The 57,671-nt window shown below is 70.3% G+C and carries 41 protein-coding genes and 3 pseudogenes (1 of these 44 cut by a window edge); 22 read left to right on the plus strand and 22 right to left on the minus strand.

The genetic code is table 11. The features are described 5' to 3' along the window. Positions 1 to 1,578, plus strand: a pseudogene (locus ACIQNG_RS02130) (DUF4132 domain-containing protein); its annotated part reaches 134 nt to the left of the window's first position; the annotation flags it as partial. A gap of 162 nt (positions 1,579 to 1,740) precedes the next feature. Here the strand turns inward: ACIQNG_RS02130 and ACIQNG_RS02135 are convergent. The 5 genes from ACIQNG_RS02135 to ACIQNG_RS02155 all read right to left on the minus strand — a co-directional run bounded on the left by ACIQNG_RS02135 (position 1,741) and on the right by ACIQNG_RS02155 (position 6,004). Further along, positions 1,741 to 2,502, minus strand: coding sequence for a succinate dehydrogenase iron-sulfur subunit (locus tag ACIQNG_RS02135; RefSeq protein WP_401437441.1), 762 nt, complete (start codon positions 2,500 to 2,502; stop codon positions 1,741 to 1,743). After that, the gene (gene sdhA / locus ACIQNG_RS02140) at positions 2,502 to 4,256 is read right to left on the minus strand and encodes a succinate dehydrogenase flavoprotein subunit (protein WP_401482268.1); all 1,755 of its coding nucleotides are present in this window, start codon (positions 4,254 to 4,256) and stop codon (positions 2,502 to 2,504) included. Before sdhA ends, ACIQNG_RS02135 begins: the two co-directional genes overlap by 1 nt. 22 nt (positions 4,257 to 4,278) lie before the next feature. Then, positions 4,279 to 4,761, minus strand: coding sequence for a succinate dehydrogenase hydrophobic membrane anchor subunit (locus tag ACIQNG_RS02145; RefSeq protein WP_401437437.1), 483 nt, complete (start codon positions 4,759 to 4,761; stop codon positions 4,279 to 4,281). A 5-nt stretch (positions 4,762 to 4,766) separates the two neighbouring features. Next, positions 4,767 to 5,147, minus strand: a complete 381-nt coding sequence (gene sdhC / locus ACIQNG_RS02150; protein WP_401437434.1) for a succinate dehydrogenase, cytochrome b556 subunit — start codon at positions 5,145 to 5,147, stop codon at positions 4,767 to 4,769. 167 nt (positions 5,148 to 5,314) lie between these two features. Further along, the gene (locus ACIQNG_RS02155) at positions 5,315 to 6,004 is read right to left on the minus strand and encodes a 2-oxo-4-hydroxy-4-carboxy-5-ureidoimidazoline decarboxylase (protein ID WP_401482269.1); all 690 of its coding nucleotides are present in this window, start codon (positions 6,002 to 6,004) and stop codon (positions 5,315 to 5,317) included. 252 nt (positions 6,005 to 6,256) lie between these two features. Here ACIQNG_RS02155 and ACIQNG_RS02160 point away from each other — a divergent pair, with 252 nt between their 5' ends. The 8 genes from ACIQNG_RS02160 (at position 6,257) to ACIQNG_RS02195 (ending at position 23,488) form a co-directional block, all read left to right on the plus strand. Continuing rightward, entirely contained in the window at positions 6,257 to 7,846 is a 1,590-nt protein-coding gene (locus tag ACIQNG_RS02160; RefSeq protein WP_401437598.1) for a glycoside hydrolase family 20 protein, read from the plus strand. Positions 7,847 to 8,232: 386 nt separating this feature from the next. Then, positions 8,233 to 8,574, plus strand: a complete 342-nt coding sequence (locus ACIQNG_RS02165) for a hypothetical protein (RefSeq protein ID WP_401482270.1) — start codon at positions 8,233 to 8,235, stop codon at positions 8,572 to 8,574. 299 nt (positions 8,575 to 8,873) lie between these two features. After that, the gene (locus tag ACIQNG_RS02170) at positions 8,874 to 9,344 is read left to right on the plus strand and encodes a hypothetical protein (protein ID WP_401482271.1); all 471 of its coding nucleotides are present in this window, start codon (positions 8,874 to 8,876) and stop codon (positions 9,342 to 9,344) included. Between the two features lie 69 nt (positions 9,345 to 9,413). Beyond that, positions 9,414 to 10,538, plus strand: coding sequence for a hypothetical protein (locus tag ACIQNG_RS02175; RefSeq protein WP_401482272.1), 1,125 nt, complete (start codon positions 9,414 to 9,416; stop codon positions 10,536 to 10,538). 437 nt (positions 10,539 to 10,975) lie between these two features. Next, complete coding sequence (locus ACIQNG_RS02180) at positions 10,976 to 12,499, plus strand: VCBS repeat-containing protein (RefSeq protein WP_401482273.1); 1,524 nt, start codon at positions 10,976 to 10,978, stop codon at positions 12,497 to 12,499. A gap of 127 nt (positions 12,500 to 12,626) precedes the next feature. Further along, a complete protein-coding gene (locus ACIQNG_RS02185; protein ID WP_401482274.1) occupies positions 12,627 to 16,202 on the plus strand; it encodes a LamG-like jellyroll fold domain-containing protein in 3,576 nt (1,191 codons plus the stop codon). Positions 16,203 to 16,362: 160 nt separating this feature from the next. Continuing rightward, positions 16,363 to 23,202: an HYD1 signature containing ADP-ribosyltransferase family protein gene (locus ACIQNG_RS02190; protein WP_401482275.1), complete on the plus strand. Its 6,840-nt coding sequence runs from the start codon at positions 16,363 to 16,365 to the stop codon at positions 23,200 to 23,202. A 1-nt stretch (position 23,203) separates the two neighbouring features. After that, positions 23,204 to 23,488, plus strand: coding sequence for a DUF6881 domain-containing protein (locus ACIQNG_RS02195; RefSeq protein WP_401482276.1), 285 nt, complete (start codon positions 23,204 to 23,206; stop codon positions 23,486 to 23,488). Between the two features lie 156 nt (positions 23,489 to 23,644). Here ACIQNG_RS02195 and ACIQNG_RS02200 read toward each other — a convergent pair. Continuing rightward, positions 23,645 to 24,467: pseudogene (locus tag ACIQNG_RS02200) on the minus strand (tyrosine-type recombinase/integrase); the annotation flags it as partial. Between the two features lie 114 nt (positions 24,468 to 24,581). Here ACIQNG_RS02200 and ACIQNG_RS02205 point away from each other — a divergent pair. Beyond that, positions 24,582 to 24,842, plus strand: coding sequence for a hypothetical protein (locus tag ACIQNG_RS02205; RefSeq protein ID WP_401482277.1), 261 nt, complete (start codon positions 24,582 to 24,584; stop codon positions 24,840 to 24,842). Between the two features lie 559 nt (positions 24,843 to 25,401). Here the strand turns inward: ACIQNG_RS02205 and ACIQNG_RS02210 are convergent. Further along, positions 25,402 to 25,647 (minus strand): hypothetical protein, encoded by a 246-nt coding sequence (locus tag ACIQNG_RS02210; protein WP_004000830.1) that lies wholly within the window; start codon positions 25,645 to 25,647, stop codon positions 25,402 to 25,404. Next, positions 25,635 to 25,877, minus strand: coding sequence for a hypothetical protein (locus ACIQNG_RS02215; protein WP_401482278.1), 243 nt, complete (start codon positions 25,875 to 25,877; stop codon positions 25,635 to 25,637). The genes ACIQNG_RS02210 and ACIQNG_RS02215 overlap by 13 nt, the downstream gene beginning before the upstream one ends. A 282-nt stretch (positions 25,878 to 26,159) precedes the next feature. On the opposite strand from ACIQNG_RS02215, the gene ACIQNG_RS02220 reads away from it, so the two are divergent. The 3 genes from ACIQNG_RS02220 (at position 26,160) to ACIQNG_RS02230 (ending at position 27,830) form a co-directional block, all read left to right on the plus strand. After that, positions 26,160 to 26,879 carry an XRE family transcriptional regulator gene (locus ACIQNG_RS02220; RefSeq protein ID WP_401482512.1) on the plus strand — a complete coding sequence of 240 codons (720 nt, stop codon included), beginning with the start codon at positions 26,160 to 26,162 and terminating at the stop codon, positions 26,877 to 26,879. A 2-nt stretch (positions 26,880 to 26,881) separates the two neighbouring features. Beyond that, the gene (locus ACIQNG_RS02225) at positions 26,882 to 27,352 is read left to right on the plus strand and encodes an NUDIX domain-containing protein (RefSeq protein WP_401482279.1); all 471 of its coding nucleotides are present in this window, start codon (positions 26,882 to 26,884) and stop codon (positions 27,350 to 27,352) included. Between the two features lie 175 nt (positions 27,353 to 27,527). Further along, positions 27,528 to 27,830, plus strand: a complete 303-nt coding sequence (locus ACIQNG_RS02230; RefSeq protein ID WP_401482280.1) for a colicin D domain-containing protein — start codon at positions 27,528 to 27,530, stop codon at positions 27,828 to 27,830. Between the two features lie 286 nt (positions 27,831 to 28,116). On the opposite strand, the pseudogene ACIQNG_RS02235 reads toward ACIQNG_RS02230, so the two are convergent. Then, positions 28,117 to 28,377 (minus strand): annotated as a pseudogene (locus tag ACIQNG_RS02235) (site-specific integrase); the annotation flags it as partial. A 521-nt stretch (positions 28,378 to 28,898) separates the two neighbouring features. On the opposite strand from ACIQNG_RS02235, the gene ACIQNG_RS02240 reads away from it, so the two are divergent. Continuing rightward, a complete protein-coding gene (locus ACIQNG_RS02240; RefSeq protein WP_401437409.1) occupies positions 28,899 to 29,561 on the plus strand; it encodes an RNA polymerase sigma factor in 663 nt (220 codons plus the stop codon). Beyond that, positions 29,561 to 30,835: a hypothetical protein gene (locus ACIQNG_RS02245; protein ID WP_401482281.1), complete on the plus strand. Its 1,275-nt coding sequence runs from the start codon at positions 29,561 to 29,563 to the stop codon at positions 30,833 to 30,835. Before ACIQNG_RS02240 ends, ACIQNG_RS02245 begins: the two co-directional genes overlap by 1 nt. A gap of 204 nt (positions 30,836 to 31,039) precedes the next feature. On the opposite strand, the gene ACIQNG_RS02250 is transcribed toward ACIQNG_RS02245, so the two are convergent. After that, positions 31,040 to 31,933, minus strand: a complete 894-nt coding sequence (locus ACIQNG_RS02250; RefSeq protein ID WP_401482282.1) for a L,D-transpeptidase family protein — start codon at positions 31,931 to 31,933, stop codon at positions 31,040 to 31,042. A 248-nt stretch (positions 31,934 to 32,181) separates the two neighbouring features. Between ACIQNG_RS02250 and ACIQNG_RS02255 the strand changes: the two genes are divergently transcribed. Next, positions 32,182 to 33,762 (plus strand): methylmalonyl-CoA mutase, encoded by a 1,581-nt coding sequence (locus ACIQNG_RS02255; protein ID WP_401482283.1) that lies wholly within the window; start codon positions 32,182 to 32,184, stop codon positions 33,760 to 33,762. 105 nt (positions 33,763 to 33,867) lie between these two features. Here ACIQNG_RS02255 and ACIQNG_RS02260 read toward each other — a convergent pair whose 3' ends face one another. From ACIQNG_RS02260 to ACIQNG_RS02305, 10 genes are all read right to left on the minus strand, one after another. Next, positions 33,868 to 35,031 (minus strand): acyltransferase family protein, encoded by a 1,164-nt coding sequence (locus tag ACIQNG_RS02260; protein WP_401482284.1) that lies wholly within the window; start codon positions 35,029 to 35,031, stop codon positions 33,868 to 33,870. A gap of 268 nt (positions 35,032 to 35,299) precedes the next feature. Beyond that, positions 35,300 to 36,358 (minus strand): MerR family transcriptional regulator, encoded by a 1,059-nt coding sequence (locus ACIQNG_RS02265; RefSeq protein ID WP_401482285.1) that lies wholly within the window; start codon positions 36,356 to 36,358, stop codon positions 35,300 to 35,302. Between the two features lie 108 nt (positions 36,359 to 36,466). Then, positions 36,467 to 37,393: a class I SAM-dependent methyltransferase gene (locus ACIQNG_RS02270; RefSeq protein WP_401482286.1), complete on the minus strand. Its 927-nt coding sequence runs from the start codon at positions 37,391 to 37,393 to the stop codon at positions 36,467 to 36,469. Positions 37,394 to 37,641: 248 nt separating this feature from the next. Next, complete coding sequence (locus ACIQNG_RS02275; protein ID WP_401482287.1) at positions 37,642 to 38,826, minus strand: acyltransferase; 1,185 nt, start codon at positions 38,824 to 38,826, stop codon at positions 37,642 to 37,644. Positions 38,827 to 38,927: 101 nt separating this feature from the next. Next, complete coding sequence (locus ACIQNG_RS02280; protein WP_401482288.1) at positions 38,928 to 40,280, minus strand: polysialyltransferase family glycosyltransferase; 1,353 nt, start codon at positions 40,278 to 40,280, stop codon at positions 38,928 to 38,930. Positions 40,281 to 40,283: 3 nt separating this feature from the next. Continuing rightward, entirely contained in the window at positions 40,284 to 41,249 is a 966-nt protein-coding gene (locus ACIQNG_RS02285; protein WP_401482513.1) for a glycosyltransferase family 2 protein, read from the minus strand. 189 nt (positions 41,250 to 41,438) lie between these two features. Beyond that, on the minus strand, positions 41,439 to 43,877 hold the full coding sequence (locus ACIQNG_RS02290) for a polysaccharide pyruvyl transferase family protein (RefSeq protein ID WP_401482289.1): 2,439 nt from the start codon (positions 43,875 to 43,877) through the stop codon (positions 41,439 to 41,441). Next, positions 43,874 to 45,157 (minus strand): hypothetical protein, encoded by a 1,284-nt coding sequence (locus tag ACIQNG_RS02295; protein ID WP_401482290.1) that lies wholly within the window; start codon positions 45,155 to 45,157, stop codon positions 43,874 to 43,876. The genes ACIQNG_RS02290 and ACIQNG_RS02295 overlap by 4 nt, the downstream gene beginning before the upstream one ends. Before the next feature lie 291 nt (positions 45,158 to 45,448). Continuing rightward, positions 45,449 to 46,948, minus strand: a complete 1,500-nt coding sequence (locus ACIQNG_RS02300; protein WP_401482291.1) for an alpha-2,8-polysialyltransferase family protein — start codon at positions 46,946 to 46,948, stop codon at positions 45,449 to 45,451. Beyond that, the gene (locus ACIQNG_RS02305; RefSeq protein WP_401482292.1) at positions 46,948 to 47,934 is read right to left on the minus strand and encodes a glycosyltransferase family 2 protein; all 987 of its coding nucleotides are present in this window, start codon (positions 47,932 to 47,934) and stop codon (positions 46,948 to 46,950) included. The genes ACIQNG_RS02300 and ACIQNG_RS02305 overlap by 1 nt, the downstream gene beginning before the upstream one ends. 198 nt (positions 47,935 to 48,132) lie before the next feature. Here ACIQNG_RS02305 and ACIQNG_RS02310 point away from each other — a divergent pair, with 198 nt between their 5' ends. From ACIQNG_RS02310 to ACIQNG_RS02325, 4 genes are all read left to right on the plus strand, one after another. Further along, complete coding sequence (locus ACIQNG_RS02310; protein WP_401482293.1) at positions 48,133 to 49,485, plus strand: DUF6716 putative glycosyltransferase; 1,353 nt, start codon at positions 48,133 to 48,135, stop codon at positions 49,483 to 49,485. 32 nt (positions 49,486 to 49,517) lie between these two features. Next, a complete protein-coding gene (locus ACIQNG_RS02315; RefSeq protein ID WP_401437372.1) occupies positions 49,518 to 50,795 on the plus strand; it encodes a cytidylyltransferase domain-containing protein in 1,278 nt (425 codons plus the stop codon). Positions 50,796 to 50,810: 15 nt separating this feature from the next. Then, positions 50,811 to 51,758 (plus strand): N-acetylneuraminate synthase family protein, encoded by a 948-nt coding sequence (locus tag ACIQNG_RS02320; RefSeq protein ID WP_401437370.1) that lies wholly within the window; start codon positions 50,811 to 50,813, stop codon positions 51,756 to 51,758. A 177-nt stretch (positions 51,759 to 51,935) separates the two neighbouring features. Further along, entirely contained in the window at positions 51,936 to 53,015 is a 1,080-nt protein-coding gene (locus ACIQNG_RS02325) for a hypothetical protein (protein WP_401482294.1), read from the plus strand. A gap of 112 nt (positions 53,016 to 53,127) precedes the next feature. Here ACIQNG_RS02325 and ACIQNG_RS02330 read toward each other — a convergent pair whose 3' ends face one another. After that, positions 53,128 to 53,898 carry an SDR family oxidoreductase gene (locus ACIQNG_RS02330; protein ID WP_401482295.1) on the minus strand — a complete coding sequence of 257 codons (771 nt, stop codon included), beginning with the start codon at positions 53,896 to 53,898 and terminating at the stop codon, positions 53,128 to 53,130. Positions 53,899 to 54,080: 182 nt separating this feature from the next. Beyond that, entirely contained in the window at positions 54,081 to 54,674 is a 594-nt protein-coding gene (locus ACIQNG_RS02335) for a hypothetical protein (RefSeq protein WP_401482296.1), read from the minus strand. Between the two features lie 396 nt (positions 54,675 to 55,070). Between ACIQNG_RS02335 and ACIQNG_RS02340 the strand changes: the two genes are divergently transcribed. Then, positions 55,071 to 56,300, plus strand: a complete 1,230-nt coding sequence (locus ACIQNG_RS02340; protein ID WP_401482297.1) for an amidohydrolase — start codon at positions 55,071 to 55,073, stop codon at positions 56,298 to 56,300. 233 nt (positions 56,301 to 56,533) lie between these two features. Then, the gene (locus tag ACIQNG_RS02345) at positions 56,534 to 57,589 is read left to right on the plus strand and encodes a BMP family protein (RefSeq protein ID WP_401482298.1); all 1,056 of its coding nucleotides are present in this window, start codon (positions 56,534 to 56,536) and stop codon (positions 57,587 to 57,589) included. The last annotated feature ends 82 nt before the right edge of the window (positions 57,590 to 57,671 follow it).

The raw sequence follows: 57,671 nt of genomic DNA on the forward strand, positions 1-57,671 counted from the left end.
ACTGGCCCGGCTCGCCACCCGCGTCACCTACAAGGGCACGCTCAAGCTGATCGACGCAGCCCTGGACGCCCGCGCCCGGGCGCTCGGCCTCAGCCGCGAGGAGATCGAGGAACTCGCCGTCCCGGCTTACGGGCTGACCGAGGTCGGCCGCGCCGAGCACCTCCTGGGAGACACCACCGCCCTGCTGGAGGTGCGGGGCGGCAAGGCCGTGCTGACCTGGCGCAACGCCTCCGGCAAGACCGTCAAGGGCATTCCGGCGGCGGTCAGGCGCGACCACCCCGACGAGCTGAAGGAACTGAAGGCGGCCGTCAAGGACATCGACAAGATGCTCTCGGCGCAGAGCGAGCGGCTCGACCGCCAGTTCCTCGCCCGCCGCACCTGGCCCTACGCCGTCTGGCGCGAGCGGTACCTCGACCACCCGCTGGTCGGCACCCTGGCCCGGCGCCTGCTCTGGACGGTCGACGGCACCGTCGTCGGCTACGCGGACGGCCACCTGCGCACCCTCACCGACACCCCGGTCACCGCCTCATCGGCCACCGAAGGCGCGGAGGGCGCGGAGGGCGCGGAGGGCGCCGAGGTGACGATCTGCACCCCGTCGGCCATGAGCCGGCCGAGATCGTCGCGTGGCGGGACTGGCTGGAGCGCCACGCCGTCACCCAGCCGTTCAAGCAGGCCCACCGGGAGGTCTATCTCCTCACCGACGCCGAGCGCGCCACCGGCACCTACTCCAACCGCTTCGCCGCGCACGTCCTGCGGCAGCACCAGTTCCACTCCCTCGCGGCGGTCCGCGGCTGGAACAACAGGCTGCGGCTCTGCGTGGACGACGAGGCCCCGCCCGCCACCCGCGACCTGCCCCAGTGGGGCCTGCGCGCCGAGTACTGGATCGCCGGCGACGGCACGGAGTACGGCGTCGACACCACCGACTCCGGCAGCTTCCTGCGGCTGCGCACCGACCAGGTCCGCTTCTACCCGATCGACGCCCCGGAGAACTGGGCGCACTGCTGCGGCGGCGAGTACCGCATGTGGCTGCGCGACGGCGCCGACCCCGTCGAGTCCCTCCCCCTCACGGAGGTCGACCCCCTGGTCCTGTCCGAAGTCCTGCGGGACGTCGACCTGTTCGTCGGCGTCGCCAGCGTCGGCAACGACCCGACCTGGCAGGACGGCGGACCCGAGGGCCGCTACCGCGACTACTGGACGTCGTACGGCTTCGGTGAGCTGAACCAGACCGCGCAGACCCGCCGCGCGCTGCTCGAACGCCTGATACCCCGCCTGGCGATAGCCGACCGCTGCCATCTGGAGGGCCGCTTCCTGCACGTCAAGGGCGAGCGCCACACGTACAAGATCCACCTCGGCTCGGGGAACATCCTGAGATCGCCCAACGACCAATACGTGTGCATCGTCCCCAAATCGAGCGCGTCGGGTGCGTCAGGCGCGTCCGGCGTCTCCGGTGCCGGTGGCCGGTCGGCCGACTATCTGCCCTACGAGGGCGACCGGATGCTCGCGGTCGTCCTCAGCAAGGCGACGATGCTGGCCGCCGACACGAAGATCACCGACCCGACGATCCTGAGCCAGCTCTGACCCAGGGCGCCCCCGGGCCACGAACGCCGAGGTCCCCACCCTCCCGGACAACCAGGAAAGCGGGGACCTCGACGTGAAGGGTGGCGGGACCAGAACCGGTGCCGAGACCAGAACCGGTCACGCGGCCCGAACCGGCAGCGGGACCAGAACCAGTACCGACACTCAGAACCGGCGGGTGATCAGTGCCTTCTTCACCTCGGCGATCGCCTTCGTGACCTCGATGCCACGCGGGCAGGCGTCCGTGCAGTTGAAGGTCGTGCGGCAGCGCCACACACCGTCACGGTCGTTGAGGATCTCCAGCCGCTGCTCACCGGCCTCGTCACGCGAGTCGAAGATGAAGCGGTGGGCGTTGACGATGGCGGCCGGACCGAAGTACTGGCCGTCGTTCCAGAACACCGGGCACGACGAGGTGCAGGCCGCGCACAGGATGCACTTGGTCGTGTCGTCGAACCGCTCGCGGTCCGCCGCGGACTGGAGCCGCTCGCGCGTCGGCTCATTGGTGTCCTTGGTGATCAGGAACGGCATCACGTCCCGGTACGCCTGGAAGAACGGCTCCATGTCCACGATCAGGTCCTTCTGGACCGTGAGCCCCTTGATGGGCTCGACCGTGATGGGCTTCTCCGGGTTGAGGTCCTTGATCAGCGTCTTGCACGCCAGCCGGTTCTTGCCGTTGATCCGCATGGCGTCGGAACCGCAGATGCCGTGCGCGCAGGAACGCCGGAAGGTCAGCGTGCCGTCGATGTCCCACTTGATCTTGTGCAGACCGTCGAGGACCCGCTCCTTGGGGTCGATCTCCAGCTGGAAGTCTTCCCAGGTCGCCTCGGCCGAGACCTCGGGGTTGAAGCGGCGCACACGGAAGGTGACCGTGATGTACGGAGACTCCGCGGCCTCCGCCTCCACCTTGTCCAGAACGGGGGTTGCCATCAGTACTTACGCTCCATCGGCTGGTAGCGGGTCTGGACGACCGGCTTGTAGTCGAGACGGACGGACTCGGTGCCGTCGGCGCCCACCTCGCGGTACGCCATGGTGTGGCGCATGAAGTTGATGTCGTCGCGGTTCGGGTAGTCCTCGCGGTAGTGACCGCCGCGGGACTCCTTGCGGGCCAGCGCGGAGATCGCCATGACCTCGGCCAGATCGAGCAGGTTGCCCAGCTCGACGGCCTCCAGCAGATCCGTGTTGAACCGCTTGCCCTTGTCCTGGATCGAGACGTTCCGGTACCGCTCGCGCAGCTCCGCGATCTTCTCGACCGCCGTCTTGATGGTTTGCTCGGTACGGAACACCATGACGTTGGCGTCCATGGTCTCCTGCAGCTCACGGCGGAGTTCCGCCACGCGCTCGCTGCCGGTGGAGGTGCGCAGCCGCTCGATCTGCTCGATCACGACGGACTCCGGGTTCTCCGGAAGCTCCACGAAGTCGGCCTTCTGGCTGTACTCCGCGGCGGCGATACCGGCCCGGCGACCGAAGACGTTGATGTCGAGCAGCGAGTTGGTGCCCAGCCGGTTGGCGCCGTGCACCGAGACACAGGCGACCTCGCCGGCCGCGTACAGCCCCGGCACGACCGTCGTGTTGTCGGAGAGGACCTCGCCCTCCACGTTGGTCGGGATACCGCCCATCGCGTAGTGCGCGGTCGGCTGGATCGGGATCGGGTCCGTGTACGGCTCGATACCGAGGTAGGTCCGCGCGAACTCGGTGATGTCCGGGAGCTTGGCGTCGAGCTGCTCCGGCGGCAGGTGGGTGAGGTCCAGATAGACGTGGTCGCCCTCGGGACCGCAGCCGCGGCCCTCCCGGATCTCCGTGTAGATGGAGCGGGACACGACATCACGGGAGGCCAGGTCCTTCATGACCGGCGCGTACTTCTCCATGAAGCGCTCGCCGTCCTTGTTGCGCAGGATGCCGCCCTCACCGCGGGCGCCCTCCGTGAGCAGGATGCCCATCCGCCAGATGCCGGTCGGGTGGAACTGGAAGAACTCCATGTCCTCCAGCGGCAGCCCGCGCCGGTACACGGCCGCCTGGCCGTCGCCGGTCAGGGTGTGGGCGTTCGACGTCACCTTGAAGAACTTGCCGCAGCCGCCGGAGGCGTAGATCACGGCCTTCGCCTGGAAGACATGGATCTCGCCGGTCGCCAGCTCGTACGCCACGACACCGGCCGACCGCTTGACGCCGTCGACCTCGGTGATCAGCTGGTCCAGGACGTAGAACTCGTTGAAGAACTCCACGCCCTCCTTGACGCAGTTCTGGTACAGCGTCTGGAGGATCATGTGGCCGGTGCGGTCGGCGGCGTAGCAGGAGCGCCGGACCGGGGCCTCGCCGTGGTTGCGGCTGTGCCCGCCGAAGCGGCGCTGGTCGATGGTGCCGTTCGGGGTGCGGTTGAACGGCAGGCCCATCTTCTCCAGGTCGAGGACCGAGTCGATGGCCTCCTTCGCCAGGATCTCGGCGGCGTCCTGGTCGACCAGGTAGTCACCGCCCTTGACCGTGTCGAAGGTGTGCCACTCCCAGTTGTCCTCCTCCACATTGGCGAGCGCGGCGGCCATGCCGCCCTGTGCCGCGCCGGTGTGGGAGCGGGTGGGGTAGAGCTTGGTCAGCACGGCGGTGCGGCTGCGCTTCGTCGACTCGATGGCCGCGCGCATGCCCGCGCCACCGGCGCCGACGATGACGGTGTCGTACTTGTGGATCTTCATCAGGAATACCTCAGCCCCGTGCCTAGCGGATGTTCGGGTCGAAGGTGAAGATCACCAGCGTGCCCAGCAGGATGGTGAACACCGTGGCGGTGTACAGCAGGCCCTTCAGCCACAGACGCGTGTTGGCACGCTCCGCGTAGTCGTTGATGACGGTGCGCAGGCCGTTGGCGCCGTGCAGCATCGCGAGCCACAGCATCAGCAGGTCCCAGACCTGCCAGAAGGGGGAGGCCCAGCGGCCGGCGACGAACGCGAAACCGATCTTGGAGACACCGCCGTCCAGCACCAGCTGGATCAGCAGGTGGCCGATGACCAGGACGACCAGCACGATGCCGGACAGCCGCATGAACAGCCAGGCGATCATCTCGAAGTTGCCGCGCGTGCTGCGCGGGGTCTTCTTGGTGCGGGCGCGCGGCGGCTCGATGAGCGGGGCCGGATTGTCGACCGTGTAGACGGGGTTGCTCTCGACGGGGCCGATCCCGGAGGCGGTCTTCTCAGTCGTGGACATGCGCGTCAGCTCCCGAACACTTCACGAGCGGCGTGACCGAGGACGGGGTAGATCGCCCCGAGCATCAGCACCACCCAGATGCCTACGACCGACCAGAGCAGCTGCTTCTGGTAGCGGGCGCCCTTCGACCAGAAGTCGACGGCGATGACACGCAGGCCGTTGAGCGCGTGGAACAGGATCGCGGCGACCAGGCCGTATTCCAGCACGGCGACGATCGGCGTCTTGTACGTGGCCACGACGTCGTCGTAAGCCTCGGGGGAGACACGCACGAGAGCGGTGTCCAGCACGTGTACGAACAGGAAGAAGAAGATGAGGACGCCGGTGACTCGATGAGCCACCCAGGACCACATTCCTTCCCGGCCGCGGTACAGCGTTCCAGCCGGCACGGAATTTCCTCCGGGAGCGGGGATTGGGGCCGCGCCGGCTTGTGCGGTCGGTGGGGCCCGGCCGGGTACGGTCCACCGGCCCCCAGCATGGTATCTGCGGTTGACCGCGGCGCTGAGCGGGGGTGTGGCTGTGTGATCAAAGTGGCACGCGGATGGGTGATGTGCGGCTAATGGGGTGATGCGGCCGACTTTGTTCCGGATGCGGGTGAGCCTTGCCGGAATGCGGGTGAGCCGTGGCCGGAGGTGGGTCGGTCCTGCCTGGAGGCAGGTGCGCCGTGCCCGAACGTGGGTCGTTCCTGCCCGGAGGCGGGTCCGCCGTGTCCGGGCGCGGGGCCGTTGTCTCGGTCCGTGCGGTTCCCCGCGTCGCGGAGGAGGTCCACCAGCCGTCCCTTCGCCAGTTGGCGCAGTTCCTCCCAGGCGGTCACCCGTTCGTCCTCGGGATCGTTCGTCAATCGTGACCGGATGGCGGCGAGGAACTGGGCGAGGGCCTCGTCCGGCGGTACGTGGTCCAGGCAGACGACGAACGCATGACCGAATCGGGACTCGTAGGCGGCGTGGGCCGCGCTGAGGGCCGTGTGCGCGGCGCTGTACGTGCCGTCGGGAAGGGTGGGGAGGGGCTCGCCCGCCAGGGCGTCGGCGAGTTCGGCCGAGGTCAGGTCGTACGCCGCTTCGTCGGACGCGGCGAACAGGGCCTCCACATCGGGGTAGGGGCGGTGGGCCGTGAGCCGTTCGGCCCAGCGCGGGCTGCGCAGACAGAGCAGCAGGGCGCGGCGGAGTTCGGCGGCCGGAGCGGCGTTGAAGGAGTGGAGGGGAGGCGGCGCGGACAGGCGCGTCTGCTCAGGAAGGAGGCGGGTCACGTCACGTCGTAGGTCGGCGGCGCCGCGTCGGTCGCGGCGCGCGTGTCGGCTGATGAATGTGTGAGAGATGTGCCGCCACGTTATCGAGAGTGGTCATCCTGTGTCCGACGGTTATCCGAATTTCACCCGGACGGGAGAGTTTCGGAACCTCTCGTGGACACACCCTTGTGCTTGCGGCATTAGGTTGACGACGTGGGCGGACACAGGCGCGGTACATCGGCGGAGGCGGAGCGGACCGTCCGGCGCAGGGCGCTGCTGATCGCGGCGGCCGTGGTGGTGTTCGGCGTGGGACTCGGACTGTGGGCCTCCGGCGGCGACGGCGACTCCGGGGGCTCGGGCGACCGTACGACCGGCTCGGCCACGTCCGCGCAGGTCCCGCCCGGCACCAGCGCCAGCCCCAGCCCGACGCGCTCCTACCCCTTGTCCGAGGCGCCGCGCACCATCCCCGCCGTCCGGTCGCACACCCCCGCGCGCGGCCCCGGCTGGCGGCCCGAGCGCGGGTACCGGGTGGTGGTCGCGGACGGCGCGCTGGCCGACGAGGGGCGGTTGCTCGCCGGTGAGCTGGGGCTGACGTACGCCGGGGAGCGCGACGACGTCCGGCAGGGGGACGTACGGCTGGCGCTCGGCGGCGGGAAGGGGGCGGGGCCGGAGTCGTACGCGATGACCGTGGGCGGCGGGCGGGTGTCGATCAGCGGGCCCGGCGAGGCGGGCGTGTTCTACGCGACCCGGACGCTGAAGCAGGAGGTCGCGGGCGGCGGCACGGCGCCCGAGGGGGTGGTGCGGGACGAGCCGGCCAAGCCGCGGCGCGGGTTCATGCTGGACATCGCGCGCAAGCCGTTCACCGCGGCCTGGATCGAGGACCGGGTGCGGGAGCTGGGCGATCTGAAGTACAACGAGCTGGGGCTGCACTTCTCCGACGACCAGGGCTTCCGGATCGCGTCGGACACCCACCCGGAGATCGTGTCGAAGACCCATCTCACCAAGGCCGAGGTGCGGCGGATCGTGGCGCTCGCCCGGAGCCGGCACATCACCGTCGTGCCCGAGATCGACTCCCCGGGCCATCTCGGCGCCGTCATCGCCGCCCACCCCGATCTGCAACTGCGCAATGTCAACGGGGTCGCGCTGCGTGGCGCGATCGACATCGCCAACCCGGACTCGGCGGCGATCGTGGACGAACTGCTCGACGAATACGCCGGTCTGTTCCCCGGCGACCAGTGGCACCTCGGCGGCGACGAGTACCTCGCGCTGACCGTCCGCGACCCACAGGCGTCCTTCCCGAAGCTGGTCGCCGCCGCCCGGGAGCGGTACGGCTCCGGCGCCACCGTCGCCGACCTGGCCACCGGCTGGCTCGATGACCGCGCCGATACCGTCCGCGCGAACGACCGCGTCCCGCGCGCGTGGAACGACGGCTTCTACACCGGTACGTCCGTGCGGCCCGCCGCCGACCTCCTCGTCGCGTACTGGACGGGCAAGGAGATCGGCGCCCGCCCGCCGGTGGAGTATCTGCGCGCGGGCCGGAAGCTGATCAACTACAACGACGAGTACCTCTACTACGTCCTCGGCGAGCCGCAGACCTTCGTCTACCCGACCGGGGAGCGGATCTACGAGGAGTGGACCCCGCGTGTGGTGCGCGGCTCGGGTGCCGTCGCCGCCCGCTACGAGGGGCAGATCCTGGGCGGCTCCTTCGCCGTCTGGTGCGACATCGCCAACGCGCAGACCCCGGACCAGGTCGCCGCCGGGATCCGGCTGCCGCTGCGGGCGACCGTGCAGAAGCTGTGGGACCCGGGGAAGCCGGAGCTGTCCTGGCCCGAGTTCCGCGCACTGGCCGACCGCCTCGGCTGACGCCCGGCCGCCCACGCCGCGGCCTTCGTTACCGTACGGTCGCGATCCGTGCTTGTGATCCGTACGGCCGTGACGGGACGGGACGAGCCGCGAACGACACCCGGGGGACACCGGCAGCCGTGCGATGCCCTCCCGCCGGGGCTGCGGTTGCCGAACTCCCCTGCCTGTGTGACGAATTGCCTGGCCGCAGCGCTCTTATCAGTGTGACGACGATGAGGACGACTGCGACGACTGCGACGACTGCGACGACTGAGACGGCCGCGGCGAGCACGACGAGTGCGGCGAGTGCGGCGAGCACGACGAGTGCGGCGAGTGCGGCGAGTGCGGCGAGTGCGGAGACTGGGCCGGCGGCGGAGACCCCCCGTCCCTCCGCCGCGGCCAGACCCGTGCGCTGGGCCGCCGACATCGTGTCCACCCTCCGGGAGGGCGCGCGGCTGCGCCTCGACTACTCGGCCCAGTCCCTGTGGAGCGCGGACCGGCTGATCGGCGAACTGCGCCGGGAGGACACCCCGTACGCCGCCGCCGAGCAGGTGCTGCGCGGGCTGGGGGCGTACGCCGGTGAGGTGATCGTGCGCCAGACCGGCGCCGAGTGGTGGTCGAGCGGCGGCGACCACTGGGTCCGTACCCCGAACGGTCGGCTGTGGGACCCCCTGGACGAGGCCCGGCGATGTTTCAGCGGGGAGGGGTCACTGCGCCTGCTGTGCCGGGACGCGACGGCGGGCCAGTAGGCGGGGTGGGGTGGGGGTCTCGGTGACTCCTTCGGCGCCACCGGCGTCGTAGGGACCGTAAGGGCCGCAGGGGCGGCAGGCGCGGCAGGGACCGCAGGGCGGCGCACGGGCCTCACCCGGGTGCTCAACTACCCACCCATGGGCTGGATCCAGCGCGGACGTCACAGCCGCAAAAGGTTGTACGGAAACAGCCGGGCTTTCGTGTGGGGATACCCACGCCCCCTGCCTGTGAAATTCCTGTGCCGTTCGTTGCAGGATCGGAAGAGCCCCGGGGGGCGGGGGTGAACCGAGGGGGACTCATGGGACACGCGGACCAGGACGGCCGAGCGCCGTACGCCACGGAGATGCGGGGTCGGGCCGCCGCGTTCGTCGCACATGCGACCGCCCGCAACCGGCTGCCGCTGGACTACTCGGTGAACAGCCTGCGCCTGGTCGACGTACTCGCCGACGGACTGCGCAAGGGCGGCGCCGAGGGGGAGCGGGCCCATCGCACCCTGTGCGCGCTCGGCGCGTACGTGGGTGAGGTGCTGGTACGGCACGCGGGCGGGTGCTGGGTGGACTTCGACGCCGAACAGCGGGCCTACTTCGGCCACCCGGTCGGCGTACGGATGCCGGACGGCCGGCACTGGAACCCCCTCGGCCGGGTCACCAACCGCTTCACGACCGGCAGCCCCGAGGACTCGACCCACACCTTCTACCTCACCCTGCACGGCAGGGCCCGGCGCTCGTGGCGGGACGGGGCGACACGACTGCCCGCCCTCCCGCATTGAACCGCCGCCCGCCCGCGAGCCGTCGTATCCGTACGGTGACGACTGGTTCGTGACAAGGAGGGGTGCCCGATGCACTCAGGCACGGTGTGGGCCGGCGAAGAGATACCGAACCGCCTCAGGGAGGGCATGGCGCGGCAGGCGGAGGCGTTCTCCGAGGTCTCCGGGCAGCCCACGCTGTGGGCCGCCCCCCGCGGGACCGAGTGGGGCGGAAGCAGGTCGACCGAGGAGCTGATGGACAGCTATCGGGCCTTTGCCGAGCCGCTGGGCTACCGCGTGGTGAATGTGTGGGAGAACGTCGAGTACCTCTCCCAGGCTCTGCCCGCGGAGAAGCGGAATCCGCAGATGCTCATGGACATGTGGTCCTGGGACATGCGGAACGGCGGGCAGATCTCCGTCAAGGACTCGGTTTCCTACTGTGTTCTGGGCGTCGAAGGAGGGGTGCTCCTCGACGGCAACGCCAGTCCGGCCCCCGGGACCAAGTACACGGGAGCGGAGGAGGCGTTCCAACGCGATGTGACGATCCCGATGATCGACAGCGACGCGTCCATCTACTACACCCCCGTGGACCACGTGACCTACGGGGACGGCGGAATGAACGACGACAACGACGCCGTGGCCCCGCAGATCGACATCTGGGCCATGGCGGCGCGGCCGGGCAGCGAGGGTCAGGAGATCATGCGCGGGGCCGCGGAGAGCATGTTCGACCGATACGTCAAGATGGCCCAGGCCAGTGTCGCCGAGGGCGATGTCGTCATGCTGCACGGCCCTGAAGAGGGACGGTTCGTCCCCGGAGAGTTCAGGACCAACAGCTCGGTACTGGGGAAGAAGGCCAACGTCGACGACCCCGAGTGGGCCTTCATCCCAGGGGAACTCGCCGTGCACTCGCTGTACGACGGAATCGCCAAGGTCGACAACCGGCACGGCGGCTCGGCCATGGGAGTCCCCGACGAGGCATGGCCGCTGCGCACCTCACCGACGGGCCCGCTCGTGGACAGACAGCGCACCCTGCCCGCGCTGAACCTCACGAAAACCTACGAGGGGTCCTGGAAACAGGGCCGTGAACAGTCCAACCCGCTGGCGTACTACGCGTCGATGTCCGCTTTCGACCCCAACAGAACGAGCACCTCCCCCACCGCCCCGGCTCAGATCTCGCGATCATCGAGTTCGAGCCAGGGCTCCCGCCGAAGCCGATAGCCCGGCCCACGATGCGTGCCACCCGTACGTACTTCCCGGCCATTCGATCGTGCACTTCGGCTCCTGCCGGAGCGGTGCGGATCCGGAGACGCGGTCTTTCATTGCGCAACGCGGGTGTCGGCTCCAGGGGCAACCTGCCGTGTCCATGACGCAGACGAGTCCTTGGGTAAGAGAAGGGTAAGGGCGGGTGGCGCGGTGGGCGGTCGAGCTGATTCGCCGAGGGTTTGCGATAGTGACTCTTCGCGGTCATGTGGGTGCTTTGAGTGAGGAGATGCTTCTGGCCAATGTGCCTTTATCGAGAACTCGCTCCCTTGACGAACAAATGAACCCCCCTGTTTTCTCGGGCCACTTGTGTGAATCCTGTGAACGGGATGGGTGGGGCAGTGGAGCAGGGGTGTGGTGTGCGCGGTCTGGGACGGGCTGTGAGATGGGGGCTGGTGTCCGCGCTGTTGCTGACCGGTGGCTCGTACACGCTGGGGGCGTCCCCGGCACTGGCCGCGGCCTGCACGGCCGGCACCGAGTCGGACTTCAACGGCGACGGCATCCGGGATGTCGCGATCGCGGATCCGCAGGCGCCGGTGTCGGGCAAGGACGCGGCCGGTCTGGTGCGGATCGTGCTCGGTGGCGGCAAGGGCACCTCAGAGGTGTCGCAGGCCATGTCCACGATGAACGCGTCGCCTGAGACGGCGGACCAGTTCGGCTACGCGATCGCCACGTTCGACGCGAACGCGGACGGCTGCACGGACCTTGTGGTGGGCACTCCGTACGAGGACGTCACGGTGAGCGGCACCACTCAGGCCGACGCCGGTGCCGTGTACATCGTCCACGGATCGCCGACGGGCATCGGGCCGACGGCCACCGTGGACGGCTTCTCCCAGAGCGGATTCGTCTCGACGGCCACCACAGAGGCGGGCGATCTGTTCGGGTTCGCCCTGGCGGCCGGAAAGAACCCGTCGAACAACCCCTACCTGGCCATCGGGGGACCCGGCGAAGACGTCGGTGCCGCCGTGGACGCGGGCGGCGTCCACGTCATGGAAGGCACCGCCAAGGGATCGGTCCACCAGGACGTCGACGGCGTGGCCGGAGTCGCGGAGAACAACGACCGCTTCGGCGCGTCCCTGGCCGCCACCTCACGCTTCGTCGCCATCGGGATCCCCGGTGAGGCGATCGGGACACAGGCGTTCGCCGGCGGGGTCGGTGTGTTCAACCACACCCTCACCACGGCCGACGCGCTGGACCAACTGGTCGGCCTCGACGAGAACCACCCCGCGCTCACCTCCGGCACGGCCGAGAGCGGTGACCGCTTCGGAACGGCCTTGTCGATACTGCCCTACCGGGCGCTGTGGGCGGGCTCCTCCGGCGACGTGTTGCTCGCCGTGGGTGCCCCGAACGAGGACGTCGGAGCGGTTTCCGACGCCGGCGCCGTCACCGTGCTTGAGGTCGGGACGAGGGGAGCGGTGTCAGAGGTGAACCTCATCGACCGGATGACGGGCGGGGCGGACGACGCCACGGGTGTCGACGGTGAACCGGTGGTGGGCGACTTCTTCGGGCAGCGGGTCTCCCTGGCGAACCTGGCACCGGACGCGCCCTTCACCACCAACATCAAGCTCGCGGTCGGTGTGCCCAACCAGGAGGTCGGCGCGGCGGAGAACGCGGGAGCCGTGCACATACTCCGCCCAGGGAGTTCACCGGGCACCGGGGACAAGATCCTGCACCGGGGTGACGGGATCCTGCCGCACGCGGCCGAGGCGAGGGACTTCACAGGGATGGCGCTGACCGGCACCTCGGAAAGCCTGTATATCGGCGTGCCGTACAGCAAGACGGCTGGCCTGCAGAAAGGCATCGCCTATTCGGTGCCCTGGACGCTGATCAACGACGGAACGGGCTCGGTGACGACCTACCGGCCGGGGGCGGACGGTCTGCCGGACGTGGGCAAGGCGTTCGGATCCGTCATTCGCTGAGCGGCCGGTTCGGATTCCCGCGGCCGACACCGGCACAGATCTTCAACCAGGGGGCGGAACAGTGGTGTACAGAGGGATACGTCCTGCCCGCACACGGGCCGGTCTGCTGTCCGTGACGCTGACGTCGATGCTGGCAGCCGGCCTCGTGATCCCCGCCCAGGCGGCGGAGCCACCGAAGGCCCCGGCAGCCGAGCGACAGGCGCCCGCTGCCGTGGCCGGCGAGCGGGAGGCGGTCTCGGCGGCGGCCGAGCACGGTGAGCGGGTGGAGGTCACCAACCTCCGCAAGGAGAACAGCGAGACCTTCGCCAACCCGGACGGCACATTCACCGTGCGGGAGTACGCGCAACCCGTGCGGGTCCGCAAGGACGGCAAGTGGACCGGGATCGACACCACCCTTGAGGCGGGGCCCGGGCAGCGGCTGGTGCCACGCGCCGCCTCCGCCGCGATGTCGTTCTCCCCCGGCGGCGAGAGCCCCTTCGCCACGCTCGTCCGGGACGGACGGACCATGTCCGTCTCCTGGCCCCACGGCAGCCTGCCCCGGCCGGAGATCGACGGCCCGACCGCCACCTACCGCTCCGTACTGCCGGATGTCGACCTCGTGGTGAGGGCCGAGCCGGACGGCTACAGCCATGTCCTGGTGGTGCGTTCGGCGAAGGCTGCCGCGCATCCGAAGCTGACATCGATCGACCTGCCCGTCACGACCAGCGGCGTCGACCTGGAGCGTGGGGCCGAGGGCACGCTCGTCGCCAGGGACGAGACATCGGGCGGCAAGGTGTTCGAGGCACCTCAGCCGGTCATGTGGGACTCCAGCGGCGCCCCGCGGGACACCCCGCCGACCGGGACGACGGCTGCTTCCCAACCTCCGGAAGGCGCCCGGATCGCCGACGTGGGGCTCGGCCTGGGCAAGGACTCCATGGTCCTCACCCCCGATCCGGACCTGCTGCGCGGGAAGAACACCCGGTACCCCGTGTACATCGACCCGGTGACCCGCACCACCTCACGCACCAGCTGGACCTGGGTCTCCTCGGGGAACCCGGGCCTGGAGGGCTGGAAGTTCTCCAACTCGGCCGACGGCATCGAGTCCGGCAAGGGCGTGGGACGCTGCCCGGCCGATGTGTCCGTCCGCTGCGTCGGCTCCAACGATGTGCAGCGCCAGTACTACGCGATGCCCACCGGCGCGTACGAGGGCAAGACGATCCTCAGCGCCGAGTTCTCGATCACCCTGGTGCACACCTACAACAGCGAGGCCAAGCAGGTCGGACTGCACCGGGTGAACTCCTCCGGCGGAGCGGCCATCAACTCCGGCACCAACTGGGGGAACAAGCCGTCCAGCAAGGCCCTGATCACCACCAAGTCGCCGACGAACCCGACAGGGTCCTGTACGTCGACCAACCAGAACGTACGGTTCGACGTCACGGGATCCCTCTCCAAGGCCGCTACCAGTGGATGGGACTACACCACCTTCGGGCTCGCCGCGGTGGACGAGGGCGCGTACGCGTCGTGGAAGCGGTTCTGCAACAACGCCGCGCTGGAGGTGACGTACAACCGTCCGCCGTTCCAGCCGACGATGGGCGAACTGTCGATGAACCCGGGCGGGAAGTGCGAGGCCGGCCGGGCGACCAGCCACTACGCCAACAAGCGGCCCACACTCAAGGCCACCGTCTGGGACCCGGACCACGGCGACGCCGGATCCAACACGGAGCAGCTCAAGGCCCAGTTCGAGATCTTCTGGACCGACACCGGCGGGGTCGTCAGAAGCCACACGGTGACGACCCCCTCCAAGACGTCCAACAGCATGAAGGGCCGGCTCAGCGGCTGGGAGACCTTCAAGTACACCGTCGGTGACGACATTCCCGGCGACGGCACGGGAGCGTTCACCCCGCCGCAGAACACGGTGATCGGCTGGTGGGTGCGGGCGTCGGACGGAACGGCCTGGGGGCCGTGGAGCCACGAGGGGAACGGCACCCGATGCGAGTTCATCCTGGACTCCACCAAGCCGGACGCGCCCACGGTCTCCTCCCTCCAGTATCCGGAGGACGACGCCTGGCACCCCGGTGTGGGTGACTACGGCACCTTCGAGCTGTACTCGCCCGGCACGAGCGTGGCCAAGTACGTCTACCAGTTCAGCGGCGAGCCCGAGAGCACGGTGTTCCCCTCCGAGCCGGGCCGGCCGGCCGTGATCCGCTGGATGCCCAAGACCGAGGGACCCAAGAAGCTGTACGCGGAGGCGTGGGACACCGCGGGCAACAGCCGCGAGGTCGTGACCAGCTACGACTTCCAGGTCGCCAAGGGGCGTTCCCCGAAGGGCGCATGGGCGCTGGCCGACGCGGCGGGCTCCCCCCAGGCCGGGGGCGGTGGGGGCGCGGGCCCGGCGACCGCCGGAAGCGGGGTCACTTTCGGGGCACGAGGTCCGCACGGCTCCGTCCGCACCGCGGCCACCCTGGACGGCACCGCCGGCGCCTACCTCAACACCGGCCAGCATCTGATCGACACCGACAAGACCTTCTCGGTCGCCGCCTGGGTGAAGCTGCCCGCCGTTCCGGCCACCTCGATGAGCGTGATCAGCCAGGACGGCTCGGCCCAGTCCGGCTTCTCGCTCGGCTACAACGCGCTGAAGAAGCGCTGGTCCTTCCTCGCCCCCGACAACGAGATCGACTCCATGACGAGCTGGGAGGTCACCGGCCCCGCCCCGGTCGTCGACGAGTGGACCCATCTGGTCGGGGTCTATGACAAGGACGAGGGCCACCCGGAGGGCACCATGCGGATGTACGTCAACGGCCGCATGGTCTCCGGTGCGCCCCAGCCACGTGCCACCAGTTGGAACGCCGGCGGCGCGCTGCAGATCGGACGGGCCCTGGAACCCGCCGGGTACACCGCCCACCTCAAGGGCAGCGTGGCCGACGTCCAGGTCTTCGACCGGGTGGTGGCCCAGGGCGAGGCCACGATGCTGGGCGGCCTTCCACCTCTGCAACTGGCCTACTGGGAGATGGACGAGGCCGTCTCCGGAGCGGTACCCGCCTCCGCCGGTACCACCGCGCTGACCCTCTCCGGCGGCGCCTCCGTCTTCCAGCCGCAGGACACCTGCGATCCTCTGCTCGATCCGGCATGCGTGCCGGTCGCCCAGCCGATGTGGGGCGCCGGTCATCTGGCCCTGAGCGGGTCCGGAGCGTACGCCTCGCGACCGTCGGGGCTGCTGAAACAGCGGGCCAGCTTCACCGTCACGGCACGCGCCCGGCTGTCCTCGCTCGGCGCCACCGCCGACCAGACCGTCCTGTCCCTTCCCGGCACCGCGGGAACGGCGGCCCTGGTCCGGTTCGACGCGGCCACCGACCGCTGGCAACTGGCCGTCACGGACAAGGACGCCGCGAGCGCCACGGTCACCGAGGCCGCCGCGATGGGGGTCGTCCCCAGCGTCGCCGCCGACGGGGACCATCTGGCGCTGTCGTACAACGCCCTGTTCGGCGAGATCCAGCTCTATGCCAATGGATCACCCGCCGGGCCACCGGTGGCCTGGACGAACACCTGGGACCTGACCAAAGCCGGCCTCCAGCTCGGCCGCACCGGAATCGGCTCGACGGCGGGGGAGTACTTCTCCGGCGCGGTCGACGAGGTCCGGGTCTACGAAGGTGCCCTGGACGAACCACTGATGGCCCTGGTGCCGGGCCTGGAAGGCGGCACGAGTCTGGGCGGGGACGAGACCTGACCCCCGTCATGGGTGCCCCCCTCATGGGCGCATGAGCGCCCCCGTCACGGGTGGGTGACCGGCCCCTGACCGGCACCTCTCGGTCACCGCCGTCCCGCCGCCGTCCCGCCGCCCCGCCCCTCGTTCGCGCTCCCCCCTCCCCCCCTGTCTGGAGATGCCCGTGGCCCGGTCCGCCTGGTTCCGCTCTCAAGCCCGCCGTCTGCGCTCCGGCACCGTGACCGCCCTCGGTGTGGCGCTCACGGTCGGTCTGCTGCCGGCCTTCGCCCCCGAAGCGGCGGCGGAGGAGACCGGAAAGGACCGCCCAGGTGTCCAGGAGGATCTGGGCAAGCCCGTGGAAGGCCGGACGTTCCCGTCCGAGAAACGCCCCGCCAGTCCTGAGATCAAGGGCAAGGTGACCACCCCGGCGAAGGTGACCTGGCCCGCTCCCGGTACCGACACCCTCACCCTGAGGAACACCTCCGCCCAGGTGGGCAAGTTGCCTGTGGAAGTGGGACCACCCAAGAGACTCAGCAAAGCCAGACCCGCCGCGGAACGCGTGTCCGTCGAGGTACTGGACCGCAAGCGGACCCGGGCCGCCGGGGTCGACGGGGTCCTGATGACCGTGCGTCACGCCGCCGACGTCGCCTCCGGCACCGCCACCCGGCTGGAGCTGGACTACTCCGGCTTCGCGTCGGCGTACGGCGGGGAGTACGGCTCCCGCCTCAGGCTGGTCACCTACCCGGAGTGCTTCCTGACCGACCCGGGCAAGGCCGCCTGCGCGAAGCCGCGGCACCTGCGCAGCGACAACCGCACGGCCACGGACACCCTGACCGCCGACGTGCCCCTCGCGGCCGACAGCGGTGTGACGGTCCTGGCCGCGACGGCGGCGACCGGCGGGGACCAGGGTGAGTTCGGAGCGACTCCGCTCGCCCCCTCGGCCGAGTGGAGCGTGTCGAACTCCTCCGGCGCCTTCAACTGGAACTACCCGCTGCGCACTCCGCCCGTCCCGGGCGGTCTCTCCCCCTCCATCACCTTCGGGTACAACTCCCAGAGCGTGGACGGCCAGACCGCCGCCACCAACAACCAGGGCTCCTGGGCGGGGCTGGGCTTCTCCTACGAACCCGGCTACATCGAACGCCGCTACAAGGCGTGCTCCGACGACGGCCACGCGGAGACCAACGGCGACCTGTGCTGGGCGTACGACAACGCCACCATCCAGCTGCCCGGCGGCCCGGCCGGTCAGCTGATCAAGGACGACACCAGCGGTGAATGGCGGGTCGCCGCCGACTCCAACACCAAGATCGAAAAGCTGACCGGTGCCGAGAACGGTGACAACAACGGCGAACACTGGAAGGTCACCACCACCGACGGCACCCAGTATTTCTTCGGACTGGACAAGCTGCCCGGCCACGCCACGGGCAAGGAGCTGACCAACTCCACCTGGCGCGTGCCGGTCTACGGCGATGACGCCGGCGAGCCCTGCTACCAGGCCACCCTGGCCAACGCCCACTGCCTACAGGCATGGCGCTGGAACCTCGACTACGTGATCGACCCCAACGGCAGTGTGATGGCCTCCTTCTACACCAAGGAGATCAACTACTACACGCAGGGGCTGAAGACCACCGAGAACGGCAAGGCGTACGCCCGCGGCGGCTACCTCAAGCGCATCGAGTACGGTCTGCGCGAGGGCAAGGTGTTCTCCACCCCCGCCTCCGCCAGGGTCGTCTTCGACACCGCGGAGCGCTGCCTCGGGGCCGCCGCGGACTGTGAACCCGCCGACCTCACCGACACCACCGCCACGCGCTGGCCCGACGTACCGTGGGACCAGAACTGCAAGGTGGACACCAAGTGCGTGGGGCAGAACTCGCCGACGTTCTGGACCCGTAAGAAGCTCACCCAGGTCACCACCCAGATCCGCAGCGGGAGCGGCTACTCCGACGTCGATTCCTGGACGCTGGGCCACACCTTCACCGACAACGGCGACAGCTCCCGGTCCCTGTGGCTGGGCACCATCAAGCACACGGGGCACGTGGGCTCGACCGCCGTCGCGATGCCCTCGGTCCAGCTTGAGAACACGCAGTTGCCGAACCGGATCGACAAACCCGGCGACAACATCCAGGCGATGAACCGCTCGCGGCTCTCCGGTGTACGGAACGAGACCGGCGGCGACCTGGACATCATCTACCACGCCGCCGAATGCAAGGCCGCCGCCCTCCCGTCCCCGGACTCACCCACCACCGCCTGCTACCCGGTGAAGTGGAACCCCCCGGGCGTACAGGACCCGATCACCGACTGGTTCCACAAGTACCTCGTCGCCCGGGTGGTCGAGGGCGACCACACCACCGACGCCCCGGACATGACCACCGCATACGAGTACCTCGGCGACGCGGGGTGGAAGATGGCGCGGGCCGACGGCATCACCGAGGCCAAGTACCGCACCCGCAGCGACTGGCGCGGCTACGGCAAGGTCCGCGTCACCAAGTCCGACGGCACCACCGCCGCCGACCACCGGCGCACCGAGCACACCTACCTGCGCGGCCTGGGCGGCCAGGTCACCGTCTCCACCGGTGCCACCTACACGGACTCCGACCACCTCTCCGGACTACAGGTGGAGTCCGCCACGTTCGACGGCGCCTTCGCCACCGACAAGCTGGTCTCCAAGTCGACCACCGACTACTGGGTCAAGAACACCGCCTCCCGCGCCCACAGCTGGGCCACCGACCGCGCCTACTACATCCGCCCCCAGACCACCCGCACCTTCACCACCCGCTCCTCCGGCGCCGCGCGCGAGACGGTCTCCACCCATCGCTACGACAGCCTCGGCCGGGTCAGCGAGACCGACGACTACGGCGAGACCGACGTCGCGGACAACACCTGCACGCGCAACACCTACGCCGCCAACTCCTCCACGCACATGCTGGAGATGATCGCCCGCGTCGAGACCGTGGCCGTCGGATGCGCGACCACGCCCGACCGCAAGACCCAGGTGATCTCCGACGACCTCACCTTCTACGACGGCAAGGGCCTCGCCGAGGCCCCCACCCGCGGCCTCACCACCAAGGTGCAGCGGCTGGCCTCGCACAACGGCACCACCGCGACCTACGAGACCGTCACCTCCTCCGCGATCGGCGACTTCGACGCCTACGGCCGCCCACTGAAGGTCACCGACGCCGCCGGCACCGCGACCACCATCCAGTACACGGAGACCGACGGCCTGACCTCCAAGAAGGTCGAGACGAACGTCCTGGGCTGGGAGTCCACCACCGAGTACGCCCGCGCGTGGGGCGCCATGGCGGCCCAGATCGACATGAACGGCAAGCGCACCGACCTGGCCCACGACGCGCTCGGCCGGCTGACCGACGTCTGGATGCCCGACCGCTCGAAATCGCTGAACGCCCTGCCCTCGCTCAAGTACTCCTACCACTTCCCCACCAACGCCCCGGTGGCCGTCCGAACCCAGCGCCTTGAGAAGGGCGGCTTGACGTACGGCTCCGAGTACCAGATCTACGACGGGCTCCTGCGTCCGCGGCAGAAGCAGACCGAGGGCCCGGACGGCGGCCGGATGATCGCCGACACGATCTATGACGGTCACGGCGACCTCGTCCAGACCAATATCGACTACTACACCACCGCCGCCCCCGCGGCGACGCTCTTCCAGGCCACCGGTGAGATCGACGGCCAGGTCTTCACCACCCATGACGGCGCCGGCCGCAAGACCGCGGACATCACCAAGTCCGCGGGGGACGAGAAGTGGCGCGTCAGCTTCGCCTACGACGGTGACCGCGTCCACGCCGACCCGCCGACCGGCGGCATCCCCTCCACCACCCTCACGGACGCCCGCGGCCGTACCACCGAGATCCGCCGCTACAAGGGCGCCGCTCCCGCCCCCACCGGCCCGGCCACCGGCTACGAGTCCACGCGGTACACGTACCTGCCCGGCGGGCAGCTGGAGACCGTGAAGGACCCGGCCGGCAACGTCTGGACGTACGAGTACGACCAGCGTGGCCGCAAGAAGGCCGCCGTCGACCCGGACACCGGCCGCTCCACCTACGCCTACGACGTCCTGGACCGGCAGACCTCGTCCACCGACGCCCGGGGCAAGAAGCTCTCCACCGTCTACGACCAGATCGGCCGCCCGGTCTCCACCTGGGAGGGCGACCCCACCACCGGTACACGCCTCACGCAGAGCACCTACGACCACCTCGCCAAGGGCCAGCCCTACGGTACGTACAGCTACAGCGGAGGGCAGGTCCAGTCCTCCACGGTCGTCACCATGATCGACGAGATGTACCAGCCGCTGGTCACCAAGGTGACCCTGGCGGGCAGTGAGGCGGCCGAACTCAAGGGGACGTACGAGTTCGGCACCCAGTACAACGACGACGGCACGGTCCAATCGATGAGGATGCCCGCCGCCGGCGGTCTGCCCTCGGAGACCATCGGGTTCTCCTACGACGACGTCCAGCGCCCGACGAGCATGACATCGCCGCTCGGATCGTATGTAGCGACCGCGACCTACACGTCCACCTCGCTGCTCCAAGGGCTGACCCTGGGCGCGATGACGGCCCAGTCGAAGAAGACGTTCCTGGGCTACGAGTACGAGCGCGGCACCGACCGGCTCACCAACTCACAGGTGAGGGTGGAGGGCACCACCCCCGTCCATGACGCGAACTACACGTACGACCCGGCCGGCAACATCACCTCCATCGCCGACACCCCGACCGGCACCACAGACGTCCAGTGCTTCACCCACGACTGGGAACGGCGTCTGAAGTCCGCCTGGACCAGCTCCAACACCCCCAACCGGGCGGCGGGCACCGGCGCGGCCGACGCGGCCTGCGCCGCCGCCCCCACCGGCTCCAATGTCGGCGGCACCACGCCGTACTGGCAGGAGTTCACCTACGACGCCTCCGACAACCGGGAGACCCAGGTCCTCAAGGGGCTCGGCGGACGCCCCGACACCACCCGCAGCTACACCTACGGCAAGGACGCCTCCGGCGACGGCGGACCGCACACCCTCCTCAAGGTCGACGAGACCACCCCGGCACACGGCAGCACCCCGGCCGTCAACAGCCAGGACACCTACGGCTACGACGCGGCGGGGAACACGGAGCAGCGGGTCGTCGACGGCACCACCCACGACCTGAACTGGTCGGCCACGGGCCGGCTGTCGGGCCACACCAAGGCCGGACAGACCTCCACCTTCTCCTACGACTCGGGCGGCTCCCGCATCCTGCGCAAGGAACCGGGCAAGCAGACCCTGTACCTGCCCGGCATGGAGCTGTCCCTGGACACCACCACCCGGGCCGTCACGGGCACCCGCTACTACTCCTTCGCCGGCAAGACCGTGGCCGTGCGCACCCCCCAGGGCGTCAAGGCCCTCGGCGGTGACCACCAGGGCACGATGTCCGTCGCCGTCGACCCGGCCACCGGTGCCGTCTCCAAGCGCCGCATGGACCCCTTCGGCAACGAACGCGGCACCGCGACGGGGCCCTGGCCGGACGACAAGGGCTTCCTCAACAAGCCCGTCGACGCCTCCACCGGCCTCACCCACATCGGCGCCCGCGAGTACGAACCGGAGAACGGCCGGTTCATCTCCGCCGACCCCCTGATCGACTTCACCGACGCCCAGCAGATCAACGGCTACGCCTACGCCAACAACACCCCGATCACGGCCTCCGACCCCACCGGCGAGATGCTCGCCGACCCGGTCGGCAGCGGCCTGGGCTTCGGCAGGGCCGACCAGATCACCCGCTACTACGCGGAACGCCCCAACCTCTACGCCTATTACCAGTCTTACAGCCCCAAAAAGGCAACTGCCGAGGCCCATGCGGCCATCGCAGAGGCGGAGGCGTCAGCGGCCAAGCAGCGGGCCATCGCCGCGGCGAAGGAAATCGCCGCGATCATGGCCGACGAGCTGGGCATCACGGACGCGCTGGACTGCTTCACCACGGGCAACTTCGGAGCGTGCGGGTCGACGGCCTTCAATATCGTCACGAGCGCCGTCGGCGGCGCTATCGCCAAACTCGCAGTCAAATACGTCAATCCGCTGAAGTGGGATAAGGGCAAAGCCCTGGTCAAGCAACTCGCCGGACTGTCGGACGACTTGCTCGGCGGACTGTTGAAGTGGTCGAGTGCCTCGAAACGGGCGGACGATCTCGCGGACAAGGCCGCCGACATCCCTGATGGCCGCAAGGGTCGAGATGTGGACGACCCGGGCTGTGCCGTCAGTAACAGCTTCACCCCCGACACCAGAGTCCTGATGGCCGACGGCACCACCAAACGCATCAGAGACGTCAAGGCCGGGGACGTGGTCAAGGCCACCGACCCGGAGACCGGCAAGACGTACGACCGTAAGGTCACTGCCGAGATCAAGGGCAAGGGCGCCAAGCAACTAGTCAAGATCACTCTCGACACCGACGGCGCTTCCGGCACCAAGACGGCGTCCGCCACCGCAACGGACGGCCACCCCTTCTGGGTCCCCGCCCTCCGTGACTGGATCGACGCCACCGATCTGAAGCCCGGCCAGTGGCTCCAGACCTCGGCCGGAACACGCGTCCAGGTCACTGCGCTGAAGCGCTGGACCGCGCCGAACCAGACGGTTCACAACCTGACGGTGGCGGATACGCACACGTACTATGTGCTGGCGGGGGCTACGCCCGTACTCGTTCACAACTGCAATGATGAGATTCCCGATGTCCTTCATCACTACACGAATGAAGCTGGGCATGATGGGATATTGGCGAGCCAAGAGCTTCGCCCGTCCACTCAAGCGGCGAACCCCAATGACGCCAAGTTTGGCGATGGCCAATATCTCACCGACGTTCAGCCTGGAACGAAGAGGCCTGGGCAGCTATCCGCCGCCTTCTATCGAGTTCCCTGGCTTGGGCGAAAGGTTTCTCACTATATTTCGATCGATGTGCGCGGGCTAGATGTGCGTAAGGGAAGGGAAGGGGTCTTCTATATTCTAAATAGTGAGCCTCTTGATCTCGCCGGCCGCATCGTAGGGTCTGGAAGGAATTAGTGTGAGGTACGTCAAGGTGGCATGGAGCCATGATCTCGAAGATGAGCCGGTCCTCTATCTGAGCGAGCTCGGCGAAGACGGGTACGAGAATAGGAAGATTCAATTCTTCCGCGACGGCAAGGTCGAGTGGGCAGATGAATTTCATGAGACAGCAAGTGTCGGTCTCTCTGAAGTCGCTTTCCCGCACGATATTCGAGAAATCTCTGACCAGCCGGAGTTCTCTGCTGCAGAGATAGCTCCGGAAGAGTTCGAGCGGGAATGGGTAAAGGCTCGTTCGGTGGAATGAATGGTCGCACTCTGACGGGTGATGCGGGGCGGTCTCGTGGCCTCGTTGCGCAAATCTCACACCACGGCTATGGATAGCGTGAGCAAATTAGAAGCCCCGCCAGGAATGTCCTGGCGGGGCTTCGCGGGCGTCTGACGGCAGTAGTTGACGGCAACGTCAGCGGACGTGGGTGGCGCGGGATGGTGGTTCTTCACCGTCGGCACCGACCGCCTCGGTGATCGCCGGGCCGTGGAGTGCGGTGCTGAGGGTGTCGATCGCGTCTCGCTGGAGGCGGAGTCGGACGTGGGCATAGACGGTGGCGGTGACGCCGATGTGGGCGTGGCCGAGGAGTTCCTTGATCACGACGAGTTCGACGCCCTGTTCCAGGAGCAGGGTCGCGGTCGAGTGCCTGAGGTCGTGGAAGCGGATGCGGCGGAGGCCGGCCTTGCGGAGGAGCATGGTGAAGATACGCGTGAGGTTGGTCGGGTCGATCGCACAGCCCTGCGGCGTGGTGAACACGTACCTGTTCTGACGCCACGCGGTGCCTGCTGCCTCACGCTCGCGTTGCTGCTGTTCGTGGTGGTGCTTCAGCGACTGGACACAGCGGGCAGGGAGGGCGATACGGCGCTCGGAGGCCCGGGTCTTGGTGGGCAGCGTGGTGAGTCCACCCGTGCTGGTGCTGCAATGTGCGGCGGACGGCAGCGGTGCCCCGGTCGAGGTCGAGGTCTTCCCAGCGGAGGCCGAGGAGTTCGCCTTTGCGGAGTCCGGTGTGGAGCGCGAGTTCGAACAAGGCATGGAGCCTGTGTCCGCGCGCGGCTGTGAGGAACTGGCGGGCTTCGTCGGCGGTAAGGGGTTCGAAGCGTCGGGGCCGGGGTGTGCTGGTGCGGACGTTACGGGCCACGTTGCGCGGGATTTCCTCCTCGCGCACGGTGTGCTCCAGGGCGGACTTGAGCACGGAGTGGATGTAGGCCATCATCAGCGGAGAGAGCCGCTTGAAGCAGCGTACGCGGTCAAGGGACGTGGTGTTTTCGTCCGCCAGGAACCGGAGCCGGGCAAGCACCACGGGACGATCACGAACTACCTGCTGCGCGATGAGATCACCCGCGAGGCACGTGTGGCCGCCACCGAGTTCGCCGACCTCAGCGACGAGGAGCTGCTGGCGCGGGAAGCAGAGCTCGACCGACGATGGGACGTGGTTCGGGAGGAGCATCAGCGGCTTTACGGCGAGCGCCGGAAGGTCAAGCGGGAGAAGAGCCGACGCGGCCTGTTCCTGCCACCCCTGCATGACGACGACGCCGAGCCGGACATGTCGCCGAGCGAGAAGCTGAACACCGCGCTGGCCGAATCGAAGAAGCGCCGGCAACAGCGGCCCTGACCATCGACCGGGCAACTCGATCAGTGGGTGAGCTGTTCAGAGTTTCTTTACTTGATCAAGGGCGCCCCGCTGACGCGGGCCGCCGCGCGCTGGCGGTCGGCGACCGCCGCCCGCTCCTGTCTGCCGCCCCGCTGGCGACGGCCGCCGACCACTCGGCGCGCAGAGTCCGGGAGCGTAGCCGGACCACCAATCGGAAGCCCCGGTCCGACCGTTCAGCAGCAGGCTGGCCGGGCACCTGAGAGGCCGCCCGGCGGGCTCGCGCCGTCCCGGACGCCCATGCTTGCTGCCTGGCTGGGGGCCGTGACGATGGAGATAACTGGGCTGATGCCGGTGCGGGGTTGAGCGAGACACACGTGGCGGGTGGTCGGTCGGCGAGCCCGTCGTCGTGGCTGACTTTCTGTGGCAGAGGCCAGAACCCCCACAGCCATGGGCACGGCACGTACGTGAGGCCCGTCCCTGCCGGGGCTGACGAGTGCGGGGGAGCCTCGATCGGCTGCGCCCGGCAGGGACGGGAGTCGGGTGGGTCAGCGCGGTGTGGCGCCTGGGCGAGCGAGGCGGGTCACGTCTGGCGCCAGGTCCGCCAGGGGCGGGTGATGATCTCCCGGTAGGTGTGGTGCGACGGGTTCTGGCCGCAGTGCCGCAGTACCCAGTCCTGCGGTTCGGCGAAGTCCTCGCTTGTCGGCGAGGTCTCTCCGTCCACGGCGCACTGCATCGCGTACAGGACCGGCTCCGCGTCCGGCTCGCGGTCGGGCTGGAGAGTCCAGGTCTCGTAGCGCAGGACCGAGCGAGGGGTCACCGTCCCCACCTCCGGTTGGCCACGGCCACCTTCGCGCTCAACTCCTCCGTCGGAGTCGGCGTACGCACGTCCTCGGGCGGCACGTCCCACTCCCGGCCACCGCACGGCGGCCGAAGCTGCACGTAGGTCCCCACATGCCCCATCACCACGCCCACCTTGCCGCTCCGCCGGTCGACCACCAGAGCGCCGGCATCGGGCGGGACGGTGTGCCCGTTGGCATCAGGGGTGGGGGCCGTCATCGTGTCCACCCCGGCGAGGCGGCCCGCGACCGGGCGTTCAGTCGCAGGGCGGGAACACATGGGGTGGCGCTCATTCGCACGGTGACGCTCCTCGGCGGCGTGGATGCGTGCCCCTGGGCCTGTTGATGCCGCAGGGTCGGCACCGATCCTCACGCCGGTCACCAGGACGAAGGAACCTCCACCAAACCCCATTACGGGACGTCCCGCACCGTGTAGAACGTCCCTAGTGCCGTCCTGGGACGAAGGGGGAGACTCGTGCCGAACGAGAGACTACGAGCCGTCATGGCGGCGGGAGGCTGGACGTACGCCGCACTCGCTCAGCAGGTCGAGGTCGACCCCAAGTCGGTCGAGCGCTGGGTGAACCTTGGGCGTATCCCACGTCGTGCCACTGCCCTCCAGGCGGCCAAGGCCCTGGGAGAAGACGTGCACGCACTCTGGCCGGCGCTCCGCCAGGCCCGCCCCGCCCGCGCCATCAGCCCTGAGCTGGTGGCGCTCTACGGGCAGCGGGCCGACATCCCCGTCTCGGCGTTCACCGACCTGATGGCCCAGGCCCGGGAACGGATCGACATCCTTGTCTACGCGGCCGTCTTCCTCCACGAGGCGTACCCGCGGCTGAACGAACTCCTCACCGAACGCGCCGCCGAAGGCTGCACCGTCCGCATCGCGATCGGGGACCCCGACAGCGACACCGTCCAAGCCCGCGGCCAGGAAGAGCGGTTCGGCCACGGCATCGAAACCCGCTGCCGCCTCGCGCTCATGCACTACAAGCCGCTCGCCGACACCCCCGGCATCGAAGTCCGCACCCACGAAACCACGCTCTACAACTCCCTCTACCGCGCCGACGACCAGCAACTCGTCAACGCACACGTCTGGGGCGTCAACGCGTACGCCGCCCCCGTGTGGCACCTTCGCCGACACCAGGAGAGCGGCATGTTCGACACCTACGCCGACAGCTTCGGTGCCGTGTGGGCGACCGCAACCCCCGTACGAGAGGAAGACTGACCGTGGCCCGCACCGAGTACTACGACGACCCCAACGCGCCCAAGCCGAACAGCATGGTCGTCGCTGCCTCCGGCGTCGTCACCGACGACCACGGACGCATCCTCCTCCAGCGCCGCCGCGACAACGACCTATGGGCCCTGCCCGGAGGCGGCATGGACCTCACCGACTCCCTCCCAGGCACAGCCGTCCGCGAGGTCAAAGAGGAGACCGGCCTCGACGTCGAGATCACTGGCCTGGTCGGCACCTACACCGACCCGAAACACATCATCGCCTACACCGACGGCGAGGTCCGGCGACAGTTCAACGTCTGCTTCACCGCCCGCATCACCGGCGGCCAACTGGCAATCTCCGACGAGTCCACCGAACTCCGGTTCGTGCCGCCGGACGAGATCGAACAGCTGCCCATGCACCACACCCAACGACTCAGGCTCCAACACTTCCTGGAACAGCGCGAAAAGCCGTACCTGGGCTGAACCGCCTGACGGCAACAACCCCGCACAACCACGGACATCCACGCACTTCACCGGACCAGCAAACTGCACTTGACCTGCGAGAAAGCAGGTCGAAGGCTTCGCGCAGCACACGTACTATGTGCTGGCGGGGCAGACTCCGGTACTTGTTCACAACTCAGGTCCGGGGTGCGGATCCGTGTGGGTCGATTCGAACAGGGTGCCTCATCATTTCAACCATGCTGCCGACTTCGGGATCACTGCGAAGGAGAGCAAAGCGAGCAAGCAGGCATTCGTGAATGCCTTGGAAGACTTCGTCAAGGATCCAGGTAACGTTCAGATCGCGGGAACGTATCGCGGGACCCCTGCTCGGCACTACGTGGATCTCAATACGGGTCGTCACGTCTCGGTGGACATTGATTCGGGCGAGATGCTGGGAGCCTGGAAATCGGATGTGACTTCAGACCAGTTCTGGTACCTGACCATGCAAGGGAAGCTGTAAATGGCGACGTTGGAACCCTTCTTGGTGCTTGCGGAGGCTGTATCCGAAGGGCGAATCTCTCCCTCAGAGTTCTCCCTTGTCTGCCTTCCCCTGTACAAGGGGTATGGCGGCCCGTATCCGACAGTCGAGCAGTATGAGGCGGCGACAGATCTCTTCTATGTCGCACACGACTACGACTCAGCTGGTATCGGTATGCCTGACCTGCTAAACGATGACCAGGTTCGACTGAAGGCGGCTGATATCGCTCGGCGAATGCGCGTGCTCCTGCAGTAGCCAGATTCGAACAAGTCGCCGTCGAGTGCTTGAGGTCGTGGAAACGGATGGCCCGAAGTTCTGCTCTACGAAGGAGCCGACGGAAGCGGCGAGTGAGGTTGGTGGGGTCGAGCGGCCTGCCAGTGGGGGTGGTGAAGACGAGGCCGTTGTCCGTCCAGCCCGTTCCGACGTCGAGGTCTCCCCGGTGCAGCCCGAGGAGTTCGGCTTTGCTGAGGTCGGTGCACAAGGCGATTTCGTGCAGGGCGTGACGCCGATCGCTGGAGGTGGCGTAGAGCCGCGCACCGGGTCAGTACGGCAAGGGGCGGGTCGAGCGGGTCCGTGATCGTCAGCGCATCGTGCCGGACCGAAGCGTCCGGCGTGTTGGTCGTGCTGGGCGTGGGTCCCCTGGGAAACCCCGCTCCAGAACGGTGTGCCATGGCAACGGCCGGGGCCGCCACCCCCCACAGGAGAGGCCCCGGCCGTCGCGCGGCACGGGCCGCGCGGCGGCCCGTACTTGCTTCAGCGCCAAGGGGGCGGTTTATGTCACACCCCCTTCGTGGCGCCCTCACCTCGCCCCGCCGGCACCGCCCCTCCCGCTCTCCTCGTCACGAGTTAGTTGCATCTTGTACAGCCATGGACGAGGAGCGGTTTCAAGACGTAACGTGCCTTTCGCGCCGATCGCCGAGGACCGAGACCAAGGACCTACGCTCAACCGGCTACGGTCTCCCGGGTCGTAGCCATCGACCAGACCGACCACGACGGCAGGCACCCGTACCGCGGCAGCGGTGTGGGTCAGGGCGCAGAGAGGGCGCGCGTGTGCTGGGGGACGACGCCGAATTGACGGCCGCCGTGCTTGCGGCACAGAACGGGGACGAGACCGCGTTCCGGACTGTGTACCGCACGGTGCACCCACGGCTGCTCGGATACGTCCGCACCCTCGTCGGTGAGCCCGACGCCGAGGACGTGGCCTCCGAGTCGTGGTTGCAGATAGCCCGGGATCTCGAACGGTTCAGCGGGGACGCGGACCGCTTCCGCGGCTGGGCCGCCCGCATAGCCCGCAACCGCGCCCTCGACCACATACGCATGCGGGGCCGCCGCCCGGCCATCGGCGGTGACGAGGCCGAGCTGACCGGCCGCCCCGCCGACTCCGACACCGCCGGCGAGGCCATGGAGGCGCTCGCCACCGGTCGCACCCTCTCCCTGATCTCCCGGCTGCCCCAGGACCAGGCCGAGGCGGTCGTCCTCCGGGTCGTCGTGGGTCTCGACGCCAAGACCGCCGCCGAGACCCTCGGCAAACGCGCGGGCGCCGTCCGCACCGCCGCGCACCGGGGACTGAAACGGCTCGCCGAGCTGATCGCCGAGGATCCGGAATCGGCCGACAGCCTCGACGCGCTGCCCGCTCAACGGGAACCACGTGATCGCGCCGTGACGTCCGCGAGTGTGACGCATTCGCGATCGCGGACGCAGAAGGACATGTGATGGCCGACGAGCACTACAGATGGCTGGACCGCAGAACGGCGGAGCGCCTGCTGAGCGGGGAGCCTCTGGAAGCTCACGAAGCTCTCGACGACGACACCCGCGGCCGGGCCGGCCAACTGGACCGTGCCCTGCGCTCACTGACCCCGCCCCCGCCCGTCACCGACGAGGAACTCCCCGGTGAGGGCGCCGCGCTGGCCGCCTTCCGCAAAGCGCGCGCGGAATCGGCCCAGTCCTCTCCCGTCTCCGTCCCCGGTCCGTTCGCGGACGAACACGCCGCCCCCCACACCTCCGACGCCGGGCTGGTCCGCATCGGCCGCCGGGTCGGCCTGGGCCGGGGCGAGCCGGGTCCTCGGTCGCGTTGGGGGCGTTCCCTACGGCTCGGCCTCGCCGCCGCGCTGGCCGTCGGCATGGTCGGCGGAATGGCCGCCGCGGCCGGAACCGGAGTGCTGCCGACGCCCTTCGACGACGAGGTGTCTCCGGGCCCCGCCGCCACCGCCCCGGCCGACGCCCCCGCCGACGGCACCCGCCGGACACCGTCCCTGGACCCCTCCGGGCGTACGAAGCCGTCCTCGCCGCCCTCCGGCGGGGCCGGGGACCCCGACACGGCCCGGCAGCCCGGCGAAGGATCCGCCGTCGACCCGGGCGGCGCGGCCGTCGACCCCGACAGCGCGACCTGGAAGGAAGCCGCCAAGGCGTGCCGCGATCTGGCCAAGGGCAAGACGCTGGGCGAGGACCGCAGACGCGTCCTGGAGAGCGCGGCGGGCGGCGCCGCCCGGGTGACCACCTTCTGCAAGTCCCTGTCCACACCGGGCAAAGGCAACGGCAACACCAACGGCACGGGCAAGAACAAGAACAAGAACAAGGGAAACGCCCGCGGCACCGGTGACGCACAGGGCAACGCCAACGCCTCCGGCAACGGGAAGGGCAAGAACGGCAACGCCGGCAAGCCCCGCAAGGACAAGGGCAAGGACAAAGACAAGGGCAAGGACAAAGGCGAAGGTGAAGGTAAGGGCAAGGGTGGGGGAGCGCAGGGGTGGGGCGGTGATCGAGGGAACGGGCACGGCCACGGGCACGGCCGCGGTCACGGGAACGGGCGCGGCGGACGCTCTCACGACCAGAGTGCCACCAGCACCTCGGCGTTCCACGGGACAGCGGCCCGGGAGGCGTCGCGGACACGCGGGACGTACGTGATGTACAGGGCGTACGGGGTCTACGGGGTTCAGGGGGCGCGTGGCGGGGCGGTGCTGACGCCCTCGTCTCCGCACCGCCCCTGACCTGCGGTTCTCCAAGAAATCTGCATTTTTCTATCCTCCGGTGTGACACTTTCGGCGGCAGTGACGCAGTAGTGAGTGAGCCGACTGGTCATCGGCCCTCTGCACAGTGCCGGGGTTCCCCCCGTACCTGCGGCACGTGCACCTGGCGCGGGCGGGACACGTTCCCCCGGTCCCGTCCGCGCCCCTTCCACCCCGGCGCGGTCCTCACCAGTGGACGACGACCTTGTCCCCGTTCTTCACCTGCGCGAACAGACCGGCGATCAGTGATTCGTCCCGGACATTGACGCAGCCGTGCGAGGCGCCCGCGTACCCCTTGGCCGCGAAGTCGGCGGAGTAGTGGACGGCCTGGCCGCCGCTGAAGAACATCGCGTACGGCATCGGGGAGTCGTAGAGCGTCGACACATGGTCCCGGGACTTCCAGTAGACCTCGAACACACCCTCACGGGTCGGCGTGTACTCCGAGCCGAAGCGCACCTCCGTCGTGGAGACGGTCCGTCCGTCCACCATCCAGCGCAGTGTGCGGCTCGACTTGCTGATACACAGCACCCGCCCGGTCAGACAGCGCGGGTCGGGCGCGTCGGGCTCCTGCCCGCCCATCAGGTAGAGGTCCCATTTCCCCGGCTCATCCGTCATCCCCACCAGCCGCTGCCAGGTGACGGTGTCCGTCCGACCGGTCCGGGGCAGTCCCCGCTTGCCCTGGAAGCCGCTCACCGCCCGCGCGGTCAGATCGTCGTACGTCCCCGTCGGCCCGTCGAGGAGCCAGGAGACCTGACGCAGCCGCGCCTGGAGTTCGCGCACGTCACGGCCGGTGTCGCCGCGGGTCCACAGGACGGGGCCGGGAACCGGGACCGGCGACGGCTTCGCGGGGGCGGCGGCCGGTGCCGAGGGCGCCGGTGGCGCCGGTGGCATCGAGTACGGGGACGGTGTCACCGGCGCGGTACGGGTGACGTCGATATGGATCGGCCCGCGCGGCTTGCCGTCGGCGTCCAGGGGCTGCGCGGTGCACGCGCCCAGCGTCACCAGCCCCGCCAGCCCCGCGAGCACCGCCACGGCCCTCGGCCCGGCACCCCTTCCGCCCCCTCCGGCGGCACCCCTCATGACCGTCCCGTCCTCTCCCCGCAGCGCACCGGTGTCGCCCGAACCGCCCCCCGAACCGTCGCCGTCACCTGAGCCGTCACCTGAGCCGTCACCCGAACCGTCGCCGTCACCTGAGATGACTTCCCGCGTGTGACGGTCGGTGAACGGAGCGGCATCGTGGGAACAAGGAGTGAGAGCCAAGGAGCGCGAGGAGCGCATCGACCAGCGCACTCGACCAGCGCATCGACCGTCGGCGGAAGGCACCCATCATGGCGCGCGAGTCGGAGTCCGGACTACCCATCGAACCGGTGTACGGGCCGGAGGCGCTGGCCGAGTGGGACCCGGCCGTACGCCTGGGTGAACCCGGCACCTACCCCTTCACCCGCGGGGTCTACCCCACCATGTACACCGGCCGCCCCTGGACCATGCGCCAGTACGCCGGCTTCGGCACCGCGGCCGAGTCCAACGCCCGCTACAAGCGGCTCATCGCCCACGGAACCAGCGGACTGTCCGTCGCCTTCGACCTGCCCACCCAGATGGGCCACGACAGCGACGCCCCGCTCGCCCGCGGCGAGGTCGGCAAGGTGGGTGTCGCCGTCGACTCGGTCGAGGACATGCGCGTGCTCTTCGACGGCATCCCGCTCGGCGAGGTCTCCACGTCCATGACGATCAACGCCCCGGCCGCGCTGCTCCTGCTGCTGTACCAGCTCGTCGCCGAGGAACAGGGCGTCCCCGCGCGCGAACTGACCGGCACCGTCCAGAACGACGTACTGAAGGAGTACATCGCGCGCGGGACGTACATCTTCCCGCCCAAGCCGTCGCTGCGGCTGACCGCCGACATCTTCCAGTACTGCAAGGCCGAGATCCCGCGGTGGAACACCATCTCCATCTCCGGTTACCACATGGCCGAGGCGGGTGCCTCGCCCGCGCAGGAGATCGCGTTCACCCTGGCCGACGGCATCGAGTACGTCCGTACGGCCGTCGCCGCCGGCATGGACGTCGACGACTTCGCTCCCCGGCTGTCCTTCTTCTTCGTGGCCCGTACGACCCTGCTGGAGGAGGTCGCCAAGTTCCGCGCGGCGCGGCGGATCTGGGCGCGGGTGATGCGCGCGGAGTTCGGGGCGCGGAATCCGAAGTCGATGATGCTGCGGTTCCACACCCAGACGGCGGGCGTCCAGCTCACCGCCCAGCAGCCGGAGGTGAACCTGGTCCGGGTCGCCGTCCAGGCCCTCGGGGCGGTGCTCGGCGGCACCCAGTCCCTGCACACCAACTCCTACGACGAGGCCATCGCCCTGCCCACCGACAAGGCGGCCCGCCTCGCCCTGCGGACCCAGCAGGTACTGGCGTACGAGACCGACGTACCGGCGACCGTGGACCCCTTCGCGGGCAGTTACGCCGTGGAGAGCATGACGGACGGCATGGAGCGGGCGGTGCTGGAGCTGATGACCCGGATCGAGGATCTCGGGGGAGCGGTGGCCGCCATCGAGCACGGCTTCCAGAAGGCCGAGATCGAACGCAACGCCTATCGCATCGCCCTGGAGACCGACGAGGGCGCCCGGGTGGTCGTCGGCGTCAACCGCTTCCGCCTGGACGAGGAGGAGCCGTACGAGCCTCTGCGCGTCGACCCGGACATCGAGACCCGGCAGATCGAACGGCTCACCAGACTGCGCGCCACCCGCGACAACGGCGCGGTGACCTCCGCCCTGACCGCGCTGAAGCACGCCGCCGAGGGGCGGGACAACGTCCTGTACCCGATGAAGGAGGCCCTCCGCGCCCGGGCGACGGTGGGCGAGGTGTGCGGGGCGCTGCGGCAGGTCTGGGGCGCGTACGAGCCGAGCGAGCCCTTCTGACCCACGGAGGAGAGCCCAGGCGACGGGAGAGCGGGCGCCGGGCGCGGCGGCGGTGGGCCGTGGACGGCGGGGATGGACGGCGGGCGGTGGGGCGTGGGCGGCGGCTCAGCGGGTCCTGCTGAGCACACCCCTCAGCCACGGTGTCATCCGGTTCTCGACATACCGGTTCATGAGCCACGCCAGCCCCAGCATCGCCCCCACCGTCAGGGCGAGGGTCAGCCAGGAGGGCAGACCGAACTCCTGGTGCAGCACGCCGATGACCACCCAGCCGAGATGCTCATGGACCAGGTAGAAGGGGTACGTCAGGGCCCCCGCGACCGTCAGCCAGCGCCAGTCCGCCCGGTCGAGCAGGCCCAGCGCGATGGCGAGGACCGCGAGGAAACCGAGGGTGACGACGGCGACGATGACGGCGGCGGACCGGTAGGAGAACTGGCCGGGGCCGCTCGGGTGCCACAGTCCCGCCACCGCGTGATGCTGCCCGGTCAGCCAGCTCACCGCCACGATCCCCCAGGCGAGGGCGTCCCGCCGGTCGCGGTACAGCAGGTAGATGCCCATGCCGCCGATGAAGAAGGGCGCGTACTGCGGCATCAGGACCAGCGAGAGGAACGGTTCGTCGGCGGCGTGGGCGACGGCCGCCGCCAGTGTCCACACGGCGCAGAACAGGATCACCCGCCGCCGGGTCGCCCCCGGCAGCACGATGCACAGGGCGAACAGCGCGTAGAAGCGGATCTCGACCCACAGGGTCCAGTCCACGCCGAGCACCCGGTGCGCGCCCAACGGCTCCTGGAGCAGCGTCAGATTCAGCAGCGCCTCGCTGGGGGTGACCGCCGCGTACGCCACGGCGGGCAGCGCGAACACCGCCGTCACGAGGACGACCGCCACCCAGTACGCGGGCATCAGCCGGGCGGCGCGCGAGGCGAAGAAGGACCGCAGGGGCCGACCCCAGCCGCTCATGCAGATGACGAACCCGCTGATCACGAAGAAGATCTGGACGCCGAGGGGGCCGTAGGCGAACCACGCGTGCAGGGTCGGGAACTGGTCCTGCGGCGAGCTGCCCCAGGCGCGGGAGACCTCGCCGCCGCGTCCGCCGTAGTGGTAGAAGGCCACCATCAGCGCGGCCAGCAGCCGCAGTCCGTCCAGCGCGCGCAGCCGCCCGCCGGCCGCCCTGGGCCGGGGCTGTCCTTCGTCGCCGCGAGGCCGGGTGGACACCGGGACGGACACGGCGGGCCCGGGTGGGGACTTGGCGGTACTGACGACCGTCTCGGTCACGCTCACTTACCTCGCAGACCTCGCGTGTCCATATCATGTGACGTCGGCGGCCACCCTAGGACGGGCGTTGACGCCTGTACGTTCGATACGGGCCGGGTTCGCGGGTTGTCCTCAGCAGTTCACCTTGTTGTCGGAACGGACGCCGATTCATCACATCGGCCGACCGCCTCGGCCACCCGCTCGATACCGCCGCGGATCGTCCGTGTCTTCGTGTCTTCGCGTCTTCATGTCCTCGTGTCCTCCTTGTCCTCGTGTCCTTGACCGTCCGTCAGGGGGTGGGGCGGACGGGCATGGCCAGGGTGGTGAGGTCGCCGTGGTCGGCGGAGCGGACCGTGACGGGCAGGTCAGGGCCGCGCAGATCGAGCATCACGTCGGGGCCGACGGCGGTGCTCACGGCCGGGTGGAGGGTGGTCAGCTCGAACGAGATCCGCAGCTCGGCGCCGGTCACCGTGGCGGGGAGCAGGGGGCCGTGGGGCCCGTCCCCGGCGGCAAGGAACCGTACGCCCTCGCCGCCCACCGCGAGGGAGACACACGGCCCCTCGGCCTCCTCCAGGGCGTGCAGCAACGGCCGCTTCGGGACCGTCACGCGGGTGGTGGTCTCCGGCAGTGCGGCCAGCATCCCCCGATGGTCGGGGAATTCCTCCGCCAGCAGCCCGCAGTACCGGTCCTCGCGGTCGGGCGTACGCAGCCGGACCCCGTGCGCGGTCGCCTCGACACGGACCACCGGGCTGCGCCGCAGGTCGCTGATCGCCGACCGCAGTTCGTCGCCGTCGAGGGTGCCGGCCCAGGTGGTGGCGGCCGGTTCGGCGGGGACCAGGGTGCGGGTCGCGAGCCGGTACCGGTCGGTCGCGGTCAGGGTGACGGCCTCCGGCGCCGCCTCCAGCCGCAGCCCGCCGAGCACCGGCAGATCCGGGTCACGGGCGGTCGCGGTGAGGACCTGCTCGACCGCGTCCGCCAGCACCGGCCCCTTCAGCAGCGCGAGCGGCAGCCCCGGCCCGTCGGCGAGTGACGCCGTGAGCGACGCCTTGAGCAGCGCGGCCCCGCGTCTCACCGCCGCCGCGTCGCCGAGGACCCGCGCCACATGCCGGTCGATCAGCCGGGCCGCGTCCGCGGGCTCCGCGTCGAGGGCCTCCCCGGCGGCCGGGAGCGGCATGTCCAGCTCCCGCAGCCGCCGCAGCCGGACGGCCCGCGCCACCTGCCCGGCGCTGTAGTAGCGGTAGCCCGTGACGGGGTCCACCCGGGCCGGGGGCAGCAGTCCGCAGTCGGCGTAGAAACGCAGTGCGCTCGCGGTCAGACCGGTTCGCCGGGCGAAGCTCCCGATCGGCATCAGCTCAGTGTTCGACACCCCGCCATCGTGCGGCTTCGAGCAGCCTGAAGGTCAACGGGCGACCCAGGACGGACGACGGTTCACGGTCACAAGCAGCCCGAGAGCGGTTCACGCGGCGCGCAGGAACGCCGAGTGCGCCGCCTTGCCCAGGAAGGTGAAGCGGGTCGTACCCGCCAGATGCTTGTCCAGGGCGTCCTCGACGCCGGGCCACTTGGCGTCGCCGTAGTCGTCCAGGACGACGACGGCGCCGGGCGCGGCGATCCTCTCGGCCCATTCGAGGTCCGCCGCGACCCCCGTCGCCGAGTGGTCGCCGTCGATCACGACCACGCCGTAACGGCGGTCGGAGACGGCGGCGCGGGTCTCCGGGTCGGCGGAGTAGCCCCGCTGGATCCGGGCGGTGGCACCGGCGGGGCCCGTCAGGGCGAGGTTGGTGCGCACGGCGTGCTCGTCCACGGGGGCGCCGGTCGGATCGGGGCGTTCGGCGGTGCCGGGCTGGAGCTGGACGCCCGCGAACGGGTCGACGATCGTCACGCTCGGGCTGCGGCCGTCGCGCTCCAGCATCCGGACGAGCCCGGCGGAGAACATGCCGTAGAGCGTGCCGATCTCCAGCACCTCGTCATTGGGCGGGGCGAGCAGGGGTATCGCGCCCAGTTTCCCGCAGATGTTCATGGTGCCGCCGGCGATCCGGCCGACCCCGAGGGACTCCATGGCGATCAGCAGCCGGTAGGCGGCGGCCACATTGCGCTCGGCGGCCTCCCGATCGCCCACCAGCGCCGCGACCTCCGTGTGCAGGCGCCCGAGCGGGCCCTGGGCGACGATCCGGGAGAGGCCGCGCCCGCGGGGGCCGAGCAGCAGTTCGACGGTCAGCTGGTGCTGCTTCATCGTCTCGACGGCGTCCTTGAGCCGGTCCCGTTCGGTGGCCTGGGCCGCCGCGGCGGTACGGATCCGCCGGTCGATCCGCTGGTCGATGAGATCGGTGACCGGGCGCAGCAGACGCCGGGAGGCCGTACGGGTGAGCAGGGAGCGGCTGTTCATGGAACCGAAGACCTCGATCCGTCGGGTGTTCGAGTCGAACTGACAGGCTAGGTGCGCGGTTTCTGTGCGAAAGGCGTCCGAGCTGAGCGAGGCGTTAACACCTGGCGAACTCGCTGTGGCCGAGGAGCCCCGGCCCGGCCGCCCGCCGCCCCCTTATCCCGGCCGCCCGCCGCCCCCTTATCCCGGCCGCCCGCCGCGCCCTCACTCCGACCGTGCGCCGCCCCTCACCCCGGCCGCCCGCCGCCCCCTCACCCCAGCCACGTGCGCAGCTTCAGCCTCCCCCACAGCAGGCTCGTCGCGAAGGACAGGGCCATCACCGCGCCCACCGTCGCGACCAGCAGCAGCCCTGCCTGAAGGCCGCTCAGGTCCGGTGAGACCAGCCGTCCGACGATCTCCTCCACGAACAGCACATGCACCAGATACGCGCCGAGCGCCGCCCCCGCGAGCTTCTGGACCAGGGGCCGCCGTCGCTCCGGGATCCGGACCCGGCTGATCAGCAGCAGCACACAGATCGCCATGGCGGCGACGAACAGATGCGCGTTGGGGACCACGTAGTGGATCTGCGTGTTGTACCAGAGCGCCCCGAGCACGGTGAGCGGCAGCAGCGCGAGCAGCAGCCGACGTCGGCGGGCCGTTCCGACGGGCAGCGCGAACAGCAGGGCGCCGCCGACCGCGTACACCAGCGAGTAGGTGCCGAAGCCCCAGGCGACCGTGGGCGTCCGTACGTCGGTGACCTCGGTGATGGTGGTCATCACACTCGGCAGGACCGCGATGCCGAGCAGCGCCGCGCCCAGCCGCCAGGGCCGCTGTCCGGCCTTGATCAGCATTGCGAAGGCCAGCAGCACGATGATGGGGATGTAGTTGTACATGAACCACAGGTGGTACGCCGGCTGCACCGAGCCGAACAGCGAGTCCACCGCGAGTTCGGTCATCGGCCGCTCGTTGCGGTCCCGCAGCCAGGCCCAGACGAGGTAGATCGCCGTCCAGGCGAACAGCGGCACCGTGTTGCGCACGACCCGCTGCCACATCCGGGCCCCGTCGCGCGGCGGCGCCCCGACCAGGACGGCCCACCCGGCGATGGCGAAGTACATCGGCACCGCGAACGGGTTGACTGCCTCGGCGACATGACCGGCCCAGTACGCGCCGGCGCCGTTGTCCGGGTCGTTGCCGGTCGCCTGGATGAACTGGGCGCCGACATGACCCAGCATGATCGTGGCGGAGCAGAGCAGCCGCATCAGATCGACGTCGAAGCGGTGTTCACGCCGGGGGACGGCCTTCGCGGCCGGTGCCGCCGATGGTTCCGGGGAGGTCTCCGGGGGTGCCTCGGGGGGCTCCTGGGACTCCAGGGACTCTGGGGGCTCCTGGGACTCTGGGGACTCCGGGGACAGGGTGCTGCGTTGCTGCGGCAGGCGTAGAGCCGTCTCGTTCTGCACCGCGCGCCTTTCAGAGGGGACGGAGGGGAGGGGAGTTACGGGGGCAGGGGCAGGGCACGCCAAGTGCCTGGGGTCAGGGGTCCAGGGGTCAGGGTCAGGGGTCAGGGGCTCCCGCGCCGCCCGGCCGCCCGGCGCACCGCCCGCCGGGCCCGCCGTACCTGGAGCCGCGCCCGCACCTGGGGGGTGCTGCCGGGCAGTCCCACCTCGGCCAGCCGCAGGGCGGGGAAGTAGGGGGCGGGGGTGGTGGCGAGGTGGTCGCGCAGCCAGTCGGCGGTGGGTTCGCGCAGGTCGGCGTAGGCGCTGGGCTGCATGCAGAAACCCATGGCCCGCACCAGTGGTGACAGTGAGTCAGGGGCCGGGCCGACCAGGGCCGGGCTCGCGTCGTGCTCCAGGTCGGGCACCAGATGGTCCACGATCGCCAGCGGCACCCGGTTGCTGTTCGGGTAGGGCTTGAGCCGCTCCATCACCAGCGCGGTGCCCACCCGGCCGACCGGTACGCCGTAGTAGTGGGAGGCGGTCACCATCGCGGTCGAGAAGCAGCCGACGACGAGACCGGGCCGGCAGTGGTGGTACAGCGCCTCCGCGAGCAGCGGCGCGTCGAGGACGGTGAGCCGTACGCCCGCCTCGGCCGCGGCCTTGCTCAGCGCCTGCGAGTAGCCGGCGGGGGCGGTGGGGTGCGGCTTGAAGACCACGGACCGGTGCCCCGCCCGGGCGGCGCCGGTGAGCATCCGGACGTGCAGGGCCTCCTCCTCGTCCTGGCTCAGGATGTCGATGGCGGCGAGGTACTGGCCGAGGAGGACGGCGGTCGGCGCCTCCTCCAGCACGGGGGCGAGCCGGGGGTCGTCGGCGGTGTCCCGGGAGATCTCGTCCAGTACGCCGCGGAAGGCGTCGTCGGGCACGACCTCGGGGGCGACGCCGTGCTCGGAGAGCAGCAGCGGTCGCAGCCCCGGTATCAGATCGAGGTGGAGCAGCCGCCGGATCCGGCTGGAGGTGGTCAGCGGCAGCCGGTCACGGGTGGGGCCGTAACTCATCAGGCCGTCGGCGTACACATGGACGTCCGCCTCGGAGAAGATCGCGGCGAGGGCGCGGCCGGGATTGACCTGGATGGACTCGACGGCCAGTTCGACGGGATCGTGCTCGCCGATGGCCCAGGCCAGCCGGAACGCCTTCTGCCAGAGGATGACATCGTTTCCGCGCGGGCCCCAGGTGCTCGGATGGTGCGGGCGTATCGCGTGGTTCCAGCTGACCACCGAGTCGAAGCGGCGTGCGATGCGCGGATAGCCGTGCATCTCGTCCAGGCGCAGCGCGGTCTCCGGTGTCCCGGCGTTGTTGGAGACCAGCAGGATCCGCCGGGCCCGGTACCGGGGGCCGAACTGTCCCGCGTCGAGCGCGGCGGCGAGGGTGGCCGCACCGTAGAGGGTGGAGACCTGGAAGATCTGGGTGGTGTGACGCATGGGTCAGGCAGCCTTCCGCCCGTCACGCAGGCGTCGGAGCAACCTGCTTCTGGTGGGGTCGATGGTGCGCAGGGTCTCGCCCAGGACCTCCGCGGGCATCCGGTGCAGCGCCGCGCGCGACTCCCGGCGCAGCCGGTGGGCCGCCGACGGCTCGTACGCGTCCGCCTTGCCGAGGTGGAAGGCGATCATCGCGCAGTACGTCCGTACCGCCTTGGGGAGGAAGCGGTCGGCCTCCGGGTCCCGGAGCACGTCCTTGATCAGGGCGTCGTAGGCGGGGATGAAGTCCAGTTGCCGGTCGTCCTTGATCTGGGTGAGCGAGGTGGCGACCCCGCGCCGGTAGAACACCCCGTTGAGGCCGAGGGAGGCGTACGACTTCGCGCGCAGATGCAGCCGCCAGATCCACAACCGGTCCTCGGCGGTGCGCAGTTCGGTGGCGAAGCGCTGGGCGCCGTCCCGGAAGAGGGAGCGGTGGTAGATCCCGGCCCAGACGAAGGGGTAGTCGACCATCGTCTCGGTGTGTACGGGGGTGATGCCGTCGCGCGGGTCCATCACCTGGTTGCGCGTCCGGGCCGGGGGGCGGCGGACGACCCGTTCGGTGCCGGTGACCTGGACGTGGTCGGTGCGGGCGAAGTCGCAGCCCAACTCCTCCACCGCGGCGACCAGTTCGTCCAGGTGTCCGGGCCCGTACCAGTCGTCGCCGTCGAGGAAGGTGAGCCAGTCGCCGTCGGCCGCGTCGATGCCGGTGTTGCGTGCCTGCGCTATGCCCAGGTTCCGCTCGTGCCGGATCACCTTGACGCCCGGCAGTCGTCCGGCCCAGCGCTCGATCACCCAGGGGGTGGAGTCCTGGGAGCAGTCGTCCACGAGCAGGAATTCATAATCCGGATCCGCGTTGCGGACGAGGCTCCGCAGCGTGTTCTCGGCGAAGGCCCCCACATTGTGCAGGGGGACCACGACGGACAGTTTGGGCACGCGGAGCCTCACACGTTCGATATTCGGAGATGAGAGCGAACAGGTTAACGAGGCTCCGGTGATCGGCGGTGGCGACGAGGGTGCGGAATGGTTAAGTTCATTCGCGGCGGAAGTGAATTCTCGGTGCCGTGCCGTGCCGTGCGGCGCCGTGCCGTGCCGTGCCGCGCAGTGCAATGGGCTGCCGTTCCGTCAGTCGGTGGCGAGGATGAGGTTCAGCTCGTCCAGGTTCGACCGGGTGGTCTTCCAGAGGAATTCCTGTGCCGAACGCACCTCCGCCACGGCCGCCGGATGATCGTCCAGCACGGCGACCGCCCGTTCCGTGAGCAGCCGCCCGAGTTCCCGGTCGTGCACCGACAGTCCCCATTCCCGCCGACCGATGTCGGAGAGGAAATAGGCGAGCTTCGGATGCGACACCAGACTCAGGATCGGAGTCCCGCAGCCGAACGGGATCATCCCCGCGTGCCCCCGCATCCCCACCACCAGCCGCGCGTCCCGGTACAGCGCCCGGATCGTGTCGTTGGACCTGCCGTACAGCCGTTCCACGGGCAGGGTGATGCCGTGCTCGCGCCGCAGATCGTGCACGAACCGCTCGTCGGCGGGCATGTGCGCCGCGTACCGTACGTCCGCCCGGCCCCGCAGGGTGCGCAGCGCCAGCGCCATCTGGGCCAGGAAATGGCCGTAGTCATGGCCGAAACGCAGTCCCGAGCGGTCGTACGCGCAGTTGATCAGCACCGTGTCCGAGCGCAGCAGCGGGTCGGTCCAGTCGGGGACCAGTTGGCGGGCCACGGTGGTCGGGCAGGGCTGGTAGCGCACCCGTTCGCGCAGTTCCGGCGGCAGCAGCTCACGGACCCGGTCGATGGAGCCGTGGTTGCGCAGCCCGAAGAACGCCGACCGCTCGACCAGCGTGCGCAGGCTCTCCGCGAACCGGGTACGCCGGTAGAGCTGCCCGTCGAAGACGTTGTAGCCGACCGCGAACACGGCCAGCGGCGCGGTGATCCGGGCCAGCAGCCGGTCCGGTACGTTCCACTGCCAGTGGCTGTTGCCATTGGGCGAGGTGTCCGGCAGGAACAGCCCACCGCCGCCTACGATCACCCCGCGCCGGGCGTTGAGCCGCTCCACCGTCTCCTCGTCCACCAGCCGGTGCACCTGCTGGCCGTACCAGCGGCGCGGACCGGTGTCCGGCCCGAAACACAGACGGACCGCCTCGGGCAGCACCTTGTCACCGGCGTTCTCGTCCCCCTCGGCGAACAGGGCGACATGCGCGAGCTGTTGGGCCACGGGGGCGGGCGGTTCCGGCACGGCTGTCCCGGCACCGGGGGCGGGCGGTTCCGGCACGGCTGTCCCGGCATCCTCCGACTGCCCCGGCTGCCCCGGCTGCCCCGGCTGCCCCGGCTGCCCCGGCTGCCCCGGCTGCCCCGGCTGCCCCGGCTGTTCCGGCTGCCCCGGTTGTCCCGGCGATCCCACCGCCCCCGGGCGCGTCCGTACGTACCAGGCGTGGCACCCCGCGTCCGTGGGATCCGCGGCCAGCCCCTCGCGCGCGTAGGCGTGCGCGTCCGCCTCCCGGCCGCACAGCCAGGCCAGCCGGGCGAGCTGGGCGAACGCGCGCGGCGCCGCGTCCGGCGAGGACGCCGACAGCAGGAGATGCGTCTCGGCCTCGTCGTAGCGGGACAGCGCCATCAGGCACAGCCCGAGCGTCTCCTGGCAGCGCGGCGCGTCCAGCCGGTCGCCCAGCACCGGCGCCAGCACCGCCACCGCCTCGTCGTACCGGCCCTGTCTGCGGTACACGTCGGCGACCGTACGGGCCAGATCGAGCGAGGGCCGCGCCGCCAGCAGCGGGGGCGCGAAGTGCGCCAGCAGATCGGGGTGCTTGGCGCCGGGCAGCGCCCGGTAGGCGGCCCGGAACTCCTCGTCGTCCAGCTCGAACCGCCGCCGCGCCGCGTCCGCGGGGCCGTACCCGGGGGTGTCCGCCGGCCCGGTGAAGCGCAGTACGGCGACCCGCTCCGGTACCGGCATGTCGTCGTGGAGCCGGCGGGCGACAAAGTCGTAGCGGGTGTCGAGCGGGGTCAGCACGGACGCGAGGGCCGTGTCGAGGTCCGGATCCCGCTCCCCTCGGAGCGCCTCCCCCTTCTCCACGACGTCCGCCGCATCCGCCCGCTGGATCACCAGCAGCCCGTCCGCGAGCACCGCCCGCCGCTCCGGGTCCGCCACGCCGCCCACCATCTGCCGTACGGCGCCCACCCCGTGCCGCAGCCGCAGCAGCTCACCGAGATCGCCGAGCACGACCATGCCGGGGGAGAGGGCCACGACGGTGTCGTAGCCGGTGAGCCGGAAGACCTCGCGGCGACCGCCGTCCGCGCGGCGGGTGACCAGCCGGGGGTGGAGCGGGCGCAGCGCGTCGAACGCGAGGTCGGGGAGCCCGGGATGCAGGACCACGAAGTCCTCGCACACGTCCGGGTTGGTCAGCGCCAGGCTCCGTAGCAGGGTGGCGAGTCCGGGGAGCCCGGCCTCGTCCGTGTGCACGGCGAACGCGATCCGGCGCCGGCCGGTTATGTGGCTGCGGTCGTCCGCGGAGGACCGGCCCGATGCCGTCGCCGCTGTCGCCGCCGTCGCCGTTGTCGTCCCAGTCATCGCAGGGCGATCCTTGTCTCGCTGTCGTCGATGTGCCGTGCGTGCTCCTCGATCCACGCGGCCTCGCGCGGTCCGAACCGGCCGGGCAGGTCGAAGCCGATGAGGTCCAGACGCTCGCTCACGTCCAGGAAGTCCAGCAGCCGCAGCACGGTGAACGCGGTACCGGCCCCCTCCGCCGAGTTCCCCATGCCCGCCTGGTCCTCCCAGCCGCTCTCGCCCAGCAGCGCCGGGTCGCTCAGCGGCCGGCGCAGCGTGGCGTCCCCGACGTGCTCCTGCGCACCGGGCACCAGCCGCTGCCGCACCGCCCGCCGCCACGCGCCCGCCGGGTCCCCGAACACCAGCCGTGTCCTCGCCCGCTGCCCCCAGGAAGGGCCCTCCCACGGGGTGTTTCCGCGCAGGGTGACGGCGTGGAGGTCGGTGCGCGAACCGGTGTCCACCGGCTCCGTGCGGAAGGCGTCGCAGCGTACGACGACGTCATAGCCGTCGATCTCCGCGCCCCGCCCGCCGCCTACGACCCCGCCGTCCACCCCGCCGTCCGCGACCACGCACACGCTGCGCCCTTCGAGCAGCCCGCGCAGTCCAGTGACGCCGAGCGGTGCCGTCCGGCCGACCGCTGACTCGGGCACCGCGTCCCGTTCCGCGAGCCGCTGGTGGTCGCCGTACAGCCGGACCAGGGTGCGCACCTTGGCGTCGCCCGCCCCGTACCGGTCGATCCGGGCCCGGACGTACACGGCCAACTCGGGTTCCAGAGCGGCCCTCGGCCGGTCGAGCGGGGGCGCTTCGGCTTCGGGGAAGAGGGCGACGGCGGCGTCGAGACAGGCCCGGCGGCGACGCAGGGTGTCGATCCGCCGGGCGATCCCGGGCGCCGGTCCGCCGTCAGGGAGTAGCGCCGCATGACGGCCGTACGAGTCGAGCGCCTCGGCGTCCCGGCCGAGCCCGTCCAGGGCCAGCGCGTGCAGTCGCCAGGCCGACCTGGAGCGCTGCCGCAGCCGGGTGGCGTGGCCCGCGAGGTCCAGGGCGAGGGCGAGGGCGGCCTCGTCACCGGCCTCCACCGCGCGCTCGGCGACCCGCAGCAGCGCGTCGAAGGGGTCGGCCGACGGCCCGTCGAGAGCGACGGCGAAGGCGCCGACGGCCTGGGTGAGCCGGGCCTCCCGAGGGGTGGACGGACCGCCCCGGGCCGCGAGATGCGTCCCGCACCGCCGCAGGCTCCCCGCGTACAGCTCCCGCCTGGCGGCCTCCCTCTGCCGTGCCGTGAACAATCCCGCCAGGGGGTTCGACATGCCTCACACCGTCCTCCGGATCGGAGGCCGAATGTGCCCGAACACGAGGCGGGGCGGGCGGCTTCCGGGTGACCGCGGGATGAACTCTCGGCATGGAACCCACGGGACGGAGCCACGGCATGGAACCCACGGGACGGAACCCACGGCATGGAACCCACGGCATGGAACCCACGGGACGGAAACCACGGGACGGAAACCCCGGGACGGAAACCCCGGGACGGAACCCACGGGACGGAACCCACGGCATGGCGTCCGCGGGATGCGCCTTGGGCATGGACCGGGCCCGGCGTGTCAGAGCTTGACGGCCTTCTTCAGCGCGCGGGCCCGCCGTACCACCCGCCGTGCCGTCGCGTTGCGCGGCAGGAACGACAGGCGTTGGGGGATACCGCCCGGCAGGCCCAGCACGGTCAGCCGACGGCGCTTGAAGTACGGCTGGAGGAACGGGCCGTAGTGCTGGGCGAGGAAGCGTTCGGTCGTCCGGCGCAGCTCCGGGTAGATCTGCGGCTGCATCGCGAAGCTCATGGCGGAGACGAGCCCTTGGAGCAGCTCGGCCGGGAAGTCCCCACCGGCCGCGCCGCTTCCCTCGGCCCTCTCGACCGCACCCTCGGTCACCTTCTCGGCCGTCCCCCCGGTCGTCCCCCCGGCTGTCCCCCCGGCCTCCCCCAGCCCCGGCAACAGCGCGTGCGACAGCGCCACCGGCACCCGGTTGCTGTTCTGGAACGGGGCCAGCCGCTCCAGGAGCATCTCGGTGCCGAGCCGCGCCACCGGCAGGTCGTACAGCGCCGACGCCGTGAACAGCGCGGTCGAGAAGCAGCCGACGACCAGCGCCGGGCTGGTCCTCTCGTAGAGGACCTCGGCGAGGACGGGGGTGTCCAGGACGGTGAGCCGGACGCCCAGTCTCTCCGCCTCCGCCTCCAGGGCGAGACCGTAGCTCGCGGGGGCGGTGGGGTGGGGCTTGAAGACCAGGGAGCGGTGGCCGAGGGCGACGGCCCCGCGCATCATCCGCAGATGGAGGTCCTCCTCCTCGGCGGCGGAGAGGATGTTCAGCGCGGAGAGGTACTGCCCCAGCAGCAGCGCCGAGTTGTCGGGCACCTCGGGCAGCCCGTGCAGGGCGATCAGCTCATCGGCGGTGAGGGTGCTGAGCACCTTCAGGAAGGCCCGGGTCGGCACGGTCTGCGCGGGTACGTCGAACTCGGTCAGCAGCATCGGCTTCAGCCCCGGCACCAGGTCCAGGTGGAGCAGTCGCACCACCCGCGTGCCGACCAGCGGGTCGATCTTGTTGCGGGTGGGGCCGTAGCTCATCAGGCCGTCGGCGTACGCGTGCACGGGCGCGCCGGTGAAGATCTGGGCCAGCGACAGCGACGGGTTGACCTGGAGGGACTCCATGACCAGCTCGACGTCGTCGGACTCCAGGTCCCACAGCATCCGCAGATACCGCTCCAGGAGCGGCATGTCGTCGGCCCGCGGCGACCACGCGCCGGGGTGGAAGGGCCGGATGGCGTCGTTGAAGGAGACTACCTCGTCGAAGTGGTCGCGCAGCGCCTCGAAGCCCGGCATCCGGTCGACGCCGGGCGTGGTCTCCGGGGTGGCGGAGTTGTTGAAGACCAGCAGCATCCTGCGGTCCGGCTCGCTGAACAGGTCGGACTCGATCGCCGCGACGAGCGTGGCGGTGCCGTAGAGCGTGGAGACACAGAAGATCTGAGTCGTACGAGGGCGCTCGGAACCGGGTCCGGCAGCAAGGGAGCCGGACGTACCGGGGCCGGTGGTGGGGGAGTCGGTCGTACCGGACATCAGGCTGCCGCCTTCGCTGTGGTGACCCGGCGCCGCAGCCGGCGCAGCTTGTTGGAGCGGTTCAGGTCCATGGTGTCGAGCACCTCGCCCAGCATGTCCTGAGGCATCCGCTTTATCGCCGCCGCGCTCATCGACCGCAACTGCTTGGCCACCGACGGCTCGAACTTCTCGATCTCCGAGAGATGGTGGGCGATGATCGCCAGATAGGTGCGGACGGCCTTGGGCAGCAGCTGGGCCGCGTCCCGGTCGGCGGCCGTCTCCTCGATCACCTCGTCGAAGGCGCGGATGAAGTCCAGCTGGCGGACATCACCGATCTGGGTGAGCGAACTGGCCACCCCCCGGCGGTAGAAGACGCCCAGCAGGTTGACCACCGCGAACGACTCGGCCTCCCGGTGCAGCTGCCAGATCCAGGGCCGGTCCTCGGCGGTGCGCAGCCCGTCCGTGAAGTGCAGCAGGCCCCGGTCCCGCAGCCTGCGGTGGTAGGCGCCGGCCCAGGCGTAGGCGTAGTCGACCGAGGTGGAGCGGTCCGCGGGCAGGATCGCCGCGCGCGGGTCGAGGACCCGGCCCCGCAGCCCCACCGGCACCCGGTGCACGGAGCGGGCGCGCGCCTTGGCCTGGACGTGATCGGTGCGGATGAAATCGCAGCCCAGCCTCTCCAGGGCGCCGACCAGCTCGCTCAGATATCCCTCGGCGAGCCAGTCGTCGCCGTCCAGGAAGGTCAGATACTCGCCGTCGGCCGCGTCCAGCCCGGTGTTGCGGGCGGTGGCCAGACCGCCGTTCTGCTCATGGCGGAGGAATTTCACCTGGGCCACCGCGGAGAGTTCTTCGGCCGCGCGTTCGAGAATGGCCGGTGTCTCGTCCTTCGAGCAATCGTCCACCAGAACGAATTCGAAGTCGCTCCTGGCGTTCATCCGAAGACTTCTGAGGGTGTCGGGGGCGTATTGCTGCACGTTGTAGAACGGCACGATCACGGAAAGCTTGGGCACCCGAGAAAGCCTAGGAGGCGGCCCCGCTGCGAAACTTTCCGATGGGCATACGGAAGGTGAACTCAATGTGTCGGAACGGTGCATCCCGTGTACTTTCTCGGCTACGACGAGCCAGTTCGGCTTTCGGTGGGCTGCTGTTAACTTTTTGTTGTGTCGCGGTTCGGCCACAACTAGGAATTGCTTTCTAGCGTCTTGGGCGTGCCACCAAGTACAACGAAGCCACCGCGTATCGCCGTACTCGCGGACTCGGACACCCGCTGGAAATGGGGTGCCCTGACCGCGCGCCGTATCGCCCCGGGTCCGTCCATGGAAGCCGCATCGGGCGACGGCTCGCAAGTCCCGCCCGTGCTGGACGGATTTCTGCTGCGCGGACGGTCCACCCCCACCCCCCGGCAACTCGCCGAGGTCGGCGTCCCGGCCGACTCCCTGCGCGAGGTCACGGCCGTCGAGTTCCTGCGGACCATGGCGCAGGAGTCGTACGACGTACTCGTCCTCTCCCTCGTCGGCGGCGGGGTGCAGGCGATGCTGCACGGCCTGCGGCGGGTGTGGGAGGACCGCGCCGACCGGCCCGTGGTCGTCACCGGCTATGTGGGCGTCGTCTACGAGAAACTCGCCGACGGCCTGCTGCTGCGGCACGGCGCCGACCTGGTCCTCGCCAACTCCCGCCAGGACGCCGAGCGTTTCCGCGCGGTGTACGAGGGGGTCGGCGCCGACGCCTCGTCGGTGACCGAGGTGGCCCTCCCCTTCCTCGGCGGCGCCCCCTACACCGGCGACCACGGCCACCCGTACACCGTCGTCTTCGCCGCCCAGCCCTCCGTACCGGACAGCCGCAAGGACCGTACGTACCTGCTGGAGCGGCTGGTCCGGCACGCGCGCCTGCACCCCGACCGCGAGGTGCTGCTCAAACTGCGCTCCAAGCCCGGCGAGCACACCACCCACATCGAGGAACTCCCGTACCAGAAGCTGGCCCAGCGCCTCGGTGAGCTGCCCCCCAACTTCCGCCTCGTGTACGGCAACATGGGCGAGGTCCTCGACCGCACCGACCTGCTCGTCACGGTCAGCTCGACGGCCGCGCTGGAATCGCTGCACCGCCGCGTCCCCACCGTCGTCCTCACCGACCTCGGCGTCCGCGAGACCCTCGGCAACCACCACTTCGTCGGCTCCGGCTGCCTCGCCTCCTGGGAACAACTCGACGCCGGACACCGGCCCGCGCCCGACGCCGAGTGGGTCGACCGGCAGGGCGTGGCCGCCGAAGGCTCCTACGGGACCGCCTTCGACGCCGCCCGCGAGCGCATCGCCAAGCTGCTCGACCGGCCCGGCGGACTCGCGCCGCTCACGCCGTACTACACCGCCGCGACCGCGCCCGGCTATCTGCCCGGCATCCTCGCCCGCCACCACCTCGGCCCCGACGGCACCGCGCTGCCCGGCGCCCCCGCGCACGACCGGGACCCCGGACCGGTCCGGCAGATAGTGCGCCGCGCCGCACGCGGCGCCTACCGGCACGGCGTCCAGCGGGTCGCTCCCGTCATCCGGCGGATGGGGGAGCTGTGAGCCGCACCCACCCTGCGCAAGGAGTACATCCCATGTCACACCCCGAGACGGGCCGACCGAGCAGCGCGGGCCGGCAGCGGGACCCCGCCGACGTGCGCCGGGTCCTCGCCGTGATCCCCGCCCGCGGCGGCTCCAAGGGCGTGCCCGCGAAGAACCTCGCCTCCGTCGGCGGGGTCCCGCTGGTGGCCCGCGCGGTCCGCGAGTGCGCCGGCAGCCGGCTGGTCACCGACGTCGTGGTCTCCACCGACGACCAGGCCATCGCCGCCGCCGCCCGCCAGGCCGGCGCCGAGGTGGTGCTGCGGCCCGCCGCCATCGCCGGGGACACCGCCACCTCCGAGGCGGCCGTCCGGCACGCCATGGACGCCCACGAGGCCCTGCACGGCGCCCCCGTCGACGTCGTCCTCCTCGTCCAGTGCACCAGCCCCTTCCTGATCCGCGAGGACATCGACGGCGTCGTCGCCGCGATCCTCGACCACGGCGCCGACACCGCCGTCACCGTCGCCCCCTTCCACGGCTTCATCTGGCGCAACGCCGACGACGAGGCGTCCGACCTGGGCGCCGAACCCACCGGCGGCTACGGCGTCAACCACGACAAATCCGTCCGCCCGCGCCGCCAGGACCGCCCCCAGGACTTCCTGGAGACCGGCGCCGCCTACGCCATGGACGCGGCCGGGTTCCGTACGCACGGCCACCGCTTCTTCGGCCGCACCGAGCTGGTGCGCACCGACGCCGCGCGCGTCCTGGAGATCGACGACCCGCACGAGCTGGCCCGCGCCCGCGCGCTCGCCCCGCTCTTCGACGCCGACCGGCCCGGCACACTGCCGACCGCCGACGACATCGACGCGGTCGTCCTCGACTTCGACGGCACCCAGACCGACGACCGGGTGCTGATCGACTCCGACGGACGGGAGTTCGTCTCCGTCCACCGCGGTGACGGGCTCGGCGTCGCCGCGCTGCGCAGGAGCGGCCTGAAGATGCTGATCCTGTCCACCGAGCAGAACCCGGTCGTCGCCGCCCGCGCCCGCAAGCTCAAGATCCCCGTGGCGCACGGCATCGACCGCAAGGACCTCGCACTCAAGCAGTGGTGCGAGGAGCAGGGCATCGCGCCCGAGCGCGTGCTCTACGTCGGCAACGACGTCAACGACCTGCCGTGCTTCGCCCTCGTGGGCTGGCCGGTCGCGGTCGCGAGCGCCCACGACGTCGTGCGCGGCGCCGCACGCGCGGTCACCACCGTGCCCGGCGGTGACGGCGCGATCCGGGAGATCGCCGGCTGGATCCTCGGTCCCTCTCTCGACACTCTCGACAAGTAAGGAACCCCCACCGCCATGAGCAGCTTCCCCTCCCACTCCCGCGTCCGCACCTTCGGCTCGCGTGAGGTCGGCCCCGGCAGGCCCGTCTACGTCTGCGGCGAGATCGGCATCAACCACAACGGTGAGCTGGACAACGCCTTCAAGCTGATCGACGTGGCCGCCGAGGCCGGCTGCGACGCGGTCAAGTTCCAGAAGCGCACCCCGGAGATCTGCACCCCGCGTGACCAGTGGGACATCGAGCGCGACACGCCCTGGGGCCGGATGACGTACATCGACTACCGCCACCGCGTCGAGTTCGGTGAGGCCGAGTACCGCCAGATCGACGCGTACTGCAAGGAGAAGGGGATCGACTGGTTCGCCTCCCCGTGGGACACCGAGGCCGTCGCCTTCCTGGAGAAGTTCGACGTCCCCGCCCACAAGGTGGCCTCCGCCTCCCTCACCGACGACGAACTGCTGCGCGCCCTGCGGGGCACGGGCCGCGCGGTCATCCTCTCCACCGGTATGTCGACCCCGCGCCAGATCCGCCACGCGGTGGAGGTCCTCGGCTCGGACAACATCCTGCTCTGCCACGCCACCTCCACCTACCCCGCGAAGGCCGAGGAGCTGAACCTCCGGGTGATCAACACCCTGGAGAAGGAGTACCCGAACGTCCCGATCGGCTACTCCGGCCACGAGACCGGCCTCCAGACCACCCTCGCCGCGGTCGCGCTCGGCGCCGTGTTCGTCGAGCGCCACATCACCCTGGACCGCGCGATGTGGGGCTCCGACCAGGCCGCCTCCGTCGAGCCGCAGGGCCTGACCCGCCTGGTCCGCGACATCCGCACCATCGAGGCGTCCCTCGGCGACGGCGTCAAGAAGGTCTACGACTCCGAACTGGGCCCGATGAAGAAGCTGCGCCGGGTGCCGGGTGTCGTCGCCCAGGCGGACATCGCGGCGGCGGCGGGCGAGCCGGTCGCCGTCTGACCCACCGGCCCCGTGCCAGGGGGCGTGCGCCCGGACCCACCACCGGCCACGCCCCCGCCCCCTTCCCTCTCCCCTTCCCTCTCCGCTTTCTCCGCTCCACCCCTTTCTGCGCTTCACCCACATCTCCGCTCCACCCATCTCACTGACAACGCCATACGACGGGACGGTCGTACGAGGATGAGCCCCCGCGCCGCAGTGCCCGGCCCCCGCTCCGCCGAACAACGCACACTCGCGTTCGTCGAGAGCCCGGTACAGCTCCTGAACGTGCTGGAGTGGGCGCACACGCAGACGCCCGGCGCGGGGCTGACCCTCGTCGTCCTCTCCCCCCTCGACCCCATGACCCGGGGCCAGTTGCGCCGGATGGCCGAGCTGGCGCGGGAGGAGGGCCACGAGGTGCGCTGGGAGGAGGCGCGCGGCGGCAGCGCGGCCCCCTTCCAGACGGTGGGCGGGCTGATGGGCGCGCTGCGCCGGGCCGACCGGATCGTCATGGGCGACCCGTTCTCCCGCTACGTCCAACTGCTGCTGACCATCACCCGCGCCCGGGACCTGGTCGTGGTGGACGACGGCACGGCGACGATGGAGTTCGTGACCCAGCTCGCCCGGGGCGAACGCCTGGTGCGCTGGCACCGCAAGGGGCACCGCCAGGGTCCCCGGGACCTGCTCTTCGCCCCGGTGTCGTCGGCGGCGAGACGCCGGCTGACGCCGATGGCGGACCGCCGGGTGGAGATCTTCTCCTCCATGCCGATCGAGGAGTCACCGCGGGGCGTGACGGTGACACCGCACGACTTCTCCTGGACCCGCGCCCGCTTCGGCCCGCCCCGCATCACGAAGGGCGCGGACATGGTGGGCACGTCCCTGGTGGAGACGGGTGTGGTGGACGGCGAGCGCTATCTGGACGCGGTCCGCACCCTGGCCGGGACCCACGGCGCCACCCGCTACTTCGCCCACCGCCGCGAGAGCGCCGACAAGCTCCACCGCCTCGCCGTGGAGACCGGCCTGGAGATCGTCCGCCCCGAACTCCCCCTGGAACTCGTCGCCCGCCGGGGCCCGGTCGGCCGTACGATCCTCAGCTTCCCCTCGACCGTCGTCCACACCCTCCCCCTCGCCCTGGCCGGTACGGAGGTGAAGGTGGCCGTCTGCGACATCGACCCCGCCTGGCTCACCCGGCACGCGTCCCCCCGGGCCCAGGGCTTCCTCTCCGGAGTGACCGGCACGGCCCGGGACATCCACCGCCTCCAGGCCGTACGGACCGCCTGACCGGCGGCGGACCCGCCGGGGGTGCCCCGAACGGCCGGAGCGCCCCCCCCGGCGGGCCTGGGGACGGGCCCGGTCCTCGCCGACCCCCGGAGCGGGTGTCAGTACGGCGATGTCACCACACCAGGCCGCCGTCCACCCGGATGTTCTGCCCCGTGACCCAGCCGCCGTCGGGGCCGACCAGGAAGGCCACCATGTTGGCGATGTCCGTGGGGCGGCCCAGGGCGCCCAGCGGGGTCTGGCGGGCCACCTCCGCGCGGGCCTCGTCCGTGGTCGCGCCGCGCAGCATCCCGTGGGCGCCGCTGTCCGTCGGGCCGGGGGAGACCACGTTGACGGTGATGCCCCGTCCGCCGAGTTCACGGGTGGCGATCCAGGTGACCTGTTCCAGCGCCGCCTTGCTCGCCGCGTACACGGCCTCCTCCTGCCGCGGCCACCGGGTGGTGACCGTCGAGATGTTCACGATCCGGCCGCCCTCCGTCATCCGTCCGGCGGCGTGCTGGAGGGCGAAGAACGGGGCCTTGGTGTTCACCGCGATCTGCCGGTCGAAGTCTTCCTCGCTGGTCGAACCGATGGGCGTGTGTAAGAACGTTCCCGCGTTGTTCACCAGAATGTCGAGCCGCGGCCCGAAGTGTTCGTCGGCGGCGAGAAACAGCTTCTCGATGTGATCGAGATCGGTGAGTTCGGCGCGCTCCGCCCATACGGTGCCGCCGGCCCCGGTGATTTCCTCGACCGTTTCCCGCGCGGCGTCGCCGTCATGGCCGTAGCTGAATACCACGGCCGCTCCGTCCCCGGTCAGCCGCCGTACGATCGCCCGGCCGATACCCCGTGACCCCCCGGTCACCACGGCGGTCGCACCGGCCAGCGGCCGGATCTGCTCGGTACTCATCACCCTTGATTCCTCTCGTGTCCCTGACAGACCCCCCGTACTGCCATTAGGGCATGCCGGTGAAGAGGGGCGCCAAGAACAGCCGAATACTTTGGGAGAGTCGGCGGATTGCAAGTCGGCGCGGCGAGGGAATGCATATTCACAGCCGACACGTTCTTTACTTCACGGGATCCTTATCCTTTTCACCGAAATCCCGCACATTCCTCACAGGGGATCAGAGCGGCCAGTGCGTCCTGCGCGTCCTGTGCGTCCTGTGCGTCGGCAGGGTCGAGAACGAGGGTCCGGCCGTGCCCCTCCGGGGCCAGGACGACGTACGCCTCCGCGAGGTACGACAGCCCGCCCCACGGTTCGCGGCCGTGGGCGCGGGCGAGGAGGCGTCCGCACGAGGGCGGGGTACGGGTGATCCACGGGACCAGGACGAGGGCCGAGAGGTCCGGCCGTCCCGCGACGGCGCCGGCCGGCAGCGGTGCCGTCTCCGGCGCCCGCAGCAGCCGTACCGGGGAGGCGTCTCCCGGCAGCGGGCGGCACCCGGCGATCCCGGTCTCCAGGGCCTCCCGTACGCCCCAGTCCTCCGCCGTGGCGGACAGCAGGGCGCGGGTCTCCTCGGAGATCGGGACGGACTCGTCGTCCAGGCCGGAGACGAGCAGACCGAGGCCCGCCTCCTGCTCGCCGATCGACCAGCAGTCCAGCACCTGCCCGGCCAGGTGCGGCGGGAGCAGGGCGGCCAGGGCCCGCCAGGCCCTCTCCGCCCCGTCGGGAGCCGTCGTCCGCGTCATGCCGGCGCACGCTATCGGAGTCCCGCAGCGGCGCCATGACCTCCCACAGTCGAGTTCCGGCAGATGAACACTTCAGCGGGACTTGAGGGAGGCGTGGTATCCGTGGAGGGAGGGAGACTCTCGGTAAGGGTCCTCCGGGTCCTCCGGGACTGGTCCTTCAGGGTCCTCCGGGTCCTCCGGGACTGGTCCTTCGGGACTGGCCCTGGCCCGGTTCGTGCTGGCGTTCGAACGCCGGTTCGGAGTCCGTCCGGCGGAGAAAACCGGAGAGTCTACCCGTCCAAGTCCATAGCTACGCCTCGGGCGGCCAGATTTTCTTCCCCTAACGGGCTGAAGTTTTGTTGATCGTGGGCCAGTTGGCCGCCCGGGCGGCCTACCCTTCAGAGGGTGAAGCAATTGATGTCCCCAGAGTCCGAGGTCGATCTCCCCGGGGAAGCCCTGCCCGGCACGTTGCCGGAGGCGCTGCGCACCGAACTCGTGGCGTTCCGCCGCGATCTGCACATGCACCCTGAGCTGGGCAACCAGGAGTTCCGTACCACCGCCGCGATCAAGGCCCGGCTGGAGAAGGCGGGCCTTGAGCCACGGGTGCTCGCCATGGGCACCGGACTCGTCTGTGACATCGGCGTACCGCTCGACGGCGACACCACCGCGGCCCCCTCGGGCATGCTCGCGCTGCGGGCGGACATCGACGCGCTGCCCATTCCCGACGCCAAGACGGAGTGCGCCTACCGCTCCACCGTGCCCGACCGCGCCCACGCCTGCGGCCACGACGTGCACACCACCGTCGTCCTCGGCGCCGGTCTGGTCCTCGCCGAGCTGCACCGGCAGGGGCGGCTGCCGCACCCGGTGCGGCTGCTCTTCCAGCCCGCCGAGGAGGTCCTTCCCGGCGGCGCCGCCGACGCCATCGAGTGCGGGGTGCTGGACGGGGTCGCGCGGATCATCGCCGTGCACTGCGACCCGCGCGTGGACGCGGGCCGGATCGGGCTGCGCAGCGGCGCCATCACCTCCGCCTGCGACCGGCTGGAGATCGCCCTGGACGGGCCCGGCGGCCACACCGCGAGGCCCCATCTGACGACCGACCTGGTGACGGCGGTCGCCCGGGTCGTCACCGACGTACCGGCCCTGGTCGCCCGGCGGGTGGACACCCGCAGCGGGCTCGCCGTGACGTGGGGCCGGATCGAGTCCGGGCACGCCCCGAACGTGATCCCGCAGCACGCCGAGCTGTCCGGGACCGTACGCTGCCTGGACCTCGACGCCTGGCGGCAGGCCCCCGACATCGTCCACGCCGCGATCGACGAGGTCGCCAATCTGCACCGCGCCAAGTCGGAGATCACCTACGTCCGTGGCGTCCCGCCGGTGGTGAACGACGCGGCGGTGACCGAACTGCTGCGCGACGCGATGACCGTGCGGCGCGGTGCGACCTCCGTCGAGAGCACCGACCAGAGCCTCGGCGGCGAGGACTTCTCCTGGTACCTGGAACGGGTCCCGGGCGCGATGGCCCGCCTCGGCGTGCGCGCCCCGGGCGAGCGCACCGTACGCGACCTCCACCAGGGCGACTTCGACGTGGACGAACACGCGATCACCGTGGGCGTGGAACTCTTCACAGCAGCAGCCCTGATCACCCCCTGACCCCGACCCACCGGGCGGGCCGGTCGCATCGGCGGGCCGCCCGGATTCGGCCGGAAACCCCACCCCCGATGTCCGACGCACACCTTTCGAGCCGGTGGTTCACAAGGACGTAACCGGCCATCGGCACGAATGGATAACGGCCAGGCTGTACCCCGTTCCCAGGAGTGTCTACGCGCGTTAATGTGCGCCGAACCCAGCACCCAGGGCGGGGCTTTGATGAATGGGGAATTCGGATGCGTCGGATATCCAGACTGACCCGCGTCGCGGTGGGGGTCGCGTCGCTCGCGCTGGCCGCCACGGCCTGCGGAGGAACCAGCAGCGAAGGCGGCTCGGACGACGAGTCGGCCAAGGAGGACCTCGGTCTCGCGATCGCGTACGACATCGGCGGCAAGGGCGACCAGTCCTTCAACGACGCCGCGTACGCCGGTCTGGACAAGGCCCAGAAGGAGTTCGGCTACAAGACCGCCGACGTGGAGCCCACCGAGGGCGAGACCGACGCCGACAAGGAGCAGCGCCTCGCGTCGCTCGCCCGGCAGGGCTACAACCCGGTGATCGGTGTCGGCTTCGCCTACGGCCCCGCCATGGAAGCCGTGGCCAAGGACTACCCGGACACCACCTTCGGCATCGTGGACTCCGTGGTCGAGGGCGCGAACGTCGCCTCGCTGGTCTTCGCCGAGGAGCAGGCGTCGTACCTCGCCGGGGTCGCCGCCGCCAAGGCCACCAAGACCAACACCGTCGGCTTCGTCGGCGGCGTGGACATCCCGCTGATCCAGAAGTTCGAGGCCGGCTACAAGCAGGGCGTCGAGGAGACCAGCGGCGGCAAGGTCAAGGTCGTCTCGCAGTATCTGACGCAGACCGCCGAGGAAGGCGGCTTCTCCAGCCCGGACAAGGGCAAGGCCGCCGCCGAGGGCCAGATCGAGAAGAAGGCCGACGTCGTCTACCAGGCCGCCGGTCTCTCCGGCCAGGGTGTGATCGAGGCCGCCGCCAAGGCCAAGGTCTGGGCGATCGGGGTCGACTCCGACCAGTACAAGCAGGAGGCGCTGGCGGCGTACAAGGACTACATCCTGACCTCCGCGCTCAAGGACGTCGGCGGCGCCGTATACGCGCTGGCCAAGTCTGTGGAGGACAAGAAGCCGCTGACCGGCACCCAGACCTTCGACCTCAAGGTGGAGGGCGTCGGCCTCGCCGAGAGCAACCCGAAGCTCGCCGAGATCGAGGGCCTGACCGACGCCGTCACCAAGGCGCAGGAAGACATCATCGCCGGCACGATCACGGTCCGCACCGAGTAGGGGAGAACCCCCGACCCGAGGAGGGGCAGCGCTCTGCGAAAGCGTGCGCACACCGCGCCCAAGTGGGCGAATATCTCCTCAG

Origin of the sequence: Streptomyces sp. NPDC091377, assembly GCF_044757045.1 — a bacterium.
Taxonomy (GTDB): Bacteria; Actinomycetota; Actinomycetes; order Streptomycetales; family Streptomycetaceae; genus Streptomyces.

Bases quoted from the DNA above. Each gene is read 5' to 3' on its own strand.
- ACIQNG_RS02345 (WP_401482298.1), top strand. From the start codon at position 56,534: ATGCGTCGGATATCCAGACTGACCCGCGTCGCGGTGGGGGTCGCGTCG.
- sdhA (WP_401482268.1), bottom strand. From the start codon at position 4,256: ATGAAGATCCACAAGTACGACACCGTCATCGTCGGCGCCGGTGGCGCG.
- ACIQNG_RS02220 (WP_401482512.1), top strand. From the start codon at position 26,160: ATGGCGGCGGGAGGCTGGACGTACGCCGCACTCGCTCAGCAGGTCGAG.
- ACIQNG_RS02315 (WP_401437372.1), top strand. From the start codon at position 49,518: ATGTCACACCCCGAGACGGGCCGACCGAGCAGCGCGGGCCGGCAGCGG.
- ACIQNG_RS02245 (WP_401482281.1), top strand. From the start codon at position 29,561: ATGGCCGACGAGCACTACAGATGGCTGGACCGCAGAACGGCGGAGCGC.
- ACIQNG_RS02145 (WP_401437437.1), bottom strand. From the start codon at position 4,761: ATGTCCACGACTGAGAAGACCGCCTCCGGGATCGGCCCCGTCGAGAGC.
- ACIQNG_RS02300 (WP_401482291.1), bottom strand. From the start codon at position 46,948: ATGTCCGGTACGACCGACTCCCCCACCACCGGCCCCGGTACGTCCGGC.
- ACIQNG_RS02295 (WP_401482290.1), bottom strand. From the start codon at position 45,157: ATGTCGAACCCCCTGGCGGGATTGTTCACGGCACGGCAGAGGGAGGCC.
- ACIQNG_RS02170 (WP_401482271.1), top strand. From the start codon at position 8,874: ATGGGACACGCGGACCAGGACGGCCGAGCGCCGTACGCCACGGAGATG.
- ACIQNG_RS02290 (WP_401482289.1), bottom strand. From the start codon at position 43,877: ATGACTGGGACGACAACGGCGACGGCGGCGACAGCGGCGACGGCATCG.
- ACIQNG_RS02135 (WP_401437441.1), bottom strand. From the start codon at position 2,502: ATGGCAACCCCCGTTCTGGACAAGGTGGAGGCGGAGGCCGCGGAGTCT.
- ACIQNG_RS02340 (WP_401482297.1), top strand. From the start codon at position 55,071: ATGTCCCCAGAGTCCGAGGTCGATCTCCCCGGGGAAGCCCTGCCCGGC.
- ACIQNG_RS02265 (WP_401482285.1), bottom strand. From the start codon at position 36,358: ATGCCGATCGGGAGCTTCGCCCGGCGAACCGGTCTGACCGCGAGCGCA.
- ACIQNG_RS02270 (WP_401482286.1), bottom strand. From the start codon at position 37,393: ATGAACAGCCGCTCCCTGCTCACCCGTACGGCCTCCCGGCGTCTGCTG.
- ACIQNG_RS02330 (WP_401482295.1), bottom strand. From the start codon at position 53,898: ATGAGTACCGAGCAGATCCGGCCGCTGGCCGGTGCGACCGCCGTGGTG.
- ACIQNG_RS02250 (WP_401482282.1), bottom strand. From the start codon at position 31,933: ATGAGGGGTGCCGCCGGAGGGGGCGGAAGGGGTGCCGGGCCGAGGGCC.
- ACIQNG_RS02280 (WP_401482288.1), bottom strand. From the start codon at position 40,280: ATGCGTCACACCACCCAGATCTTCCAGGTCTCCACCCTCTACGGTGCG.
- ACIQNG_RS02335 (WP_401482296.1), bottom strand. From the start codon at position 54,674: ATGACGCGGACGACGGCTCCCGACGGGGCGGAGAGGGCCTGGCGGGCC.
- ACIQNG_RS02325 (WP_401482294.1), top strand. From the start codon at position 51,936: ATGAGCCCCCGCGCCGCAGTGCCCGGCCCCCGCTCCGCCGAACAACGC.
- ACIQNG_RS02175 (WP_401482272.1), top strand. From the start codon at position 9,414: ATGCACTCAGGCACGGTGTGGGCCGGCGAAGAGATACCGAACCGCCTC.
- ACIQNG_RS02255 (WP_401482283.1), top strand. From the start codon at position 32,182: ATGGCGCGCGAGTCGGAGTCCGGACTACCCATCGAACCGGTGTACGGG.
- ACIQNG_RS02320 (WP_401437370.1), top strand. From the start codon at position 50,811: ATGAGCAGCTTCCCCTCCCACTCCCGCGTCCGCACCTTCGGCTCGCGT.
- ACIQNG_RS02215 (WP_401482278.1), bottom strand. From the start codon at position 25,877: ATGACGGCCCCCACCCCTGATGCCAACGGGCACACCGTCCCGCCCGAT.
- ACIQNG_RS02185 (WP_401482274.1), top strand. From the start codon at position 12,627: ATGCTGGCAGCCGGCCTCGTGATCCCCGCCCAGGCGGCGGAGCCACCG.